Here is a 55,138-nt window from a genome sequence, read left to right as displayed (position 1 = left end):
TGGGGAGAGGTCATGCAGCGAAGGACCATCAAGAGGGCTGCCGCCCTCAGCTCCGCCCTGATGGCGACCGGTATCGCCCTCATGCCGTTGAGCGTCCAGCCGGCGTCCGCGTCTTCTTCCGCAACGCACGTGAGTTCCACGGCGGTTGTCCCCGAGCAGAACGGCTACCGGCAGGGCTTCCGGCAGGGCTTCCGCGACGGCTTCTCCGACGCGCGCTACGACTGCGACCGCGACGGCTACCGCTCCAACTACGGGAGCGGCCACGACTCCTCGTGGGCGCGCGGCTACGTCGACGGCTACAGCCAGGGCTACAACTCGGCCTACGACCGGTACTGCGACTGAGGGCGCGGGCGCGGCGCCCGAAATCGCCGCGGCCAGGGCCGCATCGGCACGGATCCCGCTGGTGCGGCCCTGACCGCCGTCGGCCATTGCTCCCCGCAACTAGAACTGGTATCAGTTCTGAGGCAGCGTCAGAAACGACGGATGCCGTGCGGTGCGGCGGGAGGCAGTCGGCCATGACCGAGCTCGTGGAACACGGACAGCTGTTCATCGGCGGGGAGTTGACCGACCCGCTGGGCCGGGACGTCATCGAGGTGATCTCGCCGCACACCGAGGAGGTCATCGGCCGCGTGCCGCACGCCTCCCGGGAGGACGTCGACCGCGCGGTGGCCACCGCGCGCCGCGCCTTCGACGAAGGCCCCTGGCCGCGCGCCTCGCAGGCGGAGCGGATCGAGGTCGTCACCCGCATCAAGGACGGCATCCTCGCCCGGCACGAGGAGATAGCCCGCGTGATCTCCGCCGAGAACGGTTCGCCGTACTCCTGGAGCGTCCTCGCGCAGGCGCTCGGCGCCATGATGGTGTGGGACGCGGCGATCCGGGTCGCCCGCGACTTCCCCCTGGAGGAGCGCCGGGACGGCATCCTCGGCCCGCTCCTGGTCCGCCGCGAGCCGGTCGGCGTCGTCGCCGCCGTGGTCCCCTGGAACGTCCCGCAGTTCATCGCCGCGGCCAAGCTCGCGCCCGCGCTGCTCACCGGCTGCCCGGTCGTCCTCAAGCCGTCCCCGGAGTCCCCGCTGGACGCCTACCTCCTCGGCGAGATCGCCCGCGAGGCGGGCCTGCCCGAGGGAGTCCTCTCCATCCTCCCGGCCGACCGCGAGGTCAGCGAGTACCTGGTCGGCCATCCGGGCATCGACAAGGTCTCCTTCACCGGATCGGTCGCGGCCGGCAAGCGGGTGATGGAGGTCGCCGCCCGCAACCTCACCCGGGTCACCCTGGAGCTGGGCGGCAAGTCGGCCGCGCTGGTGCTGCCGGACGCGGACCTGGAGGCCGCCGTCTCCGGGATCGTCCCGGTGGCCTGGATGAACAACGGCCAGGCCTGCGTGGCCCAGACCCGCATCCTCGTCCCGCGCGCCCGCTACGCCGAGTTCGCCGACGCCTTCGCCCAGGCGGCGAGCGCGCTCGAGGTGGGCGACCCGCTGGATCCGGCCACCCAGGTCGGTCCGCTGGTCGCCCGCCGCCAGCAGCAGCGCAACCTCGACTACATCCGCGTCGGCCAGGAAGAGGGCGCCAAGATCCTCACCGGCGGCGGCCGTCCGGCCGGACTGGAGCGCGGCTGGTACGTCGAGCCGACCCTCTTCGGCGACGTCGACAACTCCATGCGCATCGCCCGCGAGGAGATCTTCGGCCCGGTGATCTGCCTGCTCCCCTACGGGGACGAGCGGGAGGCCGTGCGCATCGCCAACGACTCCGACTACGGCCTCTCCGGCAGCGTGTGGACGGCCGACGTCGAGCACGGCACCGACATCGCCCGGCAGGTGCGCACCGGCACGTACTCCGTCAACACCTTCAGCCTGGACATGCTCGGCCCGTTCGGCGGCTACAAGAACTCCGGCCTGGGGCGGGAGTTCGGTCCGGAGGGGTACGGCGCGTACCTGGAGCACAAGATGATCCACCTCCCGGCGGGGGCGTGAGCATGGGCGACCGCTGGCACGTGGAGGTCGACCGTTCCGTCTGCATCGGCTCGGCCCAGTGCCTCCACCACGCTCCCGGCGCCTTCCGCCTCGACTCCGGCCGCCAGTCCCACCCGGTCGAGCCGGACACGGACGCGAGCGAGCAGGTCCTGGCGGCGGCGGAGGGCTGCCCGGTGGAGGCCGTCGCGATCACCCTGCTGGGCAGCGGGGAGGCGGTGTTCCCGCCGGAGGAGTAGGCCGGCCGGCCCGCGCATGACGGTGACCCGGGCGCCGGCGCGCGGCGCCGCCGTCCGCCCGGCCCCCGCGTCCGGGAGCGCCGGCGCGCGGTGCCCCGTCCGGCCCGGTCCCCGCGTCCGGTGTGCGGCCCCTCGTCCCCTCCGCGACCACGGGGACCGTTCCGGTGTCGCCCCCGCGACCATGGGGACCGTCCTGGTGCCGCCCCCGCGACCACGGAGACCGGCCCGGCGTCGCCACGCTCCTGTCCCGGCGCGCCCCCCGTGCCCGTCCCGGCGTCGCCCCGCCCCTGTCCCGGCGTCGCCCCCGTGTCCGTCCCGGTCACCTGTCGGCGTGTGTGTGGCGGGGGTCACGTCGGTGTCGTGTCACGCGGCGGCCGTTCCGTCTCGTCTCGGGGGTGAACAACTGCTCCGAGGGAGGCCGAGATGAAGGTTGTAGTGGTGGGCGCCGGTTACGCGGGGACGTTCGCGGCGAACCGGGTGGCCAAGAAGGTGAAGGGCGCCGAGGTGACCGTGGTCAACGCGCGGCCCGAGTTCGTGGAGCGCATCCGGCTGCACCAGCAGATCGCCGGGACGGCCGCGGCGGCCACGCCCCTCACCTCGATGCTGCGGGCCGGCGTCCGTACGCGGATCGGCACCGTCGAGAAGATCGGCGACGGCACCCTCACCCTCGACGACGGCGAGAGCATCGACTTCGACCACCTCTTCCTGGCCGTGGGCAGCACCGTGCGGCCCCTCGCGGGCACGGTCCCGGTCGGCACGTGGGAAGGGGCGGAACAGGCGCGCACGGCGCTCGCCGCACTGCCCGCGGGGAGCGCCGTGACGGTGGTCGGAGGCGGCCCGACGGGCATCGAGACGGCGACCGAGGTGGCCGACGCACGGCCCGACGTACAGGTGCGGCTCATCGGGTCCTCGGTCGCCGCGTGCCTCTCCGGCGGGGCCCGGCGGCGGGCGCTCGCCGCCCTGCGCCGGCTCGGCGTCGAGGTCCTCGACGACGGGGTCGAGGAGGCGGCCGGGGGCGTGGTGCGCCTGCGGTCGGGCCGGGACCTGCCCTCCGATCTGACCCTGTGGGCGATCGTGGAGGGCGTCCCCGAGCTGGCGGCGCGCAGCGGCCTCGAGGTCGACGCGGAGGGCCGGGTCGTCGTGGACGAGTACCTGCGCAGCGTCACCGACGGGCGGATCTTCGCCGTGGGCGACTGCGCGGGGGTGCCCGGGTCCCGCTTCGGCTGCCAGACCGCCGCCCCGCAGGCCCGTGCCGCGGCCGACGCCCTGGCCCGCCTGGCCGGGGGCCGCGAGCCCGAGCCGTACTCCCTGCGCTATGTGGCCCGGTGCGTCAGCCTCGGGCGCAAGGACGCGGTGGCCCAGTTCACCCACCCCGACGACTCCCTCAAGGACGGTCACCTCAAGGGGGGCACCGCGGTGGCGTTCAAGAGGATCGTCTACGTCGGCACGAAGTACGGCACCCGCAAGGCGGTCGGCGCCTGACCCCCGCCCCCGGCTCCCACCAAGGGCACCCCACCGGCTCCGCTCGGTGCCGCACCGGCTCCCGCCATGGGCACCCCACCGCGCCACAGCTCGGGGCCGCACCTGCTCCGCCCAAGGGCACCCCACAGGCTCCGCCCAGGGGTGCCCCACCGGCTCCGCTCCGTCCGTGCACCGGCTCCGCCCAGGGGTGCCCCACCGGCTCCGCTCCGTCCGTGCACCGGCTCCGCCCAGGGGTGCCCCACCGGCTCCCGCCAAGGTGCCCCACCGGCACCGCTCGGTGCCGCACCGGCTCCCGGCAGAGGGCGCCTCACGGGCACCGCTCAGGGGGCCCAACCAGGCATGCGAGGTGGGAAATGGTTGGAATTGGCGGGTTCCGTCACCCATGATGCGGTCTATCCTGTAATCAGCCTACGAGGCGAGTGAGGGAGTCCGACCGGAGTAGCCGACTCGGGCGAGACGCACAAGCATCCGCCGGGGCCGACAGCGACGGTAGGGCTGAGAGGCCAGAAGGCAGCAGTCAGGCCCGACGGCGACCCCCATGACCTGATCCGGACCATGCCGGCGAAGGGAACCCGTCTCGTAGGTCTTTCCTTGCCCCGCGCGGCCCAAGTGCCCCACGTGCCTACGCGGCCCACGCCCACGCGCCCCCAGCCCCCTTCGGCCTGATCCGGCCCGCGTCCGCGCGACGGCGGCGGCCCGGCCTGCGGCGCTCACGGGCGGCCGGCTCCGGCCCGCGTCCGCGCGGCGGCGGCCCGGCCCGCGGCTGTCACGGGCGGCCGGACGGCTCCGTCAGGTCGATGAGGCGGCACACCGTCTCGATGTCTATCTTCACCTGGGCGATGGAGGCGCGGCCGGAGAGCCAGGTGATGAGGGCCGAGTGCCAGGTGTGCTCGATGACCCGGACCGCCGACAGCTGCTCGGCGGTGGGGTCCTCCAGACCCATCGCGTCCAGGATGATCACCGTGGTCTGGCGGGAGACCTGGTCGACCTCGGGCGACACGCTGCGGTCGGCGAAGGTGAGGGCGCGGACCATCGCGTCCGCCAGGTGCGGCTCCCGCTGAAGCGCCCGGAAGGCCCGCATCAGGGTCTCCGCGACCCGCTCGGCGGCCGTGTCGCCCGCGGGAGGCTTCTTGCGCAGGGTGCCGTGCATGTGCTCCAGCTGGTCCTGCATGGTGGCGACCAGCAGATGCACCTTGGACGGGAAGTAGCGGTACAGCGTGCCGAGGGCCACCTGCGAGGACTCGGCGACCTCGCGCATCTGTACGGCGTCGAAACCGCCCCGGCTGGCCAGCTGGGCGCTGGCGTGCAGGATCCTGCGGCGGCGGGCCTCCTGACGCTCGGTGAGAGGCGGGGTGGCCGGACGCGACGTACTGGCTTCCGCAGGCATGGGTCCCGTTCCGTGACAGTCGGTGAGGGCGTCTGTAGGGCTCGTGATCAACCGGCACGGCAGGGCCGCGGGCCGTGGCGCGAATCACCTGATCCACTGCTCACAGCGCCCCTACCTGCCGGTAGATTCAGAGCCTCTTGAACGATCAAGTCTGAAACTTGTTCTAGATTAGCGTCCCGTCGTAGTCTCGCGGGACAGTGCAGGCAGAAGGGGGCACGGAGTGACCGCTGAGGCCCGGGAAGCGGGTACCGAAAGGGAACCCGCTGCCGACGGCGGGCGACCGCTCGACATCGCGCTCCTCACCTATAAAGGGAACCCGTTCTGCGGGGGCCAGGGCGTCTACGTTCGGCATCTCTCGCGCGAGCTGGCCCGCCTCGGGCACCGCGTGGACGTCATCGGGTCCCAGCCCTATCCGGTGCTGGACGAGGGCCACCCCGGCCTCACACTCACCGAGCTGCCCAGCCTCGACCTCTACCGCCAGCCCGACCCCTTTCGCACCCCGAAGCGGGACGAGTACCGGGACTGGGTCGACGCCCTCGAAGTCGCGACCATGTGGACCGGCGGCTTTCCCGAGCCGCTGACCTTCTCCCTGCGCGCCCGCCACCATCTGCGCGCCCGGCGCGGGGAGTTCGACGTCGTCCACGACAACCAGACCCTGGGATACGGGCTGCTGGGGGACATCGGCGCCCCCCTGGTCACCACGATCCACCACCCCATCACCGTGGACCGGCAGTTGGAGCTGGACGCGGCCGGCACCTGGCAGCGCCGCTACTCGGTGCGCCGCTGGTACGCCTTCACCCGCATGCAGAAGCGCGTCGCCCGCCGGCTGCCCTCGGTCCTCACCGTCTCCGGCACCTCCCGCCAGGAGATCGTGGACCACCTCGGCGTCCGGAACGACCGGATCCACGTCGTCCACATCGGCGCCGACACCGACCTGTTCGCGCCGAATCCGGCCGTCCCCGAGGTGCCGGGCCGGATCGTCACCACCTCCAGCGCGGACGTGCCCCTCAAGGGGCTGGTGTTCCTCGTGGAGGCGCTCGCCAAGGTGCGCACCGAGCACCCGGCCGCCCACCTCGTCGTCGTCGGCAAGCGCCCGCAGGAGGGCCCGGTCGCCCAGGCGATCGAGCGGTACGGCCTCGAAGGCGCCGTCGACTTCGTCAAGGGCATCTCCGACGCCGAGCTGGTCGACCTGATCCGCTCCGCCGAGGTGGCCTGCGTGCCCTCCCTCTACGAGGGCTTCTCGCTGCCCGCCGCCGAGGCCATGGCCACCGGCACCCCGCTGGCCGCCACCACCGGAGGCGCGATCCCCGAGGTCGCCGGCCGCGACGGCGAGACCTGTCTGGCCGTACCGCCCGGCGACGCGGGCGCGCTGGCCGCCGCCCTGAACCGGCTGCTCGGCGACCCGGAGCTGCGGGCGCGGCTCGGCCGGGCCGGCCGCGAGCGGGTGCTGCGCAAGTTCACCTGGGCCCGCGCCGCGGAGGGAACCGTGGCCCACTACCGCGAGGCCATCGCCCGCTCCGCGGGCCCGCGCCCGTCCAAGGCCCCGTCGCCGAGCCGCTCCGCGGCCCGGACCCCCGGCCGCTCAGCGGCCCCGGCAAGTGTTGCAGGCGTCTCCTCCGAAAGCAGGGCCACGTGCTGACCGTCGACTTCTCCCGGTTCCCGCTCGCCCCGGGCGACCGCGTCCTGGACCTCGGCTGCGGGGCCGGCCGGCACGCCTTCGAGTGCTACCGGCGGGGCGCCCAGGTGGTGGCCCTGGACCAGAACGGCGAGGAGATCCGCGAGGTCGCCAAGTGGTTCGCGGCGATGAAGGAGGCCGGGGAGGCCCCCGAGGGCGCCACCGCCACGGCCATGGAGGGCGACGCCCTCGCCCTGCCGTTCCCGGACGACTCCTTCGACGTCGTCATCATCTCCGAGGTGATGGAGCACATCCCCGACGACAAGGGCGTGCTCGCGGAGATGGTGCGCGTGCTCAGGCCGGGCGGGCGCATCGCGATCACCGTGCCGCGCTACGGCCCCGAGAAGGTCTGCTGGGCACTGTCCGACGCCTACCACGAGGTCGAGGGCGGCCACATCCGCATCTACAAGGCCGACGAGCTGGTCGCGAAGATCCGCGAGGCCGGTCTGAAGCCGTACGGCACCCACCACGCGCACGCCCTGCACTCGCCGTACTGGTGGCTGAAGTGCGCGTTCGGCGTCGACAACGACAAGGCGCTGCCGGTGCGGGCGTACCACAAGCTGCTGGTCTGGGACATCATGAAGAAGCCGCTCGCCACGCGGCTCGCCGAGCAGGCGCTGAACCCGCTGATCGGCAAGAGCCTCGTCGTCTACGCGACCAAGCCGCACCTGCCGCGGCTCGCCGAAGAGGTGGCCGCCAAGTGACCACCCCCCGGACAGAACACCTCGTCCTGCCCGGGGTCCTCACCGCCGGGCAGGCCGCCGCGACCGTCGCCGGCATCCTCGCCGTACAGCGGGAGGACGGTGCGATCCCGTGGTTCCGCGGGCACCACCTGGACCCCTGGGACCACACCGAGGCCGCCATGGCCCTGGACGCGGCCGGCGAACACGAGGCCGCCGAGCGGGCGTACGGCTGGCTCGCCCGGCACCAGAACGAGGACGGCTCCTGGTACGCGGCCTACGCCGACGGTGCCCACGACGACGTCACCGACCGCGCCCGCGAGTCCAACTTCGTCGCCTACATAGCCGTCGGCGTCTGGCACCACTATCTGTCCACGGGCGACGACACGTTCCTGGACCGCATGTGGCCGGCCGTCTACGCGGCCGTCGAATGGGTGCTGCGGCTCCAGCAGCCCGGTGGGCAGATCGGCTGGCGGCGCGAGGACGACGGCACGCCGACGGCCGACGCCCTGCTCACCGGCAGCTCCTCCATCCACCACGCGCTGCGCTGTGCCCTCGCGATCGCCGAACAGCGCGAAGAGCCGCAGCCGGACTGGGAGTTGGCGGCCGGAGCGCTGCGCCACGCGATCCGCCGGCATCCGGAGCGCTTCCTCGACAAGGGCCGCTACTCGATGGACTGGTACTACCCGGTCCTCGGCGGCGCCCTCACCGGAGCGGAGGCCAAGGACCGTATCGAGGCGGACTGGGACCGGTTCGTCGTGCCCGGCCTCGGCGTGCGGTGCGTGGTCCCCAACCCCTGGGTGACCGGCGGCGAGTCCAGCGAACTCGCCCTGGCGCTGTGGGCGATGGGCGAGTCCGACCGGGCCCTGGAGATCCTCCAGTCCATCCAGCACCTGCGCGACCCCGACACGGGCCTGTACTGGACGGGATACGTCTTCGACGACGACGCCGTCTGGCCCCGCGAGCTGACCACCTGGACGGCGGGCTCCCTGCTGCTGGCCGTGGCCGCGCTGGGCGGCCACGAGGCCACGTGCGCGGTGTTCGGCGGCGAGCACCTGCCCGCCGGCCTCGACCCGGACTGCTGCTGAGCGCTCCGCGGGCCGCCGGGACGAGCCCCGGCGGCCGTCGTCGGCCGGCCGGGGCCCGGCGCGGCCGGCCGCGCCGGTTGCCCGCGCCCCGCGGGGCGGCTCAGTGCCGTTGCATCCGGTTGGCGATGGCGTGGCCGACGAACAGGTAGACCACGGCGGCGAGGCCGTACCCGGCGACCACCCGGGCCCACGCCTCGTCGAACGTGAAGAGGTCGTGCGACCAGCCGGCCAGCCAGGAGGCCGCGTCGTGGACGAACCGGACCAGGCTGTTGGCCCGGTTCGCGTCCAGCAGGTACATCAGAATCCAGAGGCCGAGTATGAAGGCCATGACGTCGGCGACGACCGCGATGACCGTGCCGGCCTGATTCGCGCCAGTGCGATATCGAGACATGTCCTTCGGATTGCCGCTTCCGCGGCGGTGAAACAGGGCCGGGAACCCGGACGGCGTCCCCCGGGTGGCGCATCCGGTCGCCCCGGGTGAGGCTGCCGGAGGAAGCAGACCGCTCGGGGAGGATCCGTCGGAGGACCACGTGCCCGTACCGATACGGCGCCTCTTCGTGGCGCTCACCCTGTGCTGTGCCCTGGTGGCCGGAGCCACCGCCTGCGGCAGCGAGAAGAGCAGTACGAAGAACACCGCGGCGGCGCAAGCCGTACCCGCCGCCGACTCACCCAGCCCGTCCGCGTCACCGTCCGCCGAGCGCCAGAAGCTCGCCAAGACCCGGTTCGTGTTGAACGCGGGTCTCGCGGCGGGCGCGACCTACCAGTGGATCGTGAAGCCCTGGAAGGCCGGCAAGTTCAAGAAGGGCGCCAAGGGCCGCAGGACCGCCCTGCTCAAGGCCGGCCTCGCCGGCGCCTTCGCCTACAACAGGCTCAAGGCGGCCCAGAAGAACGCCAAGGGCGATCCGCTGCTCTCCAAGGCCATCGCGCCGCTGAGCGCCGGCATCGACAGCCTGAAGAACCTGCCGGCCAAGCTCCGCAAGGGCGACGGGGACGCGGCGAGTTCGTTCGACGACATCATCGGCAAGGTGAAGGGCGCGGGCGAGGACGCCGGTGCCCCGGTCAAGGACCAGGTGCCCTCGGGCTCCCAGCTCGCCAAGGGGTAGGCGGCGGTCAGGAGTTCAGCTCCGCAAGCACCCTGAGGGTGTGCGGGTCCGGTGACAGGGCCAGCAGGTCCGTCACCGGGCCCGCCCGCCACGACTCCAGCCGCTTCGCGATCCGCTCGCGCGGGCCGACCAGGGAGATCTCGTCCGCGAAGGCGTCCGGGACGGCCTGCACGGCCTCCGCGCGGTGCCCGGCCAGGAACAGCTCCTGGATGCGGCGGGCCTCCCGCTCGTAGCCCATGCGGGCCATCAGGTCGGCGTGGAAGTTGCGGGCGGCGTGCCCCATCCCGCCGATGTAGAAGCCGAGCATGGCCTTGACGGGCAGCAGCCCCTCGGACACGTCGTCACACACCTTCACCCTGGCCATCGGAGCCACCAGGAAACCCTCGGGCAACTCCCGCACCACGTCGCCGTAGACGTCGGGCCGGCTCGGCGCCCAGTACAGCGGCAGCCAGCCGTCGGCGATCCGGGCGGTCTGGGCGACGTTGCGCGGTCCCTCGGCGCCGAGCAGCACGGGGAGGTCGCGGCGCAGGGGATGCGTGATCGATTTCAGCGGCCTGCCGAGTCCGGTGCCCTCCGGACCGCGGTAGGGGAGCGGATGGAACCGCCCGTCCACCGCGGCCGGCGCGTCCCGGCGCAGCACCTGGCGTACGACGTCCACGTACTCCCGGGTCGCGGTCAGCGGCGACTGCGGGAACGGGCGGCCGTACCAGCCCTCGACCACCTGGGGTCCGGAGAGGCCGAGCCCGAGCAGCACGCGTCCGCCGGAGAGGTGGTCGAGGGTGAGCGCGTGCATCGCGGTGGCGGCCGGCGACCGCGCGGCCATCTGGGCGACCGCCGTGCCCAGCCTGATCGTCGACGTCCGCGCGGCGATCCAGGTCAGCGGGGTGAAGGCGTCCGAGCCCCAGGACTCGGCCGTCCACACCGAGTCGTAGCCGAGCCGTTCCGCCTCCTGGGCGAGCGGCACATGGCCGGCGTCCGGACCGCGTCCCCAGTAGCCGAGTGCGAGACCGAGCCGCATACACACGCCTCCTGACGCTCCGTCAGATACCGGCAGGGAGGCGACTGTACGACAACGGCCCCCCGCCCGGAAGGGCGAGGGGCCGGTACGGCGTCGTGCGGGCTCAGCCGCGCTGGATGCCGGAGGTGTCCTGGAGCACGCCGCGGCGGCCGTCCTGGGTCTGCGCGATCAGCGTGGCACCGCGCTGCTCGACGGCCAGGTACCAGGTGCCCGGGGCCAGTTCGGCGATCGGGGCCGACGAACCGTCCTCCGCGAACAGCGGGCGGGTCACCGGCACGGCGAACCAGAACGGGGAGAACTCCCCGGCCGCGGCGGGCTGCGCCGCCGGGGCGCCCGGCGCCGGAGTACCCGGACCGGCCGGCGGCTGCTGGCCGAAGGGCTGACCCGGCTGCGGCTGGGCGCCGTACGGCTGCTGGGGCTGGGCACCCGGGTAGCCGTAACCACCGGGCGGCTGGGCGCCGTAGGGCTGCGGGGCGGCCGGCTTGGCGGCCGGGACCAGCGGGGCCTGGAGCGCGGGCAGCAGGGGCGTGGCGATCGCGCCGGCGGCCAGCAGCAGCGCGGCGATGAGGCCCAGGATCAGACCGGAGCCGGCGCCGACGTTGAACTGGTCGAACTGGTCGAAGGCGCCCAGCGGGTCGATGATCGTCCAGAACGAGGTCCACGCGGCGAAGAGCGTCAGGGCGACGCCCACCTGGCCGAGTTCCAGGCCGGCGACCTTGCGCGGCTGCGGAAGGGCGCGAGCGACGACGATGAGGACCGCGCCGACGATGCCACCGACGTACATGCTCATTACCAGGCCCAGGTTGTCCCAGGCATTGGGGACGTCGCTGCCGTCGCTGTCGAACGTGTGGAGGAACGACGCGATGAACAGCACCACCGCTGCTCCGATCACCACGCCGTCGCCTCTAGTGAGGGAGCGGATATTCACTTCAGGTCCTTCGTAGGTCGTCTCGTCGTCGGTAGACACTACCGTCCGCAAGATCGGGCTGTCCGGCCGGTTCCGTAGGCCGGTCACGAATCGCGCAGGAAACTCACGATTCCCTCAGAGATCCCTCGCGCCGCCTGCTGCCTCCAGGCGCCGCTGGTCAGCAGTGCCGCGTCCTTGCTATCGCGCATGTTGCCGCACTCGATGAACACCTTGGGAACCGTTGACAGATTGAGACCACCCAGGTCCGTACGCGTGACCAGACCGGTACCTTCGCCCAGGTAGTTGGAGGGCGGTTCGCCCGTCTCGCGAAGGTAGTTGCCCGCCACGCGCGCCCCGAGATCGTGGGACGGACCGACGATGCCACGGGTGTCCGCCGCACCGGCGTGCACGGACCCCGGCAGGATGACGTGGAAGCCGCGGTTGCCGGCGGCGGAGCCGTCGGCGTGCAGGGAGATCGCCGCGTCCGCGTGCGCGGTGTTCCCGATCCGGGCCCGCTCGTCCACGCACGGCCCCCACGGCGGGCTGTCGCCGTCGTGGGTCAGCTTCACCGTGGCGCCCTGCCGTTCCAGGAGCGTGCGCAGCCGGTGTGCCAGATCGAGCGTGAACCGGGCTTCGGTGTAACCGTCGTTGGTGGACGTCCCGGTGGTGTCGCACTCCTTGCGGTTCGTCCCGATGTCCACCTGGCGGTTGATCTCGGCCGTGTGCCGGAAGTTGCCCGGGTTGTGGCCCGGGTCGACGACGACGACCTTCCCCTTGAGCGGGCCGAAGGAGTCCGGCCGGGCGGAGGGCGAGGCGGACACCTTGCCGTCGTCGCGCGGCGAGCCGGCCGGTGCGGAGGACACCGCGGCGGTGTGCGGGGCCGGCGCGGGGGAGGCCGTACCGTCCTCGCCGCCCGACCCGCTGCCGCCGACCGCCTCGTAGACCACCCAGCCGAGCAGCGCACCGGGCACCAGCGCGGCGAGGGCGACGGTCAGCGGGCCGCGCCGGGACCGGCGGGGCTGCGGGTCATCGAAGTCCGGGCCTGTGTACGACACGTCTGCGACTCTAACCGGGGCCTCAGATACCCGCTCCCGTTCGCCGCAGGACGCGCAGCGAGCCGGTCGCCGAGACCTCGGTGAACGCGCCGGATCCAAGGGCCCGCAGGTAGACGCGGTACGGCGCCTGGCCCGTGAACTCGTCCTCGGGGTGCGGGAAGACGTCGTGGATGACGAGCAGCCCGCCCTCGGCCACGTGCGGCGCCCAGCCCTCGTAGTCGGCGCCGGCGTGCTCGTCGGTGTGGCCGCCGTCGACGAACACGAACCCGAGCGGGGAGTTCCAGATCCTCGCGATCTGCGGGGAGCGGCCGACGACGGCGACCACGTGCTCCTCCAGCCCCGCCTTGAACAGCGTGCGGCGGAACGCCGGGAGCGTGTCCATGAGGCCGACCTCCGGGTCGACCGTCTCCGGGTCGTGGTAGTCCCAGCCGGGCTGCTGCTCCTCGCTGCCCCGGTGGTGGTCGACGGTCAGCGCGGTGACCCCGGTGGTGCGGGCGGCGTCGGCGAGCAGGACCGTGGAGCGCCCGCAGTACGTGCCGACCTCCAGCAGCGGCAGCCCCAGCCGCCCCGCCTCCACCGCCGCCGCGTACAGCGCCAGCCCCTCGTCCACGGGCATGAACCCCTTCGCCGCCTCGAACGCGGCCAGGATCTCGGGCTTGGGTGCGGCGGACATCAGGCGCCTCTCGGTCGTACGGCTGTTCCGGCGCCCATGCTGCCGCACCCCCCGCCGCGTGTGCGACGGGGGGTGCGTGCGGTGCCCCTGCCGGGGCGCGGGGCCGTCTTCGGCCGTGCGGCCCCGCCACGCGGGTGAGGCCGGCCGCGACGGGGCGGTGAGACGGCACCGGCGCGCGGATTCCCGGCAGGTGTTACGCGGTCACCGCCTCGCCGGGCAGCGACAGATCCAGGTCCACCGCCCGCTCCTCGCCGTGGTGCGTGGCGGACGAGGCCAGCGGCCCGTGGCCGGCGGCCCGCGCGGCGAGCACGTACGCCCCCCGCGCCGGGACGGCCAGCGCATACGTGCCGTCCTCGGCGGAGACGGTCGCGCCCGCCTGCCGTCCCCGGCGGTCGATCAGGGTGACCTTGGCCCGGGCGACGGGGGCGCCGTCGGCGCCGAGGACCCGGCCGCGGAAACCGCGCAGCATCTCCTCGGCCCGCTCCAGCACCGCGTCCTCCTCGCTGCTGGCCCGCAGCTGCGTGTGCTGCTGGGCCGGGCGCGGGGCCTTCGGCAGGAAGACGGCCAGCAGCAGACCGACGGCCACGGCGGCGGTGGCGATCAGGAAGGACACCCGGAAGCCGTGCATGGTCGGGATCGTGACGCCGCCCACGTCGTCCGCCGTGTTGGCCAGCACCATGCCGATGACGGCGCTCGACACCGACGTGCCGATGGAGCGCATCAGGGTGTTCAGGCCGTTGGCCGCGCCGGTCTCCGAGGCCGGGACCGCGCCGACGATCAGCGCGGGCAGCGAGGAGTAGGCGAGGCCGATGCCGGCGCCGAGGATCACGGACGTGACGATCGTCTGCCAGGCCGCGTCCATCAGGCCGAGGCCGCCGCCGTAGCCGACCGCGATGATCAGCAGGCCGATGATCAGGGTGACCTTGGGGCCGTAGCGGGCCGACAGGCGGGCGTACACCGGCGCCGTGAACATCATGGTCAGGCCCAGCGGGGCGACGCACAGGCCCGCGACGACCATCGACTGGCCGAGGCCGTACCCGGTCGCGGTGGGCAGCTGGAGCAGCTGGGGCAGGACCAGCGAGACGACGTAGAACGCCACGCCGACCATGATCGACGCGAGGTTGGTGAAGAGGACGGCCGGCCGGGCGGTGGTGCGCAGGTCGACCAGGGGCGCCTGGACGCGCAGCTCGAACAGGCCCCACAGCAGGAGTACGACGACGGACGCGGCGAACAGGCCGAGCGTGGTGCCGGAGGACCAGCCCCAGTCGCTGCCCTTGGTGATGGGCAGCAGGAGCAGCACCAGGCCGGTGGACAGGCCCAGCGCGCCGAGCACGTCGAAGGAGCCCTCGGCGCGCATCGGCGACTCGGGTACGACGAGCAGGGTGAGGAGGATGGCCAGCGCGCCGAGGCCGGCGGCGCCGTAGAACAGGGCGTGCCAGTCCGCGTGCTGGGCGACCAGGGCCGCGGCGGGCAGGGCGAGGCCGCCGCCGACGCCGATGGAGGAGCTCATCAGGGCCATGGCCGAGCCGAGCCGCTCGCGCGGCAGCATGTCCCGCATCAGGCCGATGCCCAGCGGGATCGCGCCCATGGAGAAGCCCTGGAGGGTGCGGCCCACGATCATGGTGAGCAACGCGCTGGTGAGCGCGCTGACGAGGGCGCCGGCCACCATCACGGCGAGGCTCAGGACGAGCATCCGCCGCTTCCCGTACAGGTCGCCGAGCCGGCCCATGATCGGGGTGGCCACGGCGCCGGACAGCAGGGTCGAGGTGAGGACCCAGGTGGCGTTGCTCGGCGCGGTGCCCAGCAGCTGCGGCAGGTCCTTGATGACCGGTACGAGCAGCGTCTGCATCACCGCGACGACGATGCCGGCGAAGGCGAGCACCGGCACCACCGCGCCACCCGCTCTCCGGGTGGGCTGCTCGGTCGTCGTGTCTGTCATGGAGTGAGGCCGCCTTCCGCGTGTCTTGGGTGCCGGGTAAACCTCGTATGCACAGGCAACTATTCCGTTGCTTCGAGCCTCTAATGATTTCTTGACCCATCCATGACTTACTGATGTTCCGTCAGGAGCTGGCGCGACGGTAGAACACGTTCTAGTCTGGCGCGCCATGAAGGCCTATGTCGCCGGGGTCGGGATGACCAGGTTCGAGAAGCCCGAGACCCGTGAATGGCAGTACTGGGACATGGTGCGGGAGGCGGGCGACGCGGCGCTCGCGGACGCCGGCATCGCCTACACCGACGTGGAACAGGTTCCCATCGGCTACTGCTTCCAGCCCTCCACCGCCGGCCAGCGCGCCGTCTACGAACTCGGCCTGACCGGCGTCCCCGTCTACAACGTCAACAACAACTGCGCGACCGGCGCGACCGCGCTCATGCTGGCCCGCCAGCTCGTCGAGGGCGGCGCCTGCGACTGCGTGCTGGCGCTGGGCTTCGAGAGGATGAGGAAGGGGGCGCTCGGCGCGGGGGCCGACGGCGGTGACTTCGCCGCGTCCCCGGTCGCCCGGCACTACGGCATCATGGCCGCCCGGCACGGCTTCGCGGCGGCCCCGCCGACCGCGCAGATCTTCGCCGCCGCCGCCCGCGAGCACATGGAGGAGTACGGCACGACCGAGGAGCAGCTCGCCGCGGTCGCCGCCAAGAACCACCGGCACTCCGCGCACAACCCCTACGCCCAGTTCCGGGACGTGTACGAGGTCGAGGACGTCCTCGCCGCGCGCACGGTGCACCCCCCGCTCACCAAGCTCCAGTGCTCGCCCACCTCGGACGGCGCGGCGGCGGCCGTGGTCGTCTCGGAACGGTTCGCGCAGGAGCGGTCCCTGACCGGCCTGGCCGAGCTGGCCGGACAGGCCATGGCCACGGACACCGAGGAGTCCTTCGCCTCCGGCTCCTGCGTCGACGTCGTCGGACAGCCGCTGTCCCGGGCGGCGGCCCGGCAGGCGTACGAGCGGGCCGGACTCGGCATCGAGGACGTCGACGTGATCGAGCTGCACGACTGCTTCTCCGTCAACGAACTGCTCACGTACGAGGCCCTCGGCCTGTGCGCGCCGGGGGAGTCGGGCGCCCTCGCCGAGTCCGGCGCGACGACGTACGGCGGCCGGTGGGTGGTCAACCCGTCCGGCGGTCTGATCTCCAAGGGCCATCCGCTGGGCGCGACCGGACTGGCGCAGACGGCCGAGCTGGTGTGGCAGCTGCGCGGCGAGGTGGGCGCACGGCAGGTGCCGGGGGCGCGGGTGGGCCTCGCACACAACATCGGGCTGGGCGGCGCGGCGGTGGTGACGCTGCTGCGGGCGGTGTAGAGGCGCTCCGGGAAAAAGATTCCCGAGTTCTGCCGGCCGAGGCAACGGTCCGGGCGGCCCATGGACTCCTTTTGACATCAAGGAGGTGCCCATGGGGGACGGGAAGCAGAGTCGGAACGAGGAGTTCCAGAGCTTCATGGTCGGCCGCTGGCCGCGGTTGATGCGTACGGCATTTCTCCTCACGGGGGAGCAGCACGCCGCCGAGGACCTGGTCCAGTCGACGCTCGAACAGGTCTATGTGGCCTGGCGCCGGGTCGGCGCCGCCGAAGACCCGGAGGCGTACGTACGGCGCGTGATGATCAACGCCCACGCGCGCAGACACCGGCGCAGGCTCAGGGAGTTCCTGGCGCCGAAGGACGACTCCGGCCTGGTGCGCGAGGTGGCCGACACGGGGGACCGGATCGCCCAGGCCGACGACCGCGGCGCGCTGCTCACGGCGCTCGCCCAACTGCCCGCCCGGCAGCGCGAGGCCGTCGTCCTGCGCTACTGGGAGGACCTGACGGAGACGCAGACGGCGGAGGCGATGGGCTGTTCGGTCGGCACGGTGAAGAGCAACGCGGCCAAGGGGATCGCGAAGCTGCGCGCCATACCGGGACTGGCGGAGACGGTGACGCACGGAGGGCGCAAGTGATGAACGGGGACCGGGAGAACCACGACATGACGCAGACGGACATCGCCCTCCTGCTCGCCGACGCGGCGGACGAGGTCGAGATCGGCATAGCCCCGGTCCAGGCGGTCGTCCGCGGCGGCCGGCGGCGCAAGGCGCGGCGCTGGGCGGTCGCGGCGGCCACGGCCCTGGCGCTGGCGGGCTCGACGGGTGTGACGCTGGCGTTCGCCGGGCTGCCCGGAGAACACGCGGACCGGGTGACGCCGACCGCGCCCAGGCCGCTGTCCGCCGAGGCACGGCATGTGTACGACCCGCAGCAGACGGAGCTGTCGCGGGGAGCCGAGCACGGCAAGGAGTGGAGGGTCTGGGTGCAGGTGTGGGGGGCGCCGCGGGACACGCGGGAGGCGGACCTCCAGTTCGCGGCCATGAGACGGATGGGTCTGCGGCCGGAGGTGGACAAGGCCGCCGACCTGGTCGGCAAGACGTCGTACTTCTCGATGCGGTCGTACGGCGACGACGACCTTCCCCTGATGGTCATGGACGACACCGCCAGGAGGATCGACCGTTTCTCGGGCACCGATCTCCAGGCCGTCGCCGTCAGCTTCGAGGAGGTCAGCCCCACGGCTCCCGAGCGGCTGGTGGTCGGCCATGTGGCGAAGAGCGCCCGGGAGGTCACCTGCCGGTGGAAGGACGGCAGTTCCACGGTCGCCCGGCCGGCGGGCCCCGCGCCCGCCGCCCATGACGGCACCTCACTGATCCGTCCGGTGGCCGGCTACCCGGGAGGGAACTGGTTCGTGTGCGTCGGCCCCGAGGGCGCGACCTACAAGGACGCCGAGGTGACGAAGTGACCCGTCGCGGGGGAGGCGCCGCTCACAGCCACCCCTGCTGCCGGGCCTCGCGCACCGCCTCGGCCCGGTTGCGGGTGCCGGTCTTGCCGATCGCGGAGGAGAGGTAGTTGCGGACGGTGGACTCGGACAGCCGCAGCCGGCCGGCGATGTCGGCGACGGTCGCCCCCTCGACCGAGGCGTTCAGCACCTCGCGCTCGCGGGCCGTCAGCGGATTCGGCCCGGCACTGAGCGCGGCGGCGGCCAGCGCCGGATCGACCACGGTCTCCCCGGTCAGCACGCGCCGGATCGCCTCGGCCAGCTCCTCCACGGGCCCGTCCTTGACGAGGAAGCCCGCCGCGCCGGCCTCCATGGCCCGGCGCAGATAACCGGGCCGGCCGAAGGTCGTGAGGATCAGCACCCGGCAGTCGGGTGCCCGCACACGCAGCTCGGCCGCCGCGTCCAGCCCGCTCATGCCCGGAAGTTCGATGTCCAGCAGGGCCACGTCCGGCCGGTGGACGAGCACGGCGTCCACGATGCCGTCCCCCGAACCCAGCTGGGCCACGACCTCGATGTCCCTCTCCATGCCGAGCAGCAGGGCGAGGGCGCCGCGCATCATGCCCTGGTCCTCGGCGAGCAGCACCCGGATGCACTTGGCGGGCCGGTGGTCCCGGGGCATCTCGTTCATGGGCTCAGATTACGGCGGCGCCCCCGCGGCGGCGCCCCGCAGGCACCGCACCGCTTCGGCCTTCACCAGCGGCACGTCCTGGGCGGACGACGTCAGCCGGCCGGTCGGCCCGCCCTGGGGACCGCAGCCGCTGCCGGGGTCAACTCGTCGGCACGGACGGGAAGGTCGGCGGTGACCGTGAAGCCGCCGCGCGGCGCCGGGCCGGCCGTGAGGGAGCCGCCCGCCGCCGCGAGGCGCTCGGTCAGCCCCTTCAGTCCCGTACCGCCGATGCCCTCACGGGCGCCCGCCGCGGCGCTCACGCCCGTGCCCGGGTCGGTGCGGGCGCCCGTATCGGTGCCGGTGCCCGTACCGGTGTCCGTATCGATGCCGGTGCCGGTGCCCGTATCGGTGCCCGTACCGGTGCCGGTGCTCGTGTCGGCGCCGGTGTTCGTGGCCGGCCCCGTGCCGTTGTCCGTCACCGTCAGCCGGACCCGCTCGGCCGTGCTCTCCACCGCGATCTCGCAGCGGCTCGCGCGGCTGTGCCGCACCACGTTGGTGACCGCCTCGCGCACCACCCAGCCGAGCAGCGCCTCGGTCTGCGGGTCGAGCGGCGTCCCGGACTGGCTGAACACCGGCTCCACGCTCGCCGCGGACAGCGCCGACCGGGCCCGGGTCAGCTCGGTGGCCAGGCTGCCCTCGCGGTAGCCGGTCACCGCCTCGCGGATCTCGGTGAGCGCCTGCCGGCCCACCGACTCGATGTCCGTGATCTGCGCCAGCGCCGCGTCCATGTTCCGCGGGGCCAGCCGCCGGGCCGCCTCCGACTTCACCACGATCACCGACAGCGTGTGCCCGAGCAGGTCGTGCAGATCGCGGGAGAACCGCAGCCGCTCCTTCTCCACCGCGCGCCGGGCCAGCTCCTCACGGGCGGCGCGCAGTTCCCGCACGGCCTCGGACAGCCCGAGGATCGCGGCGGTCACCATGCTGGAGAGGAAGGTGGCGTACCCGATGCCGGTGGCGTCGTCCCAGCCGCCACGGACGTAGGCGATGGCACCGGCGTACAGCGCGAGGAGCAGACCCGTGCGTCCCAGCCCCCGGCCGCGCAGGGCGGCGCCGGTCGCCAGCCCCAGCAGCGGGAAGAACGTCAGCCAGTCACCGCCGTAGCCGAGGGCCAGGCCGGTGGTCAGCAGGCCCATCAGGCCGAGCGCCACCCGGGTGGACACCGACTCGCGCTTGACCCGGTCGAAGGAGCGGAAGGTGACGTAGATGTAGAGGGAGTTGAAGGTCGGAAGGCCCAGGCCGCCGATCCACGGGTTCGGGGTCTCGCCCTGGAGCAGGTTGGAGAAGGCTCCCAGTCCCAGCAGCAGCCAGGGCAGCAGGGCGAAGCCGGTCGGGGGCGGACCCGGATGGTCGGTGTCCGGGAACTCGCGCTTCTTACCGGCGGCCCGCCGCGCGGCCTTGGAACGCTCGTACTCCGCCTTCCACTCGTCCCGCGCCGCCTTCCACTCGCTCCGCGCCGACTGCCAGGTCCGCACCCGGCGCCGCACGTTCCGCCGCCACGTCATCTCTTCCGTCTCCCCCGATCAGCCGGCCCCCGCCCTCGGCGGTACGCCGGCACAGCGTACGGACCGACCCTACGGAGCCGGACCGCGCTCCGGCAGATGCGTATGTACGGACTCGGGCAGTACAAATGTCACGGGTGCCGCCGAGTGCTGACGCAGTGTCAGGAGCCTTCACAACTGCGGAGTGCTGGGCTATACAGAGGGCGCCGGACTGGAACGCGTTCTAGATCGGCCCGCAGCGACCCCGGTGCGGCCGACGGTGCGGACGTCCGCGCCGGGGTCTTTCACCGTCACTGTCTCAGGAGTCCCATGCCCATCGACGCAGCGAAGGCCCTCGCGGCCGAACCCCGGACCGGCGAGATCACCTGGGACCACAAGGACGTGCTGCTCTACCACCTCGGCATCGGCGCCGGCCGGCCCGCCACCGACCCCGACGAGCTGCGCTACACCCTGGAGTCCCGGCTGCACGTCCTGCCGAGCTTCGCCACCGTCGCGGGCAACGGCTCGCCGGGAGTGATCAGCGGGCTGTCCATGCCGGGTGTCGAGGTCGACCTGGCCCGCGTCCTGCACGGCGGGCAGACCCTCGGCATCCACCGCCCGATCCCGGCGCGGGGCACCGCCACCGCCACCGGCCGGATCGCCGCCGTCCACGACAAGGGCAAGGCGGCCGTCCTGGTCATGCGCACCGAGGTCGCCGACGCCGACGGCCCGCTGTGGACCAACGACGCCCAGATCTTCGTACGCGGGGAGGGCGGCTGGGGCGGCGACCGCGGCCCCTCGGTCCGCCGGGAACCGCCCGCCGGCGACCCCGACCGGACCGTCGAGCACCCGGTCCGCGAGGACCAGGCCCTGCTCTACCGCCTCTCCGGCGACTGGAACCCGCTGCACGCCGACCCCGACTTCGCCAAGCGCGCCGGCTTCGAACGGCCCATCCTGCACGGGCTGTGCACCTACGGCATCACGCTCAAGGCGGTCGTCGACACGCTCCTCGACGGCGACGCGACCCGGGTGCGCGGCTACAGCACCCGGTTCGCCGGGGTCGTGTTCCCGGGCGAGACCCTGCGCATCCGCATGTGGCGGGAGGACGGCCGGGTGCGGGTCACGGTGGGCGCCGTGGACCGGGACGACGCACCGGTGCTCGCCGACACCGTCGTCCAGCACTCCTGACGGCCGACGACGCTCCGGTGCTCGCCGACACCGTCGCCCAGCACTCCTGACAGCAGCCGGAAACAGTCTCCGAGGGGAGCCGCACCATGCGCGCAGCCGTACTGCACGAGATCGGCCAGGAAAAGCTGGAGGTCCTCGACGACGTCGAGGCGGTGGGCTTCGGCCCCGGCAAGGTCAGGGTCCGGGTGCGCGCGACCGGGCTGTGCCACTCGGACCTGTCCGCGATGAGCGGGGTGCTGCCCCAGCCGGCCCCCTTCGTGCCCGGCCACGAGGGAGCCGGCGAGGTCCTGGAGGCGGGGGACGGAGTACGGCACCTGAAGCCCGGCGACCGGGTCGTCCTGTGCTGGCTGCCGGCCTGCGGGAGCTGCCCGGCCTGCAAACGCGGGCAGACCCAGCTCTGTCTGGCCGGTTTCATGAACGCGGGCACCCCCAACTTCCGCCGCCCCGGCGGCGACCTCTTCGGCTTCGCGGGCACCGGCACCTTCGCCGAGGAGGTCGTGGTCGACGCCGGCTGCGCCGTGCCGATCCCTCAGGACGTGCCCTACGACATCGCCGCGCTGATCGGCTGCGGGGTGACCACCGGCCTCGGTGCCGCCCTCAACACCGCCGATGTGGCGGCCGGTTCGTCGGTCGCCGTCATCGGCTGCGGGGGCGTCGGCATCTCGGCCGTCCAAGGGGCCCGGCTGAAGGGCGCCGCCGAGATCGTGGCCGTGGACCCGGTCGCCTCCCGGCGCGAGGCCGCGCTGCAGTTCGGCGCCACCAGGGCGGTGTCCCCGGAGGAACTGGCCGGCGCCAGGCAGGAGGTCACCGGCGGCGAGGGCTTCGACTACGTCTTCGAGGTCGTCGGCAGGTCCGCCACCGCACGCACCGCCTACGAGAACACCCGGCGCGGCGGCACCCTGGTCGTGGTCGGCGCCGGCGCCATGGACGACTTCCTCCAGCTCAACATGTTCGAGCTGTTCTTCGACGAGAAGCGGATCCTGCCGTCCCTGTACGGCGGCGGCGACGTGCTGCGCTCCTACGAGCGCGCGATCGCCCTGTGGCGGGCCGGCCGGATCGACCTGGCCGGCCTGATCACCCACCGGGTGCCGCTCGCGGAGATCAACGAGGCGCTGGACCAGATGCGCACCGGGACCGCCCTGCGTACCTGCATCGAGATCTGAGCGAGCGGAGGACCCCGTCATGACACTGCCACTCGAGGGACTCTCCGCGGTCGTCACCGGCGCCGGACGCGGGCTCGGCCGGGCCGAGGCCATGGAGCTGGCCCGGCTCGGCGCGGCCGTCGTCGTCAACGACTACGGGCAGCCCGGGCGGGACGGCTCCGGTGCCGCGTCCGCGGGGCCCGCCGAGCTGGTCGCGGAGGAGATCCGCGCGGCCGGCGGCAAGGCCCTCGCGCACTCCGGGGACATCGCCGACTTCGCGCGGGCCGGTGAACTGGTCCGGCTGGCCGTCACCGAGTTCGGAAAGCTGGACATCCTCGTCAACAACGCCGGCATCCTGCGCGACCGCATGGTGTTCTCCATGGCGGAGGACGAGTGGGACTCGGTCATCCGCGTCCATCTCAAGGGGCACTTCAACACCACCCGCTTCGCCGCGGCGCACTGGCGGGAACGGTCCAAGGCGGCCGGGGCGGCGGTGTACGGGCGGATCGTGAACACCTCCTCGGAGGCGTTCCTGGCCGGGTCCGCGGGCCAGCCCAACTACGCGGCGGCGAAAGGCGGGATCGTCGGCCTGACCACCTCCACCGCCCTCGCCCTCGCCAAGTACGGTGTCACCGCCAACGCCATCTGCCCGCGCGCCCGGACCCGGATGACCGAGGACGTCTTCGCGGGCTTCGAGCGGCCGGACGAGGGGCTGGACCCGCTCGCCCCCGAGCATGTCGCCCCGCTCGTCGGCTATCTGGCTTCGCCGGCCGCGGCGAAGGTCAACGGCCAGCTGCTCGTCGTCCACGGCGGCATGGTCGCGATCGTCGAACGGCCGCGCGTGCGCGCCACGTTCGACAGCAAGCAGGACACCTTCACGTACGACGAACTCGACGCCCTGCTCACCCCGCACTACGACGGCCGGCCGCCGGGGGAGACCTTCGCGGCGGCGGAGGTGCTGGGACTCAGGCGGGCGTGAACCACCGGCACGGAGAACAGCCGGCAGGCGGAGAAGAGAGCCGACAGGCAAAAAAGGGGGGCGCCCGTCGGGCGCCCCCTCTTCCGCACTGCCGTCAGGCGGCAGCCTCGGCCGTCTCCTGGGCCGGCTTGCGGTGCCGGCCGTGCGGAGCCGTCTCGCTCTCCTGGGCCGCGATCGGGCCCCGGTGCCGGCCGTGGCCGGCGGTCTCGTAAGAGTCGGCAGACAGCTGTTCAGTGGTGCTGGTGTCGCTCATCGGACGTTTTCACCCCGTCAACATGATCTTTCGTACAGCCGGGCGAGTGTAACCGGCGCACCACGGGCCGAATCCAGGCGCACACGCCGACCGGCACTACTTCGTTACAAGACGTCCCAGAGGGGCCTGTTGCAAGGGCACCGGACGGTTCACGACCGGCACCGGAGGCTCCGAATCCACCACCGGAAGCTCTGCTTCCGCCGCCGGCCGGACCGCTTCCGCCGCCGGCCGGACCGCTTCCGCCGCCGGCCGGACCGCTTCCGCCGCCGGCCGGCCCGGCTCCGGCGCCCCGGTCCGCGACGCCGCCAGGTCCGCCACACCGCACGGGGTCGCCTCCGTCGCGTACGGCAACCGCAGCACCCCGCCCTCCGTCCACAGCCCGGCCCCCGCCAGCCACCCCTCGGGCGCCGGGAGGTGCCGCACCCGCCGCTCGGCCGGCCGCCAGGTGCCCACCCAGGTGCCGAACGCCCCGTCCATGCGCAGCCCCACCGCGCACTGCTCCGGCGTCAGCACCTGCCCCGGCTGGATCGCGAACGGCGCCACCGCGCACTCCGGCAGCCGCAGGCACTCCGGGAACCGCACCGGCAGGGTGCTGCCGAGCACCCCCCAGCCCAACCGTTCCTGCCCGGGGGAGGGCGCGTCGGACGAGATCAGCAGCAGTCCGCTGTCGGGGTCGGCGAGCAGCAGCCGGTCGTCGCTGCCCTCCGTGATCTGAAGCAGCGGCGAGACCTCGCCGCCGCGCTCCAGGTCCACCACGACCGTCTTGGTGCGCCCGTCCAGCTCCCGGTCGAGCGCGAGCAGCCGTCCGCCGCGGTCCAGCCAGACCCCGCCCGAGCAGCGCCCCGGCACCTCGGCGAGCCGCTGCGGGCCGAACGCCCCGCCCGCCACCAGCCACACCGCACCGGATCGCGGTCCGACGGCGAGGGCGTACGCCCGCACGCCCCCGGGCGCCGGCGGCAGGAGGACGAGCCGGGTGCCGGGCTCGGGGCACTCCACCGCGCCCAGCGGCAGCTCACCGGTGCCGGGCCCGGTCGGGTACAGCAGCGAGAAGACGTGCCGGCCGGCCACCCGCCGGTGGATCAGCACCCGGCCGTCGCCCATCGGCTGGAGTCCGGTGCCGGGCTCCTCGGGCTGGTCGCCGCGCAGCGGCACCGCGTACGGCTCCGGTCCGTCCAGGGTCCAGCGCTCCGGGAACCAGGAGTCACCGTCCAGCGCGAGCCGGGCGGCGTACGCGCCGTCCGCCGTGATGGCGCACCCCGCCCCGCCCTCCACCGCACCGGTCGACGGGGGTTCGATCGCACAGGCCGTCATCGTTCGGTCACCTCCGGCGACGAAGCTAGTTTTCGTACGCACAGGCGTGGGATCCGCCGACGGCCGCTTCACACATACGGGTGGCGCAGAAGCGATTCACCTGAGGAAACCGGGGCGTGTGTGCTGAGCGGGGGCGAAGCGGACGCATGCGGTACAGCCCCGCCGAACAGCCAGGTAGCCTTGCTCCGTGCCCCGTCTGTCTGAAGTCATCGCCGCTCTGGAGAACCTGTGGCCCGCCGAGCGGGCCGAGTCCTGGGACGCGGTCGGCACGGTCGTGGGCGATCCCGACCAGGAGATCACCCGGGTCCTGTTCGCCGTCGACCCCGTCCAGGAGATCGTCGACGAGGCGGTGAAGCTCGGCGCCGATCTGCTCGTCACCCACCACCCGCTCTACCTGCGCGGTACGACCACGGTCGCGGCCACGCACTTCAAGGGCCGGGTCGTGCACACGCTGATCAAGAACGACATCGCGCTGCACGTCGCCCACACCAACGCCGACACCGCCGATCCGGGAGTCTCCGACGCCCTCGCCGGCGCGCTGGACCTGCGGGTCGTACGACCGCTCGTGCCGGATCCCACCGACCCGCACGGGTGCCGGGGCCTCGGCCGCGTCTGCGAACTCGACCATCCGCTCACCGTCCGCGAACTGGCCGCCCGCGCCGCCGAGCGGCTGCCCGCCACCGCGCAGGGCATCCGGGTGGCCGGCGACCCCGAGGCCGTCGTCCGTACGGTCGCCGTCAGCGGCGGCTCCGGCGACAGCCTCTTCGACCAGGTCCGCGCGGCCGGCGTCGACGCCTTCCTCACCGCGGACCTGCGCCACCACCCCGCCTCCGAGGCGGTGGCCCACAGCCCCCTCGCGCTGCTCGACGCGGCGCACTGGGCCACCGAGTGGCCCTGGTGCGAGCTGGCCGCGAGCCAGCTCGACGAGATCTCCGACCGTCACGGCTGGGACCTGCGCGTCCACGTCTCCAAGACGGTCACCGACCCCTGGACCGCCCACGCGGCGTCCACCACCTCTAGCTGAACCTGGGAGCCCCCAACTGAACGCCGCGCCCGCCGACCAGATCCGTCTCCTCGACGTCCAGGCCCTCGACGTCCGCCTCCAGCAGCTCGCGCACAAGCGGAAGTCCCTGCCCGAGCACGCCGAGATCGAGTCGCTGACGAAGGACCTCACGCAGCTGCGCGACCTGCTGGTGGCCGCGCAGACCGAGGAGAGCGACTGCGCCCGCGAGCAGACCAAGGCCGAGCAGGACGTCGACCAGGTGCGCCAGCGCGCCGTCCGCGACCAGCAGCGCCTGGACTCCGGCGCGGTCACCTCGCCGAAGGACCTGTCCAACCTCCAGCACGAGATCGCCTCCCTCGCCAAGCGGCAGGGCGACCTGGAGGACGTGGTGCTGGAGGTCATGGAGCGCCGCGAGAGCGCGCAGGAGCGGGTCAACGAGCTGACCGAGCGGGTCGGCTCGGTGCAGTCGAAGATCGACGACGCCACCGGGCGCCGGGACGCGGCCTTCGGGGAGATCGACGCCGAGGCCGCGTCGGTGACGAAGGAGCGCGAGGTCGTCGCCGCCTCCGTCCCCGCGGACCTCCTGAAGCTCTACGACAAGCTGCGTACGCAGCAGGGCGGCATCGGAGCGGCCAAGCTCTACGCCCGCACCTGCCAGGGCTGCCGGCAGGAGCTGGCCATCACCGAGACGAGCGAGATCCGCTCGGCGGCGCCGGACACGGTGGTCCGCTGTGAGAACTGCGGCCGCATCCTGGTGCGTACGGCGGAATCGGGTCTGTAAGGGGCTTCAGGGGTGAGGGAGTTCATCGTCGAGGCCGACGGCGGGTCACGGGGCAACCCCGGGCCCGCCGGTTACGGGGCCGTGGTCAGCGACGCCGTGACGGGGGAGACCCTGGCGGAGGCGGCGGAGTACATCGGGATCGCCACGAACAACGTCGCCGAGTACCGCGGCCTCCTGGCCGGCCTGCGCGCCGCCCACGCCCTCGACCCGGCCGCGTCGGTCCACGTCCGTATGGACTCCAAGCTCGTCGTCGAGCAGATGTCGGGCCGCTGGAAGATCAAGCACCCCGACATGAAGCCCCTGGCGACCGAGGCGAGGTCCGTCTTCCCGCCGGACCGGGTCGGCTACGAGTGGATCCCCCGGGACCGCAACAAGCACGCCGACCGCCTGGCCAACGAGGCGATGGACGCGGGGGCGAAGGGGCAGCAGTGGTCCCCGTCCCACTCCCGTGCCGCGCTGGACACCCCGCCGGCCGTCCCGGAGCCCTCGGGCCCCCCGGGCGACGCGGCGGCGGGCGCGGCGAGAGCACGAGCGGCCCTGGCGGAAGCCGCAGCCCCGGCCGAGGGCGCCGGCGAAGCCCCAGCCGCGGGCAGTCGTGCCGCTGGGGCGGCACGGGTGGGCGCGGCGGCACCCCCCGGCGGGCAGCGCCCTTCGCCCCCCGGCGACCGGCACCCGACGGCTCCCGGCGACCGGCATCCCACGGCTCCCGGCGACCGGCATCCCACGGCTCCCGGCGACCGGCATCCCACGGCTCCCGGCGACCGGCACCCCACGGCTCCCGGCGGTCCGCGTCCCGAGGGCGCCCGGCAACCGTCGACCCCCGGCTGGAGCGCCGCCCCCGACCTCGGCGCCCCCGCCACCCTCGTCCTCCTCCGCCACGGCGAAACCCCGCTCACTCCCCAGAAGCGCTTCTCCGGCAGCGGCGGCACGGACCCCTCCCTCTCGGACGCCGGCCGCGAGCAGGCCCGGCGCGTCGCGGAGGCCCTGGCCAGGCGCGGCACCGTCCAGGCGATCGTCGCCTCACCGCTCGCCCGCACCCGCGAGACCGCCGGCATCGTCGCCGCCCGCCTGGGCCTGGACGTCGCGATCGAGGACGGCCTGCGCGAGACGGACTTCGGCGCCTGGGAGGGCCTGACCTTCGGCGAGGTCCGCGAACGCCACCCGGAGGACCTGAACGCCTGGCTCGCCGACCCTGGGGCCCACCCCACCGGCGGCGGCGAGAGCTTCGCGGAGACCGCCGTCCGGATCGAGGCCACCCGGGAGAAGCTGGTCGCGGCCTACGCGGGCCGTACAGTCCTGCTGGTCACCCACGTCACCCCGATCAAGACCTTCGTCCGGCTCGCCCTCGGCGCCCCGGACCAGGCGCTGTTCCGCATGGAACTCTCCGCCGCGTCCCTGTCGGCGGTGGCGTACTACGCGGACGGCAACGCGAGCGTACGGCTGTTCAACGACACGTCCCACCTGCGTCCCTGACAGGGGCCCCCAGCCCGGCCGCGGCCCGCGCCAGCTCCTCGACCCGGTCCCAGTCCCCGGCGGCGACCGCGTCCGCCGGCACCATCCAGCTGCCGCCGACGCAGCCGACATTGGGCAGGGCCAGATACTCCGGCGCGGTACCGGGGCCGATCCCGCCGGTCGGACAGAAGCGGGCCTGCGGCAACGGCCCGGCCAGCGACCTCAGGTACGGCGTACCGCCCGCGGCCTGCGCCGGGAAGAACTTCATCTCCCGCACCCCGCGCTCCAGCAGTGTGACGACCTCCGAGGTGGTCGACACCCCGGGCAGGAACGGCATCCCGGACCCGCGCATCGCCTCCAGCAGCGCCTCGGTCCAGCCGGGGCTGACCAGGAACCGCGCCCCCGCCGCCTCGCACGCGTCCACCTGCCCGGGGCTGATCACCGTCCCCGCCCCGACCACGGCCCCGGGGACCCCGGCGCTGATCGCCCGGATCGCGTCCAGGGCGGCCGGGGTCCGCAGGGTCACCTCGATCGCGGGCAGCCCGCCCGCCACCAGTGCCCGCGCGAGCGGCACGGCGTCGGCGGCGTCGGCCAGCACCACCACGGGCAGGACGGGCGCGAGATCCAGTACGGAGGCAGCGGAGGGGGAGGGCGCCGGCGAGGTCATGTCCTCATCGTGCCCAGCGACTGCAACACACGCAATGAACGTTGCGCATGTTGCAATGCGCGGGTGGGTGTCAGTGGATCTCGTCCACCAGCACGTCCAGCGACCAGGCCTTGCCCGCCCTGCCCGGCGCCTCCGCCTCCACGACGTACCCCAGTTCCCGCAGCACCTCCACCAGCCCGGCGGGGTCCTTCGGCGCGGCATCGGCGGTCAGCAGGCCGCGGACGATCCGGCCCTTCGTCGCCTTGTTGAAGTGGCTGACGACCTTCCGCGTCGGCGCGTGCAGCACCCGTACGGTCGCCGTCCGTCCCGCGACCTCGCCCTTGGGCCGCCAGGCCGCCGCGTAGGCGGAGGACCGCAGATCCAGCACCAGGCCGTCCCCGGCCGCCGCGGGCAGCACCTCCGCCATCGGCGTCCGCCAGTGTCCGGCCAGCGCGCCGAGCCCCGGCAGCTTCACCCCCATCGAGCAGCGGTAGGAGGGGATCCGGTCCGTGACCCGCACGGCGCCCCACAGGCCCGAGAAGACCAGCAGCGAGTCCGCCGCGCGCTTCCTCGCGGCCGCGTCCAGCGTGGCCAGGCCGAGGGCGTCGTAGAGGACACCGGTGTAGATCTCCCCGGCGGGGCGGGTGCCGGCCGTGCGCAGCCCGGCGTTCTTCGCGACCTCGCCGCGCAGCCCCTCGCTCAGTCCGAGCACCTCGCGGGCCTTCTCCTCGTCGCCGGAGCACAGCTCGACCAGTTCCCCGAGCACGGCCTCCCGCGCGGCGGTGAGCCCCGGCAGGGACAGCGACTCCGGCTCCAGCGGGGCGCCCTCGCCCGGGTTCGCCTTTCCTTCGGAGGGCGGCAGCAGGACCAGCAACACGTACTCCTTACATAGACCTCCGCGCCAGGGTACGGCGTGCCGCCCACCCGCCCCGGCCCCACGCCCGCCGCACGCCCCACCGCAAGATCCACGCCCCCGGCCCCGCCCCTGGGCCCCTCCTCACCGGGGGTGAGGGCCGGGATCCACCGGGGAGTGTGGGGCCGGGGCCCGCCGGGGCCCGCCGGGACCCACCGGGGGTGAGGGCCGGGGCCCACCGGGGGTGAGGGCCGGGGCCACCGGGAGTGAGGGCCGGACTTACCCGGGAGTGAGGGCCCGGACGAGGGAGCCGGAGTCGTCGGCGTAGAGCCGGACCACGCTCACCCGCCTGCGGCGGCCGAGCACGCTCGTGTGGACGACGGGCTCGGCGAGTTCGAGCGTCACCGTGGTCTGGGAGCCGACGGCGAGGTCGAGCGCGTCCGCCTCCGTCCCGTGCGTGCTCCGGGTCTCCCGGCGTACGGCGGTGATCGCGGTCAGCGGGATCCGCAGATCCACGTGGGCGCCGTACCGCACCCGCAGCGCGTCCGTGGTCAGCACGTGCGGGCGGACCGTGCAGGCCGCGTGCAGTCCGAGCACGAACAGCACGGTGTAGACGTCCAGCACCAGCAGCACGTCGTGCGCCACGGGCATGTCGCGCAGCATGAAGGACACACCGACCGTCTCGACCACGCACACGAAGGCCAGCCCCAGCATGGTCGCGCCCTGTCCGCGTGCGTATCCGAACGCCTGCCCGGCGGCGGCACCCTCGGTGCGCCGGGCCAGCCACAGCGCCAGGCTGGCGAAGAGCCGCAGCTCGTGCCGGGCCAGTCGGGACACCGTCGTCATCGTTCCTCCCCCGTGAGGATCTCCAGCGTACGGCGTATCGCCTGCGCCTGGGCGGCCCCGAAGTCGGCGTACAGGGCGCGCAGGAAGGCCTGTTGCTGCTCCGGCCGGCCGTCCGTGAGGAGGCCGGCCGGGACGCAGCCGGCCAGCGTGCGCGCCGCCTGTTCCACGCGCGGGTCGTCCGGGGCGGCGTCCGCCAGCGCGTCGAGGAGCGCGTACGCCTCGCGGGCCCGCGCCACCGCGTCCGGGGCGTCCAGGGCGCCGCGCAGCGCGGACAGCAGCCGCTCCCGCTCCCGCGGCGGCGCCCCGGTGTCGATCAGGGCGAGGATCTCCCGGTCCTTGGCGGCCATGGGGGAGTCGTCCGCGGGCAACGCGGCCAGCAGCTCCGCCAGTTCGGGCGACACGGGTCCGCCGGCGGGCAGCTCGCCGGCGTCCGGGAGCGCCCGCAGCCGCTGCCGGCGTTCCCGGATCGCCGCCTCCTGCCGGGCGAGGTCCTCGTCGAGTTCGCTGAGCACTTCGGCGAGGTCCCTGCCGGCGTCGTCGGCGAGCACGTCAGCGTGGCGCTGCCGGAGGCCGAAGATCCGGGCCGCCATCGCGCGGGCCTTGACGGCTAACAGTGTTAGCCGTACGGTCTGGCTAACAGCGTTAGCCATCTGTCCGTGCCGTACCCCTCCGGAGGCAGCCATGACCGCGACAGCCGGCACCACCACCGCGCGCACCACGCCCGCCGTCCTGCGCCGCGGCGCCTGGCTGGCGTCCGCCCTGTTCTGGACGGCCTTCGCCGTCGTGGAGTCCGTGAACCACGGCTGGCCGGCCGTGGCCCTCGCCCTGGCCTTCCTCGTCCTGCCGGACCTGACCTTCCTGGTCGCGGCGGCCGACGCGCCCCGCATGGCCAAGGGGCAGCCGGCGCCGCGTGCGGTGCCCTGCTACAACGCGATGCACCGCGCCCTGGTCCCGTTCGCACTCGCCGTCGCCTACACCGTGCTCCCCGTGGACTGGCCGCCCGCCTTCGCGGCCCTGTGCGGCTGGCTCGCCCACATCTCCTACGATCGCGCCTTCGGTTACGGACTGCGCACCAAGGAGGGCTTCCAGCGTGGCTGACCGGCTCACCCCGCGAGCACGGGAGATCGTGACGGCGGCCCGGGACCTCCTTGAGGAGTCCGGGGCCGCGCGCCTCACCATGCGCACCCTCGCCGACCGCCTCGGCATCAAGGCCCCTTCCCTCTACAAGCACTTCCCCGACAAGCAGGCCGTGGAGGTCGAGCTGGTCGCACAGCTGCTGACCGAGACCGCCGAGACCCTGGAGGCCGCCGAGGCCCGCGCCCCCGGCTCGCTCGAAGCGCTCGCCGGCGCCTACCGGGACCACGCCCTCGCCCACCCCCACCTGTACCGCCTGGCCACCGAACGCCCCCTGCCCCGCGCCGAACTCCCGGCCGGCCTGGAGGACCGGGCCGCCCTGCCGCTGCTGCGCGCCTGCGCCGGCGACATGGACCTGGCCCGCGCCGTCTGGGCCTTCGCCCACGGCATGGTCGTCCTGGAGATCCACGGCCGCTTCCCGGCCGACGCGGAGCTGGACGCGGCATGGAAACGCGGCCTCACGGCGTTGCAGCGGTAGCGGGCGGCACGGCGAAGGGGGAGGCCATGGGGGAAGTCCGGGGGAACGGCCCATGGGGGGAGCGCGAGGGGACGGATCCCATGGGGGAGCAGGCACGGTGGACGCGGGCCCGGCTGGGCCGCTGCGGACCCCCGCTCGACCTGCTCACCGCGCACTTCCGCCGGCACGTGTACGCCCCGCACGCCCATGACGAGTACACCGTCGGCGTCTGCGTCGGCGGCCTCGAGATCATCGACTACCGGGGCGGGCACATCAGCACCGGCCCGGGCACGATCGTCGTCCTGGAACCCGGCGAGATGCACACCGGCGGCCCCGGCAGCCCCACCGACGGCTACGCCTACCGCGCCCTGTACGCCGAGCCGGCCCTGCTCGCCGACTCCACCCTCGGCGGCCTCCCGCACTTCCGTGAACCCCTCGTCGACGATCCCGCGCTGGCCGCGGCCCTGCGCACCGCCCACACGGAACTCAGCGCATGCCCCGACCCGCTCCAGGCCGAGTCCGTCCTGCCCTGGCTGCTGGCCGCCCTGGCCCACCGCCACTCCACGGCGCGACCCGCCCCCGACCGCGTCCCCGGCGCCCACCTCATAGCCCGCACGGTCCGCGACCGCCTCGCCGACGAACTCACCGACCCGCCCTCCCTCGCCCTGCTCGCCACCGACCTCGGCCTGTCCCGCTACCAGCTCCTGCGCGCCTTCCGCACGACGATGGGCATACCGCCGTACGCCTGGCTCGCCCAGCACCGGGTCACCAAGGCACGCGCGCTGCTGGAGTCCGGACTGCGCCCCGCCGAAGTGGCCGCCCTCGTCGGCTTCGCCGACCAGGCGCACCTGACCCGCTGGTTCCGCCGGGTGCTCGGCGTGACCCCGGCCGCCTACCGCAACAGCGTTCAAGACAGCCCGTGACCGGGCGGCCGAGACTCGGCCGTATGAGTGCACGTGGCTGGTTCCTGTTCTCCCTGATGGGAGTGGTCTGGGGCGTCCCCTATCTGCTGATCAAGGTGGCGGTGGACGCGGTGTCCCCGCCCGTGGTGGTGTTCACGCGGTGCGCGGTCGGCGCGGCACTGCTGCTGCCGTTCGCCCTGCGCCGGGGCGGCTTCTCCACCGCCGTACGGGCCCACTGGCGCCCCCTGCTGGCCTTCGCGTGCCTGGAGATCATGGGGCCCTGGTACACCCTCACCGACGCCGAACGGCACCTGTCCAGCTCGACGGCGGGCCTGCTGATCGCCGGCGTGCCGATCGTCGGCGTGGTCCTTGCCCGGCTCCTGGGCGACACGGAACGCCTCGGCGTCCGCCGGGCCGCGGGCCTGACCCTGGGCCTCACCGGCGTGGCGGTCCTCACCGTCCCGCACCTGACCGGCGGAGACGCGCGCTCGCTGTCGGAGGTCCTGCTGACCGTCCTGGGCTACGCCGTCGCCCCGCTGATCGCGGCCCGCCGCCTCAAGGAGGTCCCGTCCCTCCACCTGACGGCCGCCTGCCTGACCCTGGCCGCCCTGGTCTACGCCCCCGCCGCCGCCCTCACCCGCCCGTCCGCCCTGCCCTCGCCCACCGTGCTGGCCGCGCTGGCCGCCCTGGGCGTGATCTGCACCGCGGTGGCCTTCGTGGCGTTCCTGGAGCTGATCAAGGAGACCGGGCCCACCCGGGCCACGGTGGTCACCTACGTCAACCCGGCGGTGGCGGTCGCCGCGGGCGCCCTGTTCCTCGCCGAGCCGCTGAGCCCCACCGTGCTGGCCGCCTTCGCGCTGATCCTGGCCGGCTCGGTCCTGGCGACCGCCGCTGGTTCGCGGCGCGGCGGCCGCCCGGTACCATGGTCGGCACGGCAGACGAGCCGGGCGGGCGGCCGCGTGGAGTCCCCCTAGGGGGCTTCCCGAGGAACGTCCGGGCTCCACAGGGCAGGGTGGTGGCTAACGGCCACCCGGGGTGACCCGCGGGACAGTGCCACAGAAAGCAGACCGCCGGGGATCCTGATCCTCGGTAAGGGTGAAACGGTGGTGTAAGAGACCACCAGTGCCCAGGGTGACCTGGGCAGCTAGGTAAACCCCACCCGGAGCAAGGTCAAGAGGGGCGCCGTCACAAGCGCCCTGCGCGGACGATCGAGGGCTGCCCGCCCGAGTCCGCGGGTAGACCGCACGAGGCCGACGGCAACGTCGGCCCTAGATGGATGGCCGTCGCCCCGGCGTCCGCGAGGACACCGGGGAACAGAACCCGGCGTACAGCCCGACTCGTCTGCCCCCCACAGCCTTTGACCAACGCAGGTCACAGGCCGTTTCGCACATGTGCGGTCCTGGCCGGACCCCCGGTCGGGCTCGATCGCATGAGGACTGGGCTCGCCGTTCTGCGTGAGGGTGGGTCGGGGGCATTACAGCCCCGAGTCCAGGTGACGGCCGGGTGCTACGCGCCTTTCCCTTGTGCCTCGGTCCACGGCCGCCCAAGCCCTCCGCGCGGGGCGCGTCCTCACAGCTCCGTCGGGCCCGTTCCGCTCGCCGCTTGTGGGACCAGGAGCGAGGAACCGCCGGCACGCGGCGGCGCCCCGCTTCCGGTTGGGAGCGAAGCGCCGTGGTGCCGGTCAGGCCGCGGCTTTCAGCCTGGCCACGTCGCGGGCCCGCGCGTCCAGCGCGCGCACGACCGGTAGCGAGGCGTACGGCCGGATGGATGTCCGCAGGGCGGCAAAGTGCTCGTCACCCCGTGCGCTGCTGATGCCGACGTAGTCGTCCAGGAACGTGTCCCACTCCTGGGATGCCTCTTCCACATGCCTCATCTCCATGAGCCGGGTGGCAAGGAGACCGGTGGCGTGTACGCGGCCCTGCCGCTCACCGGAAGGACGCGCCTTGTTGGACCGGCGCAGGGCTTTGACCGATCCGGGCCTGTCTCCGAGTTCCCAGAGGACGTGTGCGACGTGGAATTCGTAGGCGGCGCGATCGTATCCGCCGATGTGGTCGTTGCGGCCGTCTGCCTGCGAGAGCGCCTCTTCGGTTTCCCGGAGACGGTCGAACGCCTGTCGCCGGTCGCCGACCATGGCCGCTCCGTGCGCCTGCTGGCCGCGCAGGAACGCCACCAGGCGCGGCCCTGAGGCCGGAGCGGCTTCCGCGGCCGAGTCGGCGAGTTCGAGGGCCTTCGAGCCGTAACCCAGGTTCGAGGCCTGCAACGCCATACCGCGCAGGGTGCGGCAGTACGTCACGTGATCCTCGGCCGCACCGGCGAGCTTCAGCGCCTTCACGTAGTACCGCTGGCCGACGCGATGTTCGCGCTCGTACATGGCCATCCACCCCGTGAGGTACGTCAGATCCGAGGAGGCTGCCCGCATCGCGCGCTTCACCTCGTCCGTCCCGTCGGCGCGCAGATAGGGCCCCACGGTATTGACGAGGAACGCCGCTGCCATGGGCCGGGCGTGGCCACCACCGAGGTCGTCAAGGATGTCCGCGATCCGCTCCGTCATCCGTTCCACGGTCTTCACGTCGGACCGGCCGATGCGGACGGTGCGACCGGCCGAGACGTGATCTGTCCGGCCTGCGACGTCCTCGTAGCGGGGGATGGCCAGTGCCGCCGAGTACAGGCCCGCGCCGAGCACAGCGCGCCGGGATGGGTCCATGTCCGCCCTTCCAAGGTCGACAATCCCCGACACCATGTCCGGGGACTCGGCGGTGTCGCTGCCCCAGCCGAGTTCCGCTGCCGTTACGGGCCGCGCGAGCAGGCGCGAGAGCGCTTCGGTGACGGCAGGTCGCGCTTCTCTCTTCGGCCGGTGGCCTGTCAGCCACTGCGAGACGGCCGTTTTGGTGTAGGTCAGGCTCAGGCCGAGTTCGGCGCCGGCGGCGTTGACTCGGCGTGCCAGCTGGTCGTTCTGGATGTTCCCCTCTCGCATCAGCGCGGCCAGGGCGTCGTTCGGCATGAGTGGCTGTCGTCCCATTGTGACCCCCGAGCGTGTGCAACCTGTGCAACTCACCGTCCACTGTGCTCGCTTACCCATGGTCGCGCACAGGTGTTGAATGATTACCGGCCGTTCGATGGTCACTCCCGCAGGGCCGGTTGACGGCTTGCCGGACCATCCCACCTCCGAGAGGGACCGGCGGGCACAGATACGACGAAGAGGCGACTATGACCACGACGGCTCCCTCCGGACCGCCCGCACTGCACCCCCTGACGGGGCCGGTACCTGGGTACGCGCAGACGCTTCCCCTCTGCCCGTCGTCGGTGGCGGTGGCGCGGATGAGCGTTCGCACCACCATGGCGTGCTGGGACCTGGAGGGGATGACGGATGACGTCGTGTTGGTCGTCTCGGAGCTGGTGACGAATGCGGTGCAGCACGCTCGCCCGGCGGGCGCGCTGCCGGAGGAGCCGGGCTGGTGTCGTCTGACGCTGGAGCATCCCGAGCCAGGAACGGTGTGGGTGTCGGTCGCGGACCTGTCGAGGCGTCGGGTCGTACGCCGGGAACCCGGTGACGACGCCGAGTCCGGCCGTGGGCTGGCGGTGGTGGATGGACTGGCGACCCGTTGGCTGGCGCAGTCGTCCCGCACCGGCAAAACGGTCTGGGCCGAGCTGCGGGCCGACGCGTGAACGGGCGGCACCACCGCGGACCGTCGACCGCAGGACGGCTGGGATCGCATCACCGGGCGAGGTCGCGGCGAGTCTGGCGCGCCGCCCCACCGTGGCGGGCGGCCCGAAAGCCTCCGGCCGGGGGCATGCTCGTTCACGCCTCGCCCCGGCCGGGCTGCTCTCGCCGTCTGCCCCCCGGGCGGCGGGGCCACTGATGGATCATCTGAGAGACGAGGAGACTCATGCAGCCCCTGGCGTCACTGGATCAGATCAAGCCCTGGGGACTCGGACGCATGCGGCCCTGACCCGCAGCGGTTGTCCTTCCCCCCGCCCGGCCTGTCCTCGACTCGGGCACGCAGGTTCCCGCCTGGGTCGACCCCGACAGGACGCCCCTGCCGGTGGAGGCCAGGCACAAGCGGTCGGAGACATCGCAGGAGACGAGCACGCAGACCAGCCTGGACGGTACTCCGGACTCAACTCGCCGCACCGTCCGCCGAACTCATGACCACCGGCACGGGCGTGATCCTCGTGGATGTCGCCACCGGATCGCAGGCGTGGACCGAACCGGCCGGGGGCGGTTGGACCGTGCACCGGCACGGCCGCCTTCACCTCTGGGACCAGGTGGAAGCCGCTCTCACCGGCTGGCAGGACGCGGGCTCACCCCCGCACTGCGACCTCGGCCTGACCGTGGACCCGGTCGGCACCCAGCGCGTGTGGCTCGGAACACCCGTCGGCCGCTCCTGGAGCCTGCCGGTCTGACGTACCGAAGTTAGGCTCACCGCGCCACGAGGTGACGCGGAGGGGAATGGCGATGACCGGGGAAGTGCAGCGATGGCTGGAAGAGAGTGCCCTGTTGCTGGACGGCCTGCGCCCCGAGGCATCGGGACCGGGCCACGGGGATCTGGAGCCACTGCGCGGGATTCTGCGTGACGTGCGTGTTCTGGGCATGGGGGAGGCGACGCACGGGACCGCCGAGTTCTTCCGTCTCAAACACCTGTTACTGCGCTTCCTCGTCGAGGAGATGGGGTTCACCGCCCTGGCCATGGAGGCAAGTGTCTCGGCCGCACAGGCGGTCGACGACTACGTGCTGCACGGAACCGGTGATGCCGCCGACGTGGTGACCGGTCTCGGTTTCTGGACGTGGCGGACCCGGGAGATGCTCGATGTCGTCGAGTGGATGCGTGCCCACAACCGGACCGTTCCGCAGGACCGGGCCGTACGCTTCGTGGGCATCGACCCCCAGCGATGTGGCCCCTCCCTCGTCGCGCTCGCTGCCGTCCTGCGCACGTCGGCGCCGGAACGGGCGGACATCACCGGCGGCCCGCTCGGCGCCCTGGCGGAGGCGGGCGCGGGAACTCTCCTGGCCCGGCGCCCCCGGCTCCTCGCCGAGGCACGGGAACTGGAGCGATTCCTCCGGGAAGAGCGTCCCCGGCTCGCCTCGCACCTCGGGGCCGCGGCCGCCGATCGCGCGCTCGGGCATGCGCGCCTGATCGTGGCCGCGGCCGACGTGGCCTCCCGGCCGCCGCGCGGGGACGGCGGGGAGACGGGTGCGTTGGCCGCCCGGGACCGCCACATGGCCGAGGAAGTGATCTCCCTGGAGGAGGGCTCCGCCGGAAAGGTGGCCGTCTGGGCCCACAACGGCCATGTCTGCACCGGCCGTTACGCGCGAGACATACCCGCCATGGGGCAGCACCTCAGGGACCACTACGGGGAGCGGTACTACGCCTTGGGCCTGCTGTTCGGCGAGGGTGCCTTCCGGGCCCGCCCGGGAAACTCCGCGACCCGGCCGCCCAGGAGGCACACCATCGGCGCGGCGGGGCCGCGCTCCGTCGAGGGCCGGCTGGCCTCGGCCACACCCCGGGACCACCTGATCGACCTCCGCGGCGGCCGGACCCGCCCCGCCGTCGCCCGCTGGCTGGAGAGCCCGCAGTTCATGCGGTCCTTCGGTGCCGGCGTGCCCCGTGTGACGTACCGCTTCTCCATGGCTCCCACGGTGCTCATGCGCGAGTACGACGGACTGGCGTACGTGGCCCGCTCGACGCCTTCGGTGCCATTGGACTGAGAGCCGGCGCAGCCGGCCGGACCGTCGACCCCTTCAGGGACCCCGCCCGACAGCAGGCGCGCCGGGTGACGGGCGTCGTCGTGCCGGGTGCCGGGTGCCGGGTGCCGGGTGACGGGCCCGGTGAGACCGCCTCGCCTGCGGTGCGCCGCCGGTGCCGGGGCGCGGGCCGGTGAGACCGCCTGCCGCCCCCACCGTCTCCGGGGTGGCTTGCTTCCTGCCGGTCGCCTCCGGAAACGTAGGCTGATCGGTATGAAAATCCTTGGCCTGTGCGGAAGTTTGCGTTCCGGGTCGTTGAACGCGGCCGTGCTGCGCTCGGCGGCGGAGCTGACCGTGCCCCCGCGTGAACTCGTCGTCGACCCGGGTCTGGGCCGTCTGCCCTTCTTCGACGCCGAAGTCGAGGAGACCGCGCTGCCCGAGGTCGTGGCGGAGCTGCGGGCCGCGGTCGGCGCGGCGGACTGTGTGCTGATCGTCAGCCCGGAGTACGCCCACGGCACCTCGGGCGTGCTGAAGAACGCCCTGGAGTGGATGATCGGCGGAGGCGAGATCTGCGACAAGCCGGTGGCCCTCGCGAGCGCGTCCCCCGCGGTGACCGGTGGCGATCGGGCCCGGGCCTGGCTGGCCGAGACGCTCGCCATGATGGGGGCCCGGGTGATCCCGCAGGAGCTGCGCATCCCGCAGGCCACCCGGAAGATCGCGGACGGCCGGATCACCGACGAGCCGACCCGGGCGGCCCTGGCCGGCCTCCTGGACGACCTCGCCGTCGCCGTCGCCGAGGCGCGTGAGGCCGACGGAACCCTCACGTCCTGACCGACGGCCGACAGCCGGCAGTCGACGGCCGACGGTTGACGGCCGACAGCCGACGGCCGACAGCCGACAGCCGACAGTCGACGGCCGACGGTTGACGGCCGGCAGCCGGCAGCCGGCAGTCGACGGCCGACGGTTGGCAGGCGGCAGTCGGCGGCTGGGCCGACAGTGGACGGCCCAGCCTTTCCCCTCACCGCCTCACTCCTCGAACAGGGCCTCCTGCTCGCCCTCCGCGCTCAGCCGGAGCCGTCGGTTGCGCGCCCCCACCACCACCGCCGTCGCCGCCGCCGTCACGCTCAGGGCGACCGGGACCATCCAGCCGCGGTCGAAGACGTGCCCGAGGGCGTGGTCGAGGGAGAGCCGGCCCGGGCCGGTGACGGCGAGGCCGGCCGCCGCCAGGCCCAGGATCGCCGCGTGTTCGTAGCCGCCCTCCTGGGCGAAGAAGCCGTTGGGTGCGTGCACCGCCGACGCTCCCGCCATCGCGCCGGCCGCCGCCGCGCCCGCGGCAGGGGTCGCGAGGCCCAGCGCCAGCAGCGTGCCGCCGCCCGCCTCCGCCAGGCCCGCCGCCGTCGCGCTCGCCTTGCCGGGCGCATAGCCGACGGACTCCATGAACTGGCCGGTGCCCTCCAGACCGTGCCCGCCGAACCAGCCGAACAGCTTCTGCGTGCCGTGGGCCGCCAGCATTCCGCCGGTGCTCAGCCGGAGCAGCAGCAGGCCCAGATCACGTCGGTCGTAACAGCTCACGGTGACTCCCCGGCAGACAGGCGGACAGGTCCCCCTCCCGTGGCTCCACCCTCGCACCGACGCCACCGTCCGGCTCGTCCTGACCGCCGTTCGGGTGGCGGGCCGGCTGACTGCCGTTCGGGTGGCGGGCCGGCGGGAGCGGTGTGAGCCTGACGCCATGACGATTCAGCCAGCCAAGCTCAGCGATCCGGCCGTCCGGGCCTTCGTCCACGCCGTCAACGCCCACGACCGCGAGGGCTTCATGTCCCTGCTCTCGCCCGGCGCGACCATGGCCGACGACGGATCCGACCGGGACCTCGCCGAGTGGATCGACCAGGAGATCTTCTCGTCCCGCGGGCACATGGACGTGGACAACGAGTCGAACGGCGGCCGTACCCTGCTGGCCCGCTACAGCAACGACACCTGGGGCGAGATGCGCACCAGGTGGACCTTCACCGTCGAGGAGGACGGGCGGATCTCGCGGTTCGAGACGGGCCAGGCGTAACCGGGCGAGGCCGAGGGGCTGCGGTGCCGAACGCGCCCCGGTGACCGTCACGCCGCTGCCGAGCCGTCCAGGGAGGAACCTCCGAGCCGCCGGGGAGAACCTCGAGCCGCCGAGCACCCTCCGAGCCGCCGGGGGGAACCTTCGAGCCGCCGGGAGCACCCTCCGAGCCGCCGGGCGGAACCTTCGAGCCGCCGGGAGGAGGAACCTTCGAGCCGTTCCGGGCACGGGATGTGCAGGAGCCGGGGACCGGGGTGACTCATCGGATTGTCATCACGCGCCACATTCCCCGCCGTTCGGCCCTCCGGTCGCGAAGTCGCTGCTCGACGCGGTGTACGGTCCCCGGGTGCGTGAAAGTTCCCGGCTCAGCCGGCGTGCCGCCCTCGGACTGACGGCCGCCGCGCTCCCCCTGTCCACGGCCACCGAGGCCGCCGCGACGACTGTCATCGGAGGCGAGCGTCTGGCCCGCAGCGGTGTCCAGGTGCGTGGTGCCTCCGGACTGCCCAAGAAGCTGACCGCCCGCTCATGGGTGGTCGCCGACTGCACGAGCGGGGAGGTACTCGCCTCCTTCAACGCGCACCGGCGGCTCGCGCCCGCGTCCACACTGAAGATGCTGTTCGCGGACACGGTGCTGAAGAAGTTGGACCGCAACCAGCGCTACCGGGTCACCGACGCCGATCTCGCCGACGTCCCGGCCGGCTCCAGCCTGGTCGGCATCAAGCCCGGAATCACCTACACCGTCGAGCAGTTGTGGCAGGGCGTGTTCCTGCGCTCCGGAAACGACGCCGTGCACGTGCTGTCCCACATGAACGGCGGCATCGCCCGGACGGTCGCCGAGATGCAGGCCAGGGCCGAGGAACTGCGGGCCCTGGACACCCGTGTGGTCAGCCCCGACGGCTTCGACCACAAGGGGCAGATCTCCTCGGCGTACGACCTCACGCTCTTCGCCCGTCACGGCCTGCGGGACGCCGACTTCCGCGGCTACTGCGGCACGAGGACCGCCGACTTCCCGGCGGGCGGCAAGAAGACCTTCCAGATCCAGAACACCGACCGGCTGCTGACCGGGTCATGGGGCCTGAAGACATACGACGGCCTCTTCGGTGTGAAGAACGGCTACACCAGCCATGCCGGGAACACCTTCACCGGCGCGGCCAGCCGCGGCGGGCGCACGCTTCTGGTCACCGTGATGCACCCCGACGCCGGCGGCAACGCCGTCTACGAGCACACCGCCGCGCTGCTCGACTGGGGCTTCACCCACGGACGTTCGGCCCAGGCCGTGGGCACGCTGGTGGAACCGCTCGGCGAGGGCGGGACGAGCGCGCACGCGGCGCCGGAGGGCAGGGCCGCGCGGGCGGCGGCCGGCGCGCCCGGCTCGACGGCGAAGGGCGGCTCGGCGTGGCACCTGGCGGAGGGTGCCGCCGGGGCGGTCGCCCTGCTGGGCGCCGGGGTCTGGGCGCTGCGCCGACGCGGCAAGCGGGCGGCGGCCGGTGGCGAGGCCCCCGGCGGGGACGCCGACCAGGGCGGAGCGACCGTGGCCGAGGGCCCGGGCTGAGGGCCAGGGGTGCGCGGCTGAAGCCGGGTGGACGGGACCCAGGGGTGGGACTGGGCGGCCGAGGCCGAACGGACTGGGCCTGAGGAGCAGGGCCGAGCGGCCGGGTGGTGTGTGCGGCGGCCGTTCCACCCACCGGCGTGCGGCCCGCGGTCGTCGCCGCCTGGTCCGCCCCCGAGTCCGGTCGGGTGGAACGGCCGCCGCCTCCCCCCTCGGAGTGGCTGCGGAACTTCCATGCTCCAACTGTGAAGTTCTGGTGGAGGAAAGTTGAGCATATGTCCGCGACCGACCGCAATGCCGCGGACGTTCGAATTCCGGTCGGGCGTGCGGGAGGAGGCCGCTCAGCCCCGCCCGATGTAGGGCATCGCCGTCGCCAGCACCGTCGCGAACTGCACGTTCGCCTCCAGCGGCAGCTCGGCCATGTGCCGTACCGTGCGCGCCACATCGGCCACGTCCATCACCGGTTCCGGGGTTACTTCCCCGTTCGCCTGGAGTGCGCCGGTCTGCATCCGGCTCGTCATGTCGGTCGCCGCGTTGCCGATGTCGAGCTGGCCCACGGCGATGCGGTACTGCCGCCCGTCCAGGGACAGCGACTTGGTCAGACCGGTCAGCGCGTGCTTGGTCGCGGTGTAGGCGACCGAGTGCGGGCGGGGCGTGTGGGCCGAGATGGAGCCGTTGTTGATGATCCGGCCGCCCTGCGGGTCCTGCTCCTTCATTCGCCGGTAGGCCGCCTGGGCGCACAGGAACGCCCCGTTGAGGTTGGTGTCCACCACGTGCCGCCAGGCGTCGTAGGGCAGGTCCTCCACGGGCACCCCGCCCGGACCGAACGTCCCCGCGTTGTTGAACAGCAGGTCCACCCGGCCGAACCGTGCCACGGTCGCCGCGAACAGCGCCTCCACGTCCTCGGGCCGGGACACGTCGGTGCGCACGGCGAGCGAGTCGGCTCCCGTCACCAGGGTCGCCGTCTCCTCCAGCGTCTCGGCCCGCCGGCCCGCCAGCGCCACCGACCAGCCGTGGCGCAGCAGCTCCACGGCGACGGCCCGTCCGATGCCGGAGCCGGCCCCCGTCACCACCGCGATCTTCGATTGCCTGTCAGTCATGGCTCCGCAGCCTAGGCGCGAAGTCCGTCATGCGGAATTGGATGTCCGCCATACGGTTACCCTGCTCCGCCGTCGCCGTCGCCGTCGCCGCCCCGCCCTCGCTCGTGTGTGCCTCGGCAGTGTGTGCGAGCTGAGAGCATAGGTGCCTGCTCAGAACGAGAGGGAGGGACGCATGACCGAGCACACGGCGGCGCCGACACCGGAGACGGAACACCCGTCCACCGCCCGGCACCCGGCCGCCACCCGCCGCACCGGCCTGCTCGTCACCCTCGTCCTCGGCGGCCTCACCGCCACGCCCCCGCTCGCCATGGACATGTACCTCCCGTCCCTCCCGGAGGTCACCCGCTCCCTGCACGCCCCCGCCGCCACCGTCCAGCTCACCCTCACCGCCTGCCTGGCCGGCATGGCGCTCGGGCAGCTGATCGTGGGCCCGATGAGCGACCGCTGGGGACGCCGCCGCCCGCTCCTGGCCGGCCTCGCCGTCTACCTCCTCGCCACCGCCCTGTGCGCCTTCGCGCCGAACGTCGAGACCCTGGTCGCCTTCCGGCTGCTCCAGGGCCTCGCCGGAGCGGCCGGGATCGTCATCGCCCGGGCCGTCGTACGCGACCTGTACGACGGCGTGGCCATGGCCCGGTTCTTCTCCACCCTCATGCTGGTCTCCGGGGTCGCCCCGATCGTGGCCCCGCTGATCGGCGGACAGATCCTGCGGGTGACGGACTGGCGGGGCGTGTTCGTGGTCCTCACGGCCGTCGGAGCGCTGCTCGCCGCCGTCGTGTGGCGGCGGCTGCCCGAGACGCTGCCGCCGGCCGACCGGCACGGCGGCGGCATCGGCCAGGCGACGAGCGCGATGCGCGGCCTCCTCGCCGACCTGCCCTTCACCGGCTACATGCTGGCCGGCGGCTTCGCCTTCGCCGCGCTGTTCGCCTACATATCCGCCTCGCCGTTCGTGATCCAGGAGATCTACGGAGCCTCCCCGCAGACCTTCAGCCTGCTCTTCGGCGTCAACTCGGTCGGCCTGATGATCGCGGGACAGATCAACGGCAAGGTGCTGGTCGGCCGGGTCAGCCTGGACAAGGTCCTCGCGGTCGGCCTGGCGGTGATCGTCCTCGCGGCGACCGCCCTGCTGCTGCTGTCCACGGGCGTCCTCGGCGACACCGGCCTCCTCCCGATCGCCGTCGCCCTGTTCGTCCTGATGTCAGCCATGGGCATCACCCTGCCCAACGCCCAGTCGCTCGCCCTGCTGCGCACCCGGCACGCCGCCGGCTCCGCCTCCGCGCTGCTCGGCACCTCCTCCTTCCTCGTCGGCGCGGTCGCCTCGCCGCTCGTCGGGGTCGCCGGAGAGCACACCGCCGTGCCCATGGCCGTGGTCCAGCTGGCCGGAGCACTGGTCGCGGCGGCCTGCTTCGTGGGAATGTGCCGTCCCTGGACGACACGGGAGACCACCCGTGCGGGGTCGGAGGGAGACGAGAGCTGAGCGCACCGAGACTGCGCGTCGGCACACCGGAGCGGGCCGGACTCGACCCTGTCGAGCTCGGACACCTGGTCGCCGAGGTGCACGCCCTCACCGCCGGTGCACGCCCCTGGGCGGCCGGCGCCGTCGTGCTGGCCGGCCGCGGGCCCGTGATCGCCGTGTCCGAGGCCTCGGGCTGGGCCGTGCGCTACGCCTCCTGCGACCCCGAGACCGGCACCGGCGTCGAACTGCCGCCCGCCGTCCGGGTCCCGGCCACCGTCTCCACCCCCTTCGACCTGGCCTCCCTCACCAAACTGTTCACGTCCGTGGCCGCCGTGCAGCAGATCGAGCGCGGCACCCTCGGCATCGACGCCCGCGTCGGCGACTACCTGCCCGACTTCTACGCCGCCGCGGCGTACGGCGTCACGGTCCGCCAGCTGCTCACCCACACCTCCGGGCTGCGCCCCGAACTCCCCCTGTACGACTGCGCGGACGACGCCGCCCGGCTGGACCTGCTGCGCACCGAGGCGCCGGTGACCGAGCCGGGCCGGTACGTGTACTCGGACCTGAACATGCTCCTGCTCCAGTTCGTGCTGGAGCGCATCACCGGCCGCGGCCTCGACGTCCTCGTCCAGGACGGCATCACCCGGCCGCTCGGCATGACCGCCACCGCCTTCGGACCCTGCCCCGGCGCCGCGGCCACCGAGGACCAGCGGCGGCCGTGGGCCAAGGCCGACCGGGGCATGCTGCGGGGCGTGGTCCACGACGAGAACGCCTGGGCCCTCGGCGGGGTCGCCGGCCACGCGGGCCTTTTCTCCACCGCGCCCGACCTCGCCGTCTTCTGCCGCGCCCTGCTCAGCGGGGGCTCCTACGGCCCCGCGCGCATCCTCGGCCCCGACTTCGTGGAACTGCTGTTCACCCCGCCCGGCCTGGGCTTCCTGCTGGACCAGCCGTGGTTCATGGGCGAGCTGGCGGGCCACGGCGCGGCGGGCCACACCGGCTTCACCGGCACGTCCCTGGTCCTGGACCCGGCGACGGACACCTTCCTGATCCTGCTGGCCAACACGGTCCACCCACGACGCCGTACCCCGGACAGCGGGCCGCGGGCGGCGCTGGCGACGCGACTGGCGGGCGCGGTGATCTGAGCCCGCCCCAGGGGGGGCCTCGGCGACGGCGCCCGCCGGACCGTGGTCCCCCCGGCCGTGCCGCCGGGGGCGGGCGGACCGGGGGCCCGGGGCGGAGCACCCGGCAGGCCGGCACCGGCGCGGGGCGCCATAGAATTACCGGGTGAACGACCCCCTCCGCACCGCACTGGCCGAGCTGCTCGACGGTCTGCCGCCCACGGAGGTGGCCGCCGCCGTGGACCGGCTGATCGCCAACTACCGCGGAGCCACCCCCACCCACGCGCCGATCCTCCGCGACCGCGCCGACGTCGCCGCCTACGCGGCCTACCGCATGCCCGCCACCTTCGAGGCGGTCCGCTCGGCGCTGGAGGCGTTCGCCGAGACCGTCCCCGGCTGGACACCCGGCAGCCATGTCGACGTCGGCGGCGGCACCGGCGCCGCCACCTGGGCCGTGACGACCACCTGGCCGGGCGAGCGCAGCGTCACCGTGCTGGACTGGGCCGAGCCCGCCCTCGCCCTCGGCCGACAGATCGCCGCCGCCAACCCGTCCCTGGAAAAGGCCCGCTGGCAGCGCGCCCGGATCGGCGCGGACCTCACCCTGGACGCCACCGACCTGGTCACGGTGTCCTACGTCCTCAACGAGCTCTCCGCGGCCGACCGGACCGCCCTCGTCGACGCCGCCGCCGGCGCCGCGCGGACCGTCGTGATCGTCGAGGCCGGCACCCCGGCCGGCTACGACCGCGTCATCGAGGCCCGCGACCGGCTCGTCCGGGCCGGCTTCCGGATCGCCGCACCCTGCCCGCACAGCGCCGCCTGCCCCATCGTGCCCGGCACGGACTGGTGCCACTTCTCCGCCCGGGTCGGCCGCTCCTCCCTGCACCGCCAGGTCAAGGGCGGCTCGCTGGCCTACGAGGACGAGAAGTTCTCCTACGTCGCCGCCACCCTGCTGCCCGCCGAACCGGCCCCCGCCCGGGTGGTGCGGCGCCCGCAGATCCGCAAGGGCCAGGTGCTGCTCGACCTGTGCGAGGCCGAGGAGCAGCTGCGCCGGACGACGGTCACCAAGCGCCACGGCGACCTGTACAAGGCGGCCCGGGACGCCGACTGGGGAGACACCTGGCCGCCGTACGGTTCCGTGTCGTAGCCGGCTTCGCCGCTGTTACTTTCACCCCATGGTCAACAAGCCCGCCCCCGATGCCACCCGCCGCAGCGAGAAGTCCCGCCGGGCGATCTACGACGCAGCCCTCTCCCTGGTCGGGGAGGTCGGCTACCCCAAGACCACCGTCGAGGGCATCGCCGCCCGGGCCGGGGTCGGCAAGCAGACCATCTACCGGTGGTGGTCGTCCAAGGCGGATGTGCTGCTGGAGGCGTTCCTGGACCTCGGCGAGCAGGCGGCCAAGGCGGCGGGGCACGAGCCGTACACCCTCCCGGACACCGGTGACCTGGCCGCCGACCTCAAGGCGGTGCTGCGGGCCACGGTGGACGAGCTGGTCGACCCGCGCTTCGAGGTGCCGTCACGGGCGCTGGCCGCGGAAGGGGTGGTCAACGAGCAGCTCGGCCGCGAGTTCGTGGCCAAGCTCCTCGAACCGCAGCTCCAGCTGTACGTCGACCGGTTGCGCGCGGCGCAGGACACCGGGGCGGTACGGGGCGACGTCGACCCCCGGATCGCGCTGGAACTGTTCGTCTCGCCCCTCGCCCAGCGGTGGCTGCAACGCACCGGGCCGATCTCGTACGACTACACGGACACCCTGGTCGAGTACGCACTGCACGGAATCGCACCCCGCTGACCTCCCCCGTTACCGGCCCGCGGTGGCTGCGGGGTGTCGACCGGCGGATGCGGGGTACCGGCCCGCGGTGGCTGCGAGGGGTCGACCCCGGCGCCTGCGGGCCGCGGGCGCGGCGGTCGTCGGCTGCCCGCCCGGCGGTTGTCGCCGCCCACCCGGCGGTTGTCGGCCGCCCACCCGGTGGCTGTGGCTGCCCGCCCGGTGGCCGTCGGCGGTCGGTTCGGACGTTGTGAGGATCGTCTCGTGGCGTTCCGTCCGAACCGTCCTGCGGCCCCCCGAAGCACGCGAAGATGGGACGATAAGGCATGCTGTCCGCACACCAGCGAGGCGACCACCAGACCGAGGCGATAGATGAGCGCGACGTTCGGCGGCCGGACCGGCCGGCAGGGCAAACTCTCCCAGTGGCTGCGCGGACGCCGCCCGAAGGAGGCCGCCGGCGACGACGGCCGTGAGGCCCTGCTGCTCGCCGCCGTCGGCGCGGGCCTGCCGCTAGCCCCCGCCGCGCATCCCGCCCCGGGCTACCGCTGCTCCTGCGACCGCGTCGGCTGTCCCACCCCGGCCCGGCACCCGGTGTCGTTCGCCTGGCAGACGCAGTCCACCACCGACCGCGCCCAGATCGAGCGCTGGGCCCGGCACCAGCCGCAGGCGAACTTCATCACCGCCACCGGCATGGTGCACGACGTGCTGGACGTGCCCCTCCAGGCCGGCCGCGAGGCCCTGGACCGGCTGCTCGGCTCCGGCGTCGAGGTGGGTCCGGTCGCCGAGAGCGACGACGGCCGCATGCTCTTCTTCACCCTCACCCGCGGCACCCCCGAGGACGAGGACGAGTGGTGGCCCTGCGAGCTGGACTGCCATCCGGAGACGATGGCCGAGCACCCCGGCCTGCGCTGGCACTGCCGCGGCTCCTACGTCCTCGTACCGCCCGCCCGGCTGCCCGGCGACGACGACCAGCGGGTGCGCTGGACGCGTGGCCCGGAGCAGCCGCTGCCCGACCCGCTGACCCTGCTGGAGGCGCTCACCGACGCCTGCGCCCGGCACGCGGGCGCCGAGGCCGGCCACCAGAGCGCGACCTGGCCGCCGCGCCACTGACGGCCGCGCCACTGACGGCCGTCCCGCCCGCGCTCACTCGCCCTGCGCGGACGTCAGCCCCTGGACCCGCCCCAGCATCCGCACCGGGCCGCTGCCGGCCGGGTCGAGCACGGCCTCGTTGGCGATCGACTCCAGCGTCAGGGACTGCTTCACCTCGCCCTTGATCAGGGCCTGCACGTCCTTGTTCGCCACCGGCACCGTGCCGCCCGTGTAGGCGGTCTGCTTCTCGTAGTGGTGCGTGGTGAAGAACACCAGCGCCCCGCCGTCCTCGGTGCGCAGCGCGAGCGGCGCGTAGTCGCCGTGGGTGAGCGGTTCGTCGATGAACTGCCGGACCAGACCGGGCTTCTCGGCGGCCTTCTTGCGGTCCGCGCGCAGCCCGCTGGTGTCGCGGCCGTCGGCGAAGGTCTCCCCGCCGTCCTGCAGATAGCGCGCGTAGGTCTTGCTCAGCTCGTCCGGGCGGACGGCCAGTTGCGTGGTGTCGGCCGGTACGGCCTCGGCCCAGCCGTCCTCGTCCGTCCTGAACTCCGGTACGGTCCCGGGCGTCATGAGCGTCAGATACGCCACCTGCCACCGCTCGCCGAGGTCGCTGCGCGTGAACACCAGCACCCAGCGGAAGTCGCCGCCCTTGTTGCCCTTGGCGTCGGCGACGAACCAGCGCGGCCAGCCGGCCTTCTCCGGGATCGTGAAGTGCACGTCCGTCAGCGTCAGCGGGGTGTGGTTCGCGTTCCCGGACGGGCTGTTGACGTGCCCGGCCTTCAGCCGGGCGGAGTCGATGTCGGCGAGCGCGCCGGTGACATAGGGCGCGTCCACGGAGCTGTCGTAGGTCTTGTCGGCCTTGTTGTACGCGTCCGTGAACGCGGTGAGCGCCTTCGCGGCCTCGGCGCGGGTGGTGGCGGGCACCACCTCGCGCTCCCCGTGCACCACCACGCAGCCGCTCGCCGTCGTCAGCGACAAAGCGGTCAGCGCGGCTGCTATGAGTGCGTTGCGGTCACGCCTGCGAAGCCGTCGACGGCTGCGTTCCCTGGTCATCGGGCTCCTTCACCTTCCCCTTCCCGGAGGCGAACCCTACCGGGGAGAGGAACAGCGCGAGCACCGGGACCAGATACAGCGCCCACACCGTGATCTGGATGACCGTCGGATCCGGCTGGAAGTTGAAGACGCCCTTCAGCAGCGTGCCGTACCAGCTGTCCGGCGGGATGACGCCGCTGATGTCGAAGGCCAGGTCGGTGATGCCCGGGACCCAGCCGGCCTCCTGGAGGTCGTGGAAGCCGTACGCCAGCACGCCCGCCGCGACCACGACCAGCATGCCGCCGGTCCAGGTGAAGAACTTGGCCAGGTTGATCCGCAACGCTCCCCGGTAGAACAGCCAGCCGAGGAGGACGGCCGTGGCGAGGCCCAGCGCGACCCCGACCAGCGGGCGCGGGGTGCCGTCGGACGCCGCGTGCACCGACGCCCACACGAACAGCGCGGTCTCCAGGCCCTCCCGGCCGACGGCCAGGAACGCGGTGGCGACCAGCGCACCCGTGCCCAGGGCGAGGGCCGCGTTCAGCTTGCCGTGCAGCTCCGACTTCAGGTGCCGGGCGGTGCGCCGCATCCAGAACACCATCCAGGTCACCAGGCCCACGGCGACGATCGACAGGGAGCCGCCGAGCGCCTCCTGCGCCTCGAACGTCAGCTCCTGCGAGCCGAACTCCAGGGCGCAGCCGAAGCCCATGGCGATGGCGATGGCGATGCCGATGCCCGCCCAGATCGGCTTCAAGGCGTCCCTGCGGCCGGTCTTGACCAGGTAGGCGATCAGGATGCAGACGACGAGCGACGCCTCCAGCCCCTCGCGCAGGCCGATCAGGTAGTTGGAGAACACGGGCTAGCCCTCCTTCGAGAACAGCGTGCGGCCCCACCAGTCGCCGGAGTCCCGGACGCCCGGGGGAACCGCGAAGACCGCCGAACCCACGTGCTGGATGTATTCGTTGAGCGCGTCCTGCGCCGACAGCCTGCGCTGGAGCGGGATGAAGCCCTTGCGTACGTCCCGCTGGTACGCGAGGAAGAACAGGCCGGCGTCCAGGCGGCCGAGGCCGTCGGTGCCGTCGGTGAACGAGTAGCCCCGGCGCAGGATGGTGACCCCGCCGTTGGAGTCGGGGTGCGCGAGCCGCACGTGCGCGTCCGGCTTCATCGCCTTCAGGAACGGCTCGTCGTGCTCCTTGGCCTTGCCGACCGCGGCGCCCTCGCGCTTGTCCCGGCCGAACACGTCCTCCTGCTCCTGGAGCGAGGTGCGGTCCCAGGTCTCGATGTTCATGCGGATGCGCCGGGCGACGAGGTACGACCCGCCGGTCATCCAGGAGGACTTCGCGTCGCCGTCCCCGTCGCCGACCCACACGAACTTCTTCAGCCGGTCGGTCTCGGTGCCGGCGATGTTGCGGGTGCCGTCCTTGAACCCCATGAGGTTGCGCGGGGTCTGCGCGTCCGGGGTGGTCGAGGAGGTCTTGCCGAAGCCGAGCTGGGACCAGCGGATGGCGACCTTGCCGAAGCCGATCCGGGCCAGGTTGCGGATGGCGTGCACGGCGACCTGCGGGTCGTCGGCGCAGGCCTGGACGCACAGGTCGCCGCCGGTGCGGGACCGGTCCAGGTTGTCCCCGGGGAACTTGGGCAGGTCGACCAGGGCCTCGGGCCGCTTGTCCGCCAGACCGAACTTGTCGAAGAGCGACGGCCCGAACCCGATGGTCAGCGTCAGCCGGGACGGCTTGAGCCCGAGCGCCTCACCGGTGTCGTCCGGCGGGGCCTCGGCGAGCCCGCCGTACGCGCCCTCGCCGACCGCCCGGCCCGCGGTCATCCGGCGGGCCGCCTCCGTCCAGTCCTTGAGCATCCGGACGAACTCGTCGCGGTCCTCGGTCTTCACGTCGAACGCGGCGAAGTGCAGCCGGTCCTGCACCGGGGTGGCGATGCCGGCCTGGTGGGCGCCGTGGAACTCCACCGCGCCGCCCGTCTCGGCGGCCACCGGGTCCACGTCGTCGCCCGCCTTGGCCATCGCCACGGCACCGCCGGCCGCGGCCGCGCCGAGCGCGAGTCCGGCACCGCCCCAGCCGATCAGCGACCGGCGCGACGGATTGCTTCCCTGGGTCTCGGTCATCGCCCTGTCCCCCCTGCTTACTTCGCGACCGCGGCGGCGAGCTTGGACAGCGGCTCGGCGAGCGCGTTCACCGCGTCCGACAGCTCCTTGCGCTGCTCCTTGGTGACCTTGTCGTAGGAGACGAAGTCGTACGACGTCTTGTCCTTGCGGTACTTGTCGAGCAGTGTGTCCAGCGCCGCGAACTGCTCGTCCAGCTCCTTGGCCAGCGCCGGGTCGTTCTTCGCGGCGACCGGCTTCAGCAGCTCGTACGCCTTCTGGGCGCCCTCGACGTTGCCCTTGAAGTCGACCAGGTCGGTGTGCGCGTAGCGGTCCTCCTCGCCGGTGACCTTGCCGGTGGCGACCTCGTCCAGCAGCTCCTTGGCGCCGTTGGCCATGGAGGTCGGGGTGATCTCGGCCTTGCCGACCCGGCCCTGCCAGTCCTTGAGGTCCTTCACCAGCTGGTCGGCGAGGGCCTTCTCCTCGGCGCCGATCTTCTTGTCCTTCCAGAGCGCCTTCTCCAGCCGGTGCCAGCCGGTCCACTTCTGGCCGTCCTCGAGGCCGTCCTCGCGGACGTCGACCTTCGGGTCGATGTCACCGAAGGACTCGGCGACCGGCTCGGTGCGCTCCCAGCCGAGGCGGGATATGCCGTAGGCCTTCTTCGCGGCGTCCAGGTCGCCGGCCTTGACCGCCTTCACGAAGGCCTCGACCTTCGGCAGCGTCTCGTCGGCCTGGTCCTGGGCGTACTGGCGGTAGTCGGCGACGGCCTCGTCCAGCTTGGGGTCGCGCTTGGCGGTGGTGCCGCCGCCGGTGACGGTGAGCTTCTGCCGGACGCCGTGGCCCTTCATGCCGGGACGGCAGGCGATCTCGTACGCCCCGGCCTTCACCTCGGCGGTGAGCGTGTACTTGGTGCCCGGTCCGATGTTCTCCTTCTCGGAGACGATCCGGTCGTCGGGGAACAGGATCTCGACCTCGGTCGCCTTCGAGCCCTTGTTCTCGATCTTCAGCGTCACGTGGCCGGCCGGCACGGACTTGGCGGAGGTGTCGCACTTCGAGTCGGCGGCCGTGACCTGGATGGCGTCGCCGTCCTCGGCATCGCTCTTCGCGGTGCAGGCCGAGAGGGCGGTCAGAGCTGCCACGGTGGCGGCGGCGGTGACGGTCAGTCGGACGGCTCGCATGCAGGCTCCAAGCGGATCTGGTCTGGTGAGGCTGGCCTAACTTACATGAGGCTTACCTCACCGATACCCGTGCGGTCAGTGATTCAGCTCTCACGGGAACGTCACAGGCACGGCTTGATCTCGGCGGCCAAAAACAGATCCCAAGGAATGGTAAAGGCGAGGTCATGAGGGAGCGGTGCGGGGGCACCGGCAACCGGCCCGTGCGGGGGTGCGACACCACGTCGGCGGGCGGACCGTGGGCCTGCGGCGGCGGCCGCCCGGCGAGGACCGACCCGGAGGTCCGGCCGCCCGGCGAGGACCGACCCGGAGGTCCGGCCGTCGCGGCACGACCGGCGCACGGAAGCGCCACCCGGTGCGCGTGCGCGTCGGTGAGAGCGGGGCCGTGCACGCGACCACCACCATGTCACCGGCGTGCGCCCTGTCCCGGCGCGCGGACGCACCGGCGTAATCCCGTGGCCGAACGGGGGGGACGGGGCGCGGAGAATGTCCCGCATGACGCGCGCGCCGAGGGAACCGCTCGGGCCGGACGGCCTGGTCCTGGACGTCCGGGACCGCCCCGGCCCCGCTCCGCTCCGGTTCGAGACCGCCCGGGACGGCCGGCTCACGGTACTGCGGCAGGGCGGGCGGCCCCTGCTGCTCGGTGCGCTCACCGGCGAGGGGTGCTGCCGCGACCTGCGACTGCACCGGCTGGACGGCTACCGCTCGCCGCTGCCGCCGATCGAGTCCTCGCGGATGCGGTCCGCGGCCGGCTGGGTGCACCGGTACGCCCGGTGGCTGGAGGACGCCGACGGAACACCCGTGCGGGCGGTCATGGAGGAGCGCTACGGCGACGTGCTGGCCGGCCTGCCGTACGAGCCGTCGGGCATCCGCACCTGGCCGCTGCCCGGCGGCGCCCCCGCCTGGGAGGCGCTGGCGAGGACCGCGATGTTTGAATGCCCAAGTGACTGACTACGACGTACTCCGCGTCTTCTGCGGGCCCAGCGGCGGCTACGGCAACGAGCTGGGTGTCGTCCGCGAAGGGTCCGTACTGCCCGAGCGGAGCGACCGGCAGGAGCTGGCGGCCAAACTCGGCTTCAGCGAGACCGTGTTCGTGGACGACCCCGAGCGCGGAGTGATCGACATCTACACCCCCACCCGGCGTCTGCCGTTCGCCGGTCACCCCTGCGTGGGCACGGCCTGGCTGCTCGACGTGCCCGAACTGGTCACGCCGGCCGGGGTCGTCGGGGTCCGGCTGGACGGCGAGTTCAGCTGGATCGAGGCCCGCGCGGAGTGGGCGCCGCCGCACACCCTGCGCCGGTACGCGAGCGCCGCCGAGGTGGACGCGCTGGAGGTGCCGCCGCCGGGGGAGCGAAGCGAGACGGGGGTCCCCTCGGACGAAGTCCGGGGGCTGTACGCCTGGGCCTGGGAGGACGAGGCGGCAGGACGGGTCCGCGCCCGCGCCTTCCCCGGCCGCGCCGGGGGAACCGAGGAGGACGAGGCGACCGGTGCGGCGGCGCTGCTGCTCACCGACCAGCTGGGCCGGGCCCTGAACATCACCCAGGGCCGGGGCTCCCAGATCCTCACCGCGCCGCAGCCGCACGGCTGGGTGGAGGTCGGAGGCCGGGTGTTCCTGGAGCGCTGAGCGCCTCCCGTTGCGCGGGGCCGTGCCGGGGTGCGGTTCCCGCCGCGCGGCGACCGCTCACGCCGACAGCGGGAACTCCTCGCCCAGGGCGCGGAACACCCCGGTGTTCCACGCGAACGCGGCCCTGCACTCGGCCACGATCCGCTGCTTCTCCAGGTCGTCCGCCCCGATCCCGTCCAGCAGTTCCCGGTAACCCCGCTTGAACGCGGCCGGGTTGGCGATCCCCTCGAAGACGTAGAACCGGACCCCGTCGCCCTTCTTCG

56 protein-coding genes, 1 other RNA gene and 2 pseudogenes (1 of these 59 running past the window's edge) are annotated in these 55,138 nt (G+C 73.3%); 36 read left to right on the top strand and 23 right to left on the bottom strand.

Translation table 11 applies throughout. The annotated features are described in order from the left end of the window. Positions 1–12: 12 nt before the first annotated feature. The 4 genes from JK361_RS08730 (at position 13) to JK361_RS08715 (ending at position 3,685) form a co-directional block, all read left to right on the top strand. The gene (locus tag JK361_RS08730) at positions 13–342 is read left to right on the top strand and encodes a FliH/SctL family protein (protein WP_201815143.1); all 330 of its coding nucleotides are present in this window, start codon (positions 13–15) and stop codon (positions 340–342) included. A gap of 173 nt (positions 343–515) precedes the next feature. Beyond that, entirely contained in the window at positions 516–1,967 is a 1,452-nt protein-coding gene (locus JK361_RS08725; protein ID WP_201815142.1) for an aldehyde dehydrogenase, read from the top strand. 2 nt (positions 1,968–1,969) lie between these two features. Continuing rightward, a complete protein-coding gene (locus JK361_RS08720) occupies positions 1,970–2,203 on the top strand; it encodes a ferredoxin (protein ID WP_201815141.1) in 234 nt (77 codons plus the stop codon). A 423-nt stretch (positions 2,204–2,626) separates the two neighbouring features. Then, complete coding sequence (locus JK361_RS08715; RefSeq protein WP_201815140.1) at positions 2,627–3,685, top strand: NAD(P)/FAD-dependent oxidoreductase; 1,059 nt, start codon at positions 2,627–2,629, stop codon at positions 3,683–3,685. Positions 3,686–4,451: 766 nt separating this feature from the next. On the opposite strand, the gene JK361_RS08710 is transcribed toward JK361_RS08715, so the two are convergent. Then, on the bottom strand, positions 4,452–5,072 hold the full coding sequence (locus tag JK361_RS08710; RefSeq protein WP_201815139.1) for a TetR family transcriptional regulator: 621 nt from the start codon (positions 5,070–5,072) through the stop codon (positions 4,452–4,454). 220 nt (positions 5,073–5,292) lie between these two features. Between JK361_RS08710 and JK361_RS08705 the strand changes: the two genes are divergently transcribed. The 3 genes from JK361_RS08705 to JK361_RS08695 are packed head-to-tail and all read left to right on the top strand — an operon-like array spanning position 5,293 to position 8,515. Further along, positions 5,293–6,711, top strand: coding sequence for a glycosyltransferase family 4 protein (locus JK361_RS08705; RefSeq protein WP_201815138.1), 1,419 nt, complete (start codon positions 5,293–5,295; stop codon positions 6,709–6,711). Continuing rightward, positions 6,705–7,451: a class I SAM-dependent methyltransferase gene (locus JK361_RS08700; protein ID WP_201815137.1), complete on the top strand. Its 747-nt coding sequence runs from the start codon at positions 6,705–6,707 to the stop codon at positions 7,449–7,451. Before JK361_RS08705 ends, JK361_RS08700 begins: the two co-directional genes overlap by 7 nt. Beyond that, on the top strand, positions 7,448–8,515 hold the full coding sequence (locus JK361_RS08695) for a prenyltransferase/squalene oxidase repeat-containing protein (protein ID WP_201815136.1): 1,068 nt from the start codon (positions 7,448–7,450) through the stop codon (positions 8,513–8,515). The genes JK361_RS08700 and JK361_RS08695 overlap by 4 nt, the downstream gene beginning before the upstream one ends. Before the next feature lie 100 nt (positions 8,516–8,615). Here the strand turns inward: JK361_RS08695 and JK361_RS08690 are convergent, their stop codons facing one another. Further along, a complete protein-coding gene (locus JK361_RS08690; protein ID WP_201815135.1) occupies positions 8,616–8,906 on the bottom strand; it encodes a hypothetical protein in 291 nt (96 codons plus the stop codon). A gap of 139 nt (positions 8,907–9,045) precedes the next feature. Between JK361_RS08690 and JK361_RS08685 the strand changes: the two genes are divergently transcribed. Beyond that, a complete protein-coding gene (locus JK361_RS08685) occupies positions 9,046–9,618 on the top strand; it encodes a hypothetical protein (protein WP_201815134.1) in 573 nt (190 codons plus the stop codon). Positions 9,619–9,625: 7 nt separating this feature from the next. Here JK361_RS08685 and JK361_RS08680 read toward each other — a convergent pair whose 3' ends face one another. The 5 genes from JK361_RS08680 to JK361_RS08660 form a co-directional block, all read right to left on the bottom strand. Then, entirely contained in the window at positions 9,626–10,636 is a 1,011-nt protein-coding gene (locus tag JK361_RS08680) for an LLM class F420-dependent oxidoreductase (RefSeq protein WP_201815133.1), read from the bottom strand. 103 nt (positions 10,637–10,739) lie between these two features. Further along, entirely contained in the window at positions 10,740–11,564 is an 825-nt protein-coding gene (locus tag JK361_RS08675) for a hypothetical protein (protein WP_201815132.1), read from the bottom strand. 83 nt (positions 11,565–11,647) lie between these two features. Then, positions 11,648–12,598, bottom strand: a complete 951-nt coding sequence (locus JK361_RS08670) for an N-acetylmuramoyl-L-alanine amidase (RefSeq protein WP_201815131.1) — start codon at positions 12,596–12,598, stop codon at positions 11,648–11,650. Between the two features lie 22 nt (positions 12,599–12,620). After that, positions 12,621–13,271, bottom strand: a complete 651-nt coding sequence (locus tag JK361_RS08665) for a class I SAM-dependent methyltransferase (protein WP_201815130.1) — start codon at positions 13,269–13,271, stop codon at positions 12,621–12,623. A gap of 193 nt (positions 13,272–13,464) precedes the next feature. Continuing rightward, the gene (locus JK361_RS08660; RefSeq protein ID WP_201815129.1) at positions 13,465–15,210 is read right to left on the bottom strand and encodes an MFS transporter; all 1,746 of its coding nucleotides are present in this window, start codon (positions 15,208–15,210) and stop codon (positions 13,465–13,467) included. A 166-nt stretch (positions 15,211–15,376) separates the two neighbouring features. Between JK361_RS08660 and JK361_RS08655 the strand changes: the two genes are divergently transcribed. The 3 genes from JK361_RS08655 (at position 15,377) to JK361_RS08645 (ending at position 18,019) form a co-directional block, all read left to right on the top strand. Next, positions 15,377–16,564 carry a thiolase C-terminal domain-containing protein gene (locus JK361_RS08655; protein WP_201815128.1) on the top strand — a complete coding sequence of 396 codons (1,188 nt, stop codon included), beginning with the start codon at positions 15,377–15,379 and terminating at the stop codon, positions 16,562–16,564. Positions 16,565–16,655: 91 nt separating this feature from the next. After that, complete coding sequence (locus JK361_RS08650; protein WP_201815127.1) at positions 16,656–17,195, top strand: SigE family RNA polymerase sigma factor; 540 nt, start codon at positions 16,656–16,658, stop codon at positions 17,193–17,195. A 26-nt stretch (positions 17,196–17,221) separates the two neighbouring features. Then, positions 17,222–18,019, top strand: a complete 798-nt coding sequence (locus JK361_RS08645; RefSeq protein ID WP_236052705.1) for a hypothetical protein — start codon at positions 17,222–17,224, stop codon at positions 18,017–18,019. 22 nt (positions 18,020–18,041) lie between these two features. On the opposite strand, the gene JK361_RS08640 is transcribed toward JK361_RS08645, so the two are convergent. Both JK361_RS08640 and JK361_RS08635 read right to left on the bottom strand, forming a co-directional pair. Next, positions 18,042–18,683: a response regulator transcription factor gene (locus tag JK361_RS08640; RefSeq protein ID WP_201815125.1), complete on the bottom strand. Its 642-nt coding sequence runs from the start codon at positions 18,681–18,683 to the stop codon at positions 18,042–18,044. 92 nt (positions 18,684–18,775) lie between these two features. After that, on the bottom strand, positions 18,776–20,224 hold the full coding sequence (locus JK361_RS08635; RefSeq protein WP_201815124.1) for a sensor histidine kinase: 1,449 nt from the start codon (positions 20,222–20,224) through the stop codon (positions 18,776–18,778). A 306-nt stretch (positions 20,225–20,530) separates the two neighbouring features. Between JK361_RS08635 and chsH3 the strand changes: the two genes are divergently transcribed. The 3 genes from chsH3 (at position 20,531) to JK361_RS08620 (ending at position 23,509) form a co-directional block, all read left to right on the top strand. After that, positions 20,531–21,388, top strand: a complete 858-nt coding sequence (gene chsH3 / locus JK361_RS08630; protein ID WP_201815123.1) for an enoyl-CoA hydratase ChsH3 — start codon at positions 20,531–20,533, stop codon at positions 21,386–21,388. A gap of 86 nt (positions 21,389–21,474) precedes the next feature. Further along, positions 21,475–22,551, top strand: coding sequence for a Zn-dependent alcohol dehydrogenase (locus JK361_RS08625; RefSeq protein ID WP_201815122.1), 1,077 nt, complete (start codon positions 21,475–21,477; stop codon positions 22,549–22,551). A gap of 19 nt (positions 22,552–22,570) precedes the next feature. Continuing rightward, entirely contained in the window at positions 22,571–23,509 is a 939-nt protein-coding gene (locus tag JK361_RS08620) for a 3-oxoacyl-ACP reductase (protein WP_201815121.1), read from the top strand. Positions 23,510–23,603: 94 nt separating this feature from the next. Here JK361_RS08620 and JK361_RS08615 read toward each other — a convergent pair whose 3' ends face one another. Both JK361_RS08615 and JK361_RS08610 read right to left on the bottom strand, forming a co-directional pair. Then, positions 23,604–23,762, bottom strand: coding sequence for a hypothetical protein (locus tag JK361_RS08615; RefSeq protein WP_201815120.1), 159 nt, complete (start codon positions 23,760–23,762; stop codon positions 23,604–23,606). Positions 23,763–23,858: 96 nt separating this feature from the next. Beyond that, the gene (locus JK361_RS08610) at positions 23,859–25,073 is read right to left on the bottom strand and encodes a hypothetical protein (RefSeq protein WP_201815119.1); all 1,215 of its coding nucleotides are present in this window, start codon (positions 25,071–25,073) and stop codon (positions 23,859–23,861) included. Between the two features lie 187 nt (positions 25,074–25,260). Between JK361_RS08610 and JK361_RS08605 the strand changes: the two genes are divergently transcribed. From JK361_RS08605 to JK361_RS08595, 3 genes are read left to right on the top strand one after another with little or no spacing between them, the layout of a single operon-like run. After that, positions 25,261–26,097: a Nif3-like dinuclear metal center hexameric protein gene (locus JK361_RS08605; protein WP_201815118.1), complete on the top strand. Its 837-nt coding sequence runs from the start codon at positions 25,261–25,263 to the stop codon at positions 26,095–26,097. Positions 26,098–26,113: 16 nt separating this feature from the next. Beyond that, entirely contained in the window at positions 26,114–26,857 is a 744-nt protein-coding gene (locus tag JK361_RS42355; protein WP_201815974.1) for a zinc ribbon domain-containing protein, read from the top strand. A gap of 12 nt (positions 26,858–26,869) precedes the next feature. Beyond that, a complete protein-coding gene (locus tag JK361_RS08595) occupies positions 26,870–28,330 on the top strand; it encodes a bifunctional RNase H/acid phosphatase (RefSeq protein ID WP_201815117.1) in 1,461 nt (486 codons plus the stop codon). Here JK361_RS08595 and eda read toward each other — a convergent pair. The 4 genes from eda to JK361_RS08575 form a co-directional block, all read right to left on the bottom strand. Then, the gene (eda, locus tag JK361_RS08590; protein ID WP_201815116.1) at positions 28,302–28,976 is read right to left on the bottom strand and encodes a bifunctional 4-hydroxy-2-oxoglutarate aldolase/2-dehydro-3-deoxy-phosphogluconate aldolase; all 675 of its coding nucleotides are present in this window, start codon (positions 28,974–28,976) and stop codon (positions 28,302–28,304) included. The two genes, JK361_RS08595 and eda, sit on opposite strands and share 29 nt — an antisense overlap. Positions 28,977–29,046: 70 nt before the next feature. Next, complete coding sequence (yaaA, locus tag JK361_RS08585) at positions 29,047–29,829, bottom strand: peroxide stress protein YaaA (protein WP_201815115.1); 783 nt, start codon at positions 29,827–29,829, stop codon at positions 29,047–29,049. Positions 29,830–30,087: 258 nt separating this feature from the next. Continuing rightward, positions 30,088–30,654 (bottom strand): hypothetical protein, encoded by a 567-nt coding sequence (locus tag JK361_RS08580; RefSeq protein ID WP_201815114.1) that lies wholly within the window; start codon positions 30,652–30,654, stop codon positions 30,088–30,090. Further along, positions 30,651–31,304, bottom strand: a complete 654-nt coding sequence (locus JK361_RS08575; protein ID WP_201815113.1) for a MerR family transcriptional regulator — start codon at positions 31,302–31,304, stop codon at positions 30,651–30,653. The genes JK361_RS08580 and JK361_RS08575 overlap by 4 nt, the downstream gene beginning before the upstream one ends. A gap of 31 nt (positions 31,305–31,335) precedes the next feature. On the opposite strand from JK361_RS08575, the gene JK361_RS08570 reads away from it, so the two are divergent. The 5 genes and pseudogenes from JK361_RS08570 (at position 31,336) to rnpB (ending at position 34,491) form a co-directional block, all read left to right on the top strand. After that, entirely contained in the window at positions 31,336–31,752 is a 417-nt protein-coding gene (locus JK361_RS08570) for a DUF4260 family protein (RefSeq protein WP_201815112.1), read from the top strand. Then, entirely contained in the window at positions 31,745–32,266 is a 522-nt protein-coding gene (locus JK361_RS08565; protein WP_201815111.1) for a TetR/AcrR family transcriptional regulator, read from the top strand. Before JK361_RS08570 ends, JK361_RS08565 begins: the two co-directional genes overlap by 8 nt. Before the next feature lie 80 nt (positions 32,267–32,346). Beyond that, positions 32,347–33,168, top strand: a complete 822-nt coding sequence (locus JK361_RS08560; RefSeq protein WP_201815110.1) for an AraC family transcriptional regulator — start codon at positions 32,347–32,349, stop codon at positions 33,166–33,168. Positions 33,169–33,191: 23 nt separating this feature from the next. Next, positions 33,192–33,971 (top strand): annotated as a pseudogene (locus JK361_RS42600) (DMT family transporter); the annotation flags it as partial. A 115-nt stretch (positions 33,972–34,086) separates the two neighbouring features. Further along, an RNA gene (gene rnpB / locus JK361_RS08550) (RNase P RNA component class A) lies at positions 34,087–34,491 on the top strand. A 337-nt stretch (positions 34,492–34,828) separates the two neighbouring features. On the opposite strand, the gene JK361_RS08545 is transcribed toward rnpB, so the two are convergent. Further along, a complete protein-coding gene (locus JK361_RS08545; protein ID WP_201815971.1) occupies positions 34,829–36,166 on the bottom strand; it encodes an NsdA family TPR-like regulatory protein in 1,338 nt (445 codons plus the stop codon). Positions 36,167–36,354: 188 nt separating this feature from the next. On the opposite strand from JK361_RS08545, the gene JK361_RS08540 reads away from it, so the two are divergent. The 5 genes and pseudogenes from JK361_RS08540 to JK361_RS08525 all read left to right on the top strand — a co-directional run bounded on the left by JK361_RS08540 (position 36,355) and on the right by JK361_RS08525 (position 39,661). Beyond that, entirely contained in the window at positions 36,355–36,813 is a 459-nt protein-coding gene (locus JK361_RS08540; protein WP_201815109.1) for an ATP-binding protein, read from the top strand. A gap of 344 nt (positions 36,814–37,157) precedes the next feature. Further along, positions 37,158–37,208 (top strand): annotated as a pseudogene (locus JK361_RS42350) (hypothetical protein); the annotation flags it as partial. 85 nt (positions 37,209–37,293) lie between these two features. After that, positions 37,294–37,551, top strand: coding sequence for a hypothetical protein (locus JK361_RS41115; RefSeq protein ID WP_372448695.1), 258 nt, complete (start codon positions 37,294–37,296; stop codon positions 37,549–37,551). Positions 37,552–37,603: 52 nt separating this feature from the next. Next, a complete protein-coding gene (locus tag JK361_RS08530; protein WP_201815108.1) occupies positions 37,604–38,854 on the top strand; it encodes an erythromycin esterase family protein in 1,251 nt (416 codons plus the stop codon). Between the two features lie 249 nt (positions 38,855–39,103). Then, positions 39,104–39,661, top strand: coding sequence for an NADPH-dependent FMN reductase (locus tag JK361_RS08525; RefSeq protein ID WP_201815107.1), 558 nt, complete (start codon positions 39,104–39,106; stop codon positions 39,659–39,661). A gap of 195 nt (positions 39,662–39,856) precedes the next feature. On the opposite strand, the gene JK361_RS08520 is transcribed toward JK361_RS08525, so the two are convergent. Continuing rightward, complete coding sequence (locus JK361_RS08520) at positions 39,857–40,402, bottom strand: DoxX family membrane protein (protein ID WP_201815106.1); 546 nt, start codon at positions 40,400–40,402, stop codon at positions 39,857–39,859. A 157-nt stretch (positions 40,403–40,559) separates the two neighbouring features. Between JK361_RS08520 and JK361_RS08515 the strand changes: the two genes are divergently transcribed. Further along, positions 40,560–40,886, top strand: coding sequence for a nuclear transport factor 2 family protein (locus tag JK361_RS08515; RefSeq protein WP_201815105.1), 327 nt, complete (start codon positions 40,560–40,562; stop codon positions 40,884–40,886). Positions 40,887–41,229: 343 nt separating this feature from the next. Next, positions 41,230–42,435: a D-alanyl-D-alanine carboxypeptidase family protein gene (locus tag JK361_RS08510; protein ID WP_307787220.1), complete on the top strand. Its 1,206-nt coding sequence runs from the start codon at positions 41,230–41,232 to the stop codon at positions 42,433–42,435. A gap of 338 nt (positions 42,436–42,773) precedes the next feature. Here the strand turns inward: JK361_RS08510 and JK361_RS08505 are convergent, their stop codons facing one another. After that, positions 42,774–43,532, bottom strand: coding sequence for an SDR family oxidoreductase (locus JK361_RS08505; protein ID WP_201815103.1), 759 nt, complete (start codon positions 43,530–43,532; stop codon positions 42,774–42,776). A 172-nt stretch (positions 43,533–43,704) separates the two neighbouring features. Here JK361_RS08505 and JK361_RS08500 point away from each other — a divergent pair, with 172 nt between their 5' ends. From JK361_RS08500 to JK361_RS08480, 5 genes are all read left to right on the top strand, one after another. Continuing rightward, complete coding sequence (locus JK361_RS08500) at positions 43,705–45,006, top strand: multidrug effflux MFS transporter (RefSeq protein ID WP_201815102.1); 1,302 nt, start codon at positions 43,705–43,707, stop codon at positions 45,004–45,006. Continuing rightward, positions 44,946–46,127 (top strand): serine hydrolase domain-containing protein, encoded by a 1,182-nt coding sequence (locus JK361_RS08495; RefSeq protein WP_201815101.1) that lies wholly within the window; start codon positions 44,946–44,948, stop codon positions 46,125–46,127. Before JK361_RS08500 ends, JK361_RS08495 begins: the two co-directional genes overlap by 61 nt. A 142-nt stretch (positions 46,128–46,269) precedes the next feature. Further along, the gene (locus JK361_RS08490) at positions 46,270–47,247 is read left to right on the top strand and encodes a small ribosomal subunit Rsm22 family protein (RefSeq protein WP_201815100.1); all 978 of its coding nucleotides are present in this window, start codon (positions 46,270–46,272) and stop codon (positions 47,245–47,247) included. Between the two features lie 28 nt (positions 47,248–47,275). Next, positions 47,276–47,890 (top strand): TetR/AcrR family transcriptional regulator, encoded by a 615-nt coding sequence (locus JK361_RS08485; RefSeq protein WP_201815099.1) that lies wholly within the window; start codon positions 47,276–47,278, stop codon positions 47,888–47,890. 348 nt (positions 47,891–48,238) lie between these two features. Then, a complete protein-coding gene (locus tag JK361_RS08480) occupies positions 48,239–48,976 on the top strand; it encodes a bifunctional DNA primase/polymerase (protein ID WP_201815098.1) in 738 nt (245 codons plus the stop codon). A gap of 33 nt (positions 48,977–49,009) precedes the next feature. On the opposite strand, the gene JK361_RS08475 is transcribed toward JK361_RS08480, so the two are convergent. The 4 genes from JK361_RS08475 to efeO are packed head-to-tail and all read right to left on the bottom strand — an operon-like array spanning position 49,010 to position 53,254. Beyond that, entirely contained in the window at positions 49,010–50,005 is a 996-nt protein-coding gene (locus JK361_RS08475; RefSeq protein ID WP_201815097.1) for an SCO2278 family lipoprotein, read from the bottom strand. Continuing rightward, positions 49,965–50,837 (bottom strand): iron uptake transporter permease EfeU, encoded by an 873-nt coding sequence (gene efeU, locus JK361_RS08470; protein WP_201815096.1) that lies wholly within the window; start codon positions 50,835–50,837, stop codon positions 49,965–49,967. The genes JK361_RS08475 and efeU overlap by 41 nt, the downstream gene beginning before the upstream one ends. 3 nt (positions 50,838–50,840) lie before the next feature. Continuing rightward, positions 50,841–52,100, bottom strand: a complete 1,260-nt coding sequence (efeB, locus tag JK361_RS08465) for an iron uptake transporter deferrochelatase/peroxidase subunit (protein WP_201815095.1) — start codon at positions 52,098–52,100, stop codon at positions 50,841–50,843. A gap of 17 nt (positions 52,101–52,117) precedes the next feature. Next, entirely contained in the window at positions 52,118–53,254 is a 1,137-nt protein-coding gene (gene efeO / locus JK361_RS08460; RefSeq protein ID WP_201815094.1) for an iron uptake system protein EfeO, read from the bottom strand. 492 nt (positions 53,255–53,746) lie between these two features. On the opposite strand from efeO, the gene JK361_RS08455 reads away from it, so the two are divergent. Both JK361_RS08455 and JK361_RS08450 read left to right on the top strand, forming a co-directional pair. After that, a complete protein-coding gene (locus JK361_RS08455) occupies positions 53,747–54,202 on the top strand; it encodes a hypothetical protein (protein WP_201815093.1) in 456 nt (151 codons plus the stop codon). Beyond that, positions 54,195–54,875: a PhzF family phenazine biosynthesis protein gene (locus JK361_RS08450; RefSeq protein WP_201815092.1), complete on the top strand. Its 681-nt coding sequence runs from the start codon at positions 54,195–54,197 to the stop codon at positions 54,873–54,875. The genes JK361_RS08455 and JK361_RS08450 overlap by 8 nt, the downstream gene beginning before the upstream one ends. Before the next feature lie 57 nt (positions 54,876–54,932). Here JK361_RS08450 and JK361_RS08445 read toward each other — a convergent pair whose 3' ends face one another. After that, positions 54,933–55,138 carry the final stretch of a biliverdin-producing heme oxygenase gene (locus JK361_RS08445; protein WP_201815091.1) on the bottom strand. The gene runs 442 nt beyond the window's last position, so the window shows 206 of its 648 coding nt (coding positions 443–648); its start codon lies off the right edge, out of view — the gene reads right to left on this strand; it ends in the stop codon at positions 54,933–54,935.

This window comes from Streptomyces musisoli (assembly GCF_016741855.1).
In the GTDB taxonomy this organism is placed as follows: Bacteria; Actinomycetota; Actinomycetes; order Streptomycetales; family Streptomycetaceae; genus Streptomyces; species Streptomyces musisoli.
This window is presented reverse-complemented; position numbering and strand designations above follow the sequence as displayed.

Excerpts from the sequence above, each read along its gene's own strand:
- JK361_RS08730 (WP_201815143.1), top strand. The coding sequence starts at position 13 with ATGCAGCGAAGGACCATCAAGAGGGCTGCCGCCCTCAGCTCCGCCCTG.
- JK361_RS08725 (WP_201815142.1), top strand. The coding sequence starts at position 516 with ATGACCGAGCTCGTGGAACACGGACAGCTGTTCATCGGCGGGGAGTTG.
- JK361_RS08720 (WP_201815141.1), top strand. The coding sequence starts at position 1,970 with ATGGGCGACCGCTGGCACGTGGAGGTCGACCGTTCCGTCTGCATCGGC.
- JK361_RS08715 (WP_201815140.1), top strand. The coding sequence starts at position 2,627 with ATGAAGGTTGTAGTGGTGGGCGCCGGTTACGCGGGGACGTTCGCGGCG.
- JK361_RS08710 (WP_201815139.1), bottom strand. The coding sequence starts at position 5,072 with ATGCCTGCGGAAGCCAGTACGTCGCGTCCGGCCACCCCGCCTCTCACC.
- JK361_RS08690 (WP_201815135.1), bottom strand. The coding sequence starts at position 8,906 with ATGTCTCGATATCGCACTGGCGCGAATCAGGCCGGCACGGTCATCGCG.
- JK361_RS08680 (WP_201815133.1), bottom strand. The coding sequence starts at position 10,636 with ATGCGGCTCGGTCTCGCACTCGGCTACTGGGGACGCGGTCCGGACGCC.
- JK361_RS08665 (WP_201815130.1), bottom strand. The coding sequence starts at position 13,271 with ATGTCCGCCGCACCCAAGCCCGAGATCCTGGCCGCGTTCGAGGCGGCG.
- JK361_RS08660 (WP_201815129.1), bottom strand. The coding sequence starts at position 15,210 with ATGACAGACACGACGACCGAGCAGCCCACCCGGAGAGCGGGTGGCGCG.
- JK361_RS08655 (WP_201815128.1), top strand. The coding sequence starts at position 15,377 with ATGAAGGCCTATGTCGCCGGGGTCGGGATGACCAGGTTCGAGAAGCCC.
- JK361_RS08650 (WP_201815127.1), top strand. The coding sequence starts at position 16,656 with ATGGGGGACGGGAAGCAGAGTCGGAACGAGGAGTTCCAGAGCTTCATG.
- JK361_RS08645 (WP_236052705.1), top strand. The coding sequence starts at position 17,222 with ATGACGCAGACGGACATCGCCCTCCTGCTCGCCGACGCGGCGGACGAG.
- JK361_RS08640 (WP_201815125.1), bottom strand. The coding sequence starts at position 18,683 with ATGAACGAGATGCCCCGGGACCACCGGCCCGCCAAGTGCATCCGGGTG.
- JK361_RS08635 (WP_201815124.1), bottom strand. The coding sequence starts at position 20,224 with ATGACGTGGCGGCGGAACGTGCGGCGCCGGGTGCGGACCTGGCAGTCG.
- chsH3 (WP_201815123.1), top strand. The coding sequence starts at position 20,531 with ATGCCCATCGACGCAGCGAAGGCCCTCGCGGCCGAACCCCGGACCGGC.
- JK361_RS08625 (WP_201815122.1), top strand. The coding sequence starts at position 21,475 with ATGCGCGCAGCCGTACTGCACGAGATCGGCCAGGAAAAGCTGGAGGTC.
- JK361_RS08620 (WP_201815121.1), top strand. The coding sequence starts at position 22,571 with ATGACACTGCCACTCGAGGGACTCTCCGCGGTCGTCACCGGCGCCGGA.
- JK361_RS08615 (WP_201815120.1), bottom strand. The coding sequence starts at position 23,762 with ATGAGCGACACCAGCACCACTGAACAGCTGTCTGCCGACTCTTACGAG.
- JK361_RS08610 (WP_201815119.1), bottom strand. The coding sequence starts at position 25,073 with ATGACGGCCTGTGCGATCGAACCCCCGTCGACCGGTGCGGTGGAGGGC.
- eda (WP_201815116.1), bottom strand. The coding sequence starts at position 28,976 with ATGACCTCGCCGGCGCCCTCCCCCTCCGCTGCCTCCGTACTGGATCTC.
- JK361_RS08580 (WP_201815114.1), bottom strand. The coding sequence starts at position 30,654 with ATGACGACGGTGTCCCGACTGGCCCGGCACGAGCTGCGGCTCTTCGCC.
- JK361_RS08575 (WP_201815113.1), bottom strand. The coding sequence starts at position 31,304 with ATGGCTAACGCTGTTAGCCAGACCGTACGGCTAACACTGTTAGCCGTC.
- JK361_RS08570 (WP_201815112.1), top strand. The coding sequence starts at position 31,336 with ATGACCGCGACAGCCGGCACCACCACCGCGCGCACCACGCCCGCCGTC.
- JK361_RS08560 (WP_201815110.1), top strand. The coding sequence starts at position 32,347 with ATGGGGGAGCAGGCACGGTGGACGCGGGCCCGGCTGGGCCGCTGCGGA.
- JK361_RS08545 (WP_201815971.1), bottom strand. The coding sequence starts at position 36,166 with ATGGGACGACAGCCACTCATGCCGAACGACGCCCTGGCCGCGCTGATG.
- JK361_RS08540 (WP_201815109.1), top strand. The coding sequence starts at position 36,355 with ATGACCACGACGGCTCCCTCCGGACCGCCCGCACTGCACCCCCTGACG.
- JK361_RS41115 (WP_372448695.1), top strand. The coding sequence starts at position 37,294 with ATGACCACCGGCACGGGCGTGATCCTCGTGGATGTCGCCACCGGATCG.
- JK361_RS08530 (WP_201815108.1), top strand. The coding sequence starts at position 37,604 with ATGACCGGGGAAGTGCAGCGATGGCTGGAAGAGAGTGCCCTGTTGCTG.
- JK361_RS08525 (WP_201815107.1), top strand. The coding sequence starts at position 39,104 with ATGAAAATCCTTGGCCTGTGCGGAAGTTTGCGTTCCGGGTCGTTGAAC.
- JK361_RS08515 (WP_201815105.1), top strand. The coding sequence starts at position 40,560 with ATGACGATTCAGCCAGCCAAGCTCAGCGATCCGGCCGTCCGGGCCTTC.
- JK361_RS08505 (WP_201815103.1), bottom strand. The coding sequence starts at position 43,532 with ATGACTGACAGGCAATCGAAGATCGCGGTGGTGACGGGGGCCGGCTCC.
- JK361_RS08500 (WP_201815102.1), top strand. The coding sequence starts at position 43,705 with ATGACCGAGCACACGGCGGCGCCGACACCGGAGACGGAACACCCGTCC.
- JK361_RS08485 (WP_201815099.1), top strand. The coding sequence starts at position 47,276 with ATGGTCAACAAGCCCGCCCCCGATGCCACCCGCCGCAGCGAGAAGTCC.
- JK361_RS08480 (WP_201815098.1), top strand. The coding sequence starts at position 48,239 with ATGAGCGCGACGTTCGGCGGCCGGACCGGCCGGCAGGGCAAACTCTCC.
- JK361_RS08475 (WP_201815097.1), bottom strand. The coding sequence starts at position 50,005 with ATGACCAGGGAACGCAGCCGTCGACGGCTTCGCAGGCGTGACCGCAAC.
- efeB (WP_201815095.1), bottom strand. The coding sequence starts at position 52,100 with ATGACCGAGACCCAGGGAAGCAATCCGTCGCGCCGGTCGCTGATCGGC.
- efeO (WP_201815094.1), bottom strand. The coding sequence starts at position 53,254 with ATGCGAGCCGTCCGACTGACCGTCACCGCCGCCGCCACCGTGGCAGCT.
- JK361_RS08455 (WP_201815093.1), top strand. The coding sequence starts at position 53,747 with ATGACGCGCGCGCCGAGGGAACCGCTCGGGCCGGACGGCCTGGTCCTG.